The following is a 56,971-nucleotide window of genomic DNA, read 5'->3' as shown; positions in this document are numbered from 1 at the left end:
CGACGGCGAGCAGGAGATCCCGGCCTGGCAACAGGCGATGGCCGAGGTGCTCGATCGGCAGGTGAAGACGGTCTCTATCCCCAAGCGCTTCAGCCTGATTGTGCGCGAGATCTGGGAACTGCAGGCGCGCCTGGAGCGCCATCGGGGCGGCCGCGCGCTGCGCCTGCTGACCCATCCGCGTTTTCGTGCCGGCTACGACTTCCTCTGTCTGCGCGCCCGTGCCGGCGATGCCGACCCCGAGCTGTGCCGCTGGTGGACCGAGATCCAGGAGCAGGACGAGGCCGGCCAGAAGGCCATGGCCGGAGCCCCGAAGGGGCCCAAAGGTGACGGCAAGTCGGGTACCAAGGGCAAGTCGCGCCGCGGTGGCCGCCGTCGGCGCCGGGGTCGCAAGGGGGGTGGCGATAACACTGGACCGGCCCCGAAGCCGGATGCCGGGGGTGGCGAGTGAGCACGGCCGATCACGGCGTGCAGGCCTTCATCGGGATCGGGGCCAACCTGGGCGAGCCCGAGGCACAGGTGCGCGAGGCGTTTGAGCGTCTGGCGCAGGAACTGCCGCAGACGCGCCTGACCGGGCGTTCCCGATTGTTCCGTAACCCGCCGATGGGTCCGCAGGACCAGCCCGACTACGTGAACGCAGTGGCCCGGCTGCACACCCGTCTGGAGCCGCTGGACCTGCTGGCGGGTCTGCAGGCAATCGAGTGCGCCTGCGGCCGCAAGCGCGACGGCAGCCGCTGGGGGCCACGGCTTCTGGATCTGGACCTGTTGCTGTTCGGTGAACAGTCGCTGGATCTGCCGGGCCTGCAGGTGCCGCATGCCGGCATCGCCGAGCGTGATTTCGTGGTCCTGCCGTTGCTGGAGCTGGCGCCTGGTCTGCAGATCCCGGGTGCGGGCCCGCTGGAGGGGCTGGCGCGGCGCTTCGACGGCGCGAGCCTGATTCCGATCGCGGAGCCGGAGGTGAGCATCGCGGCGGCGGAGGGACGCCGATGAGCCTGGGCGATTTCGATTTCATCGCGGTCGAGGGGCCGATCGGGGTTGGCAAGTCCAGCCTGGCGAAACGCCTGGCCGAGCACCTTCAGGCCGAGGGCATCTTCGAGGCGCCGGACGAGAATCCGTTCCTCGACCGCTTCTACCAGGAGCCGGACAAGCACGCCCTGGCGACCCAGCTGCACTTCCTGGTGCAGCGCGTGCGCCAGCTGACGCCAGTGGCGCAGAAGGGGCTGTTCGAGCAGCGGCACGTGTCCGACTATCTGATGGACAAGGACCCGCTGTTCGCCGAGCTGAACCTGCACCCCGATGAGCTGGAGATCTATCGCGAGATGTTCCGGCACCTGCGCGGCGGCCTGCCGCGTCCGGACCTGGTGATCTACCTGCAGGCGCCGGTGGACGTGCTGCAGGAGCGCATCCGCCGCCGGGCACGACCGTACGAACGTCACATCGAGGCCGGTTACCTGGAACGGCTGAACGCCGCCTACGCGGAATTCTTCTATCATTTCGAAGGACCGGCGCTCGTGATTGTGAACGCCACCGAGATCGACTGGGTGAACAACCCGGCCGATTTCGACCAGCTGGTGCAGTTTCTGGAGCCGATCCAGGGCGGGCGGCACTACTTCAACCCGTTGCCCATCTCGCTCTAGAGGGTGGCAAGCCGGACTGCCCGGGAGGCATGAACATGCGGCCGATTACCGTGAACACCCTGGCCCGGCGCAAGCAGGCCGGCGAGCCGATCGCCTGCCTCACTGCCTACGACGCGGCCTTCGCCGGGCTGCTGGACCGCTGCGGGGTCGACGTGATCCTGGTCGGCGATTCGCTCGGCATGGTGGTGCAGGGCCACACGACCACCCTGCCGGTGACGCTGGACGACATGGTCTATCACGTCGCCAACGTCGCGCGCGGCAGCGAGAACGCCCTGATCATGGCGGATATCCCGTTTCTGGGCGATGTCGATGTCGCCACCGCCCTGGCCCAGTCCGGGGCACTGCTGCGGGCCGGGGCGCACATGGTCAAGGTCGAATGCGGGGCGGTGGAGGTACCGATCGTGGAACGCCTGGTGTCCGCCGGCATTCCGGTCTGCGCCCACCTTGGGCTGACGCCGCAGGCCGTTCACCGCTTTGGTGGCCACCGCGTGCAGGGACGCGATCCGAAGGCGGCGGCCGAGATGGAATCCCTGGCCGCGCGCCTGGAGAGTGCGGGGGCGCAGGCCCTGCTGCTGGAGGGCATCCCGCAGAGCCTGGCCGATGCCATCGTGCGCAGCGCCGGGGTGCCGGTGATCGGCATCGGTGCCAGTCCGCGCTGTGACGGCCAGGTGCTGGTGCTGTCCGATGTGCTTGGCCTGACCCCCGAGCCGCCGCGCTTCGCGCGGGATTTCCTCGCCGAGGGGGGCTCCCTGGAAGGCGCGGTACGCGCCTACTGCGACGCCGTGCGGACCCGGACCTTCCCGCAATCCGGCGTCCATACCTTTACCTGACACGGAAGCCCGAGCATGAGAATCCTGCGTGATCGGCCACAGCTGGTGGCCATGCATCGAGAGTGGTCGCGCAAGGGGCGCGGCACCGTGGCGCTGGTGCCCACCATGGGCAACCTGCACGAGGGGCACCTGACCCTGATCCGGCATGCGCGGGCGCGCGCCCAGCGGGTGGTGGTTTCGATCTTCGTGAATCCGTTGCAGTTTGATCGCGCCGAGGACCTGGAGCGTTATCCGCGCACCCTGGAGGAGGACGCCCGTCTGGCGACCGATGCCGGCGTGGATGCGCTGTTCTGCCCCAGCAACGAGGACATGTATCCCGATGACGGCATGCCCCCGGTGCGCGTGGTCGTGCCGGGGCTGTCGGAGATCCTCGAGGGGGACTACCGACCGGGGCACTTCGACGGGGTGGCCACCGTGGTGACCAAGCTGTTCAACCTGGTGCGCCCGGACCTGGCCCTGTTCGGCGAGAAGGACTTCCAGCAGTTCAAGCTGATCGAGCGCATGGTGCAGGGGCTGGACATCCCGACCCGGGTGGAGGCCATCCCCACGGTGCGCGAGGCGGACGGTCTGGCCTTCAGCTCGCGCAACCATCAGCTGTCGGAGGCCGCCCGTGCGGTAGCCCCCGAACTCAAGCGGGTGCTGGACGAGGTCGCGATGGTCTGCCGTACCGCCACTGTGTTCGACGCCGACCGCATCCCCGAGGTCGAGGGACGGGCCTGCGAACGACTGCGCGAGGCCGGTTTCGATCCGGAGTACCTTTCGATCCGCCGCGCCGAGGAGCTGCTGGAGCCGGCCTCGGGCGTACCGCTGGCGGAGCAGGACCTCGTGGTCCTGTCCGCCGCCTGGCTGGACGACGTGCGCCTGATCGACAACGTCCGCACCCGCCCGGCCTGATTCTGTTAACGGATTGACCACGAAGCCCACGAAGGCACGAAGAAGGGCCAGGTCAGGGGCTTTTTACCACGGAGGGCACAGAGTCCACGGAGGAAAGGACCAGGCTTTCGGGGGGTAGGATGTGATGAGCGCCGCGCATCGCATCCCATCGGGTGGTGGCCCGCGGCCCCCCAGTTCCCGGATTGATGCGTTTCGCCGCGGACGCTCTCAACCCCAACAGTAGTTTTCTCTGTGTCCTCCGTGTGCTCTGTGGTAAATCCGCCCTTTGCCCTTCTTCGTGTCTTCGTGGGCTTCGTGGTGAAAAAACATTGACCCGAACGGGCGGGTTTGCCGTGGTCGCCGGGATCGCGGATAATTTTCCGCCCTTCCGAGGTACAAGCCGGGAATTCGCCGTATGGTTGTCACTATGCTGAAAGGCAAGCTGCATCAGGGCCGGGTCACGCATTGCGAGCTGGAGTACGAAGGCTCCTGCGCGATCGATACCCGCCTGCTGGAGGCGGCCGGCATCCTGCCGTTCGAGCAGATCCAGATCTACAACATCGACAATGGCGAGCGCTTCACGACCTACGCGATCGAGGGCGAGGCCGGTTCCGGCATCATCTCGGTCAATGGCGCGGCCGCGCACAAGGCGGCGGTGGGCCATCGCGTGATCATCTGCGCCTATGCTCAGATGGAGGCCGCCGAGGCCCGCGAATTCACCCCCGACCTGGTCTATCTCGACGCCGCCAACCGGATCATTCGCACCGGTCACGGCATCCCGGTCCAGGCCGCCTGATTTCCCTCTCCTCCGCGCACGGCCCGCCCGCAGTTGTCGGGCCGGGGGCGCGCCGCTATCCTCGACGCCCATGAATCTCCACGAATTTCAGGCCAAGGCGCGCTTTCGCGACGCCGGCATCCCCGTTCCCGACGGTCAGGTGATCACCGCGATCGATGCACTACCCGGCGCCTGGCAGGCGCTGGGTACCGAGCGCGTGCTGGTCAAGGCCCAGGTCCACTCCGGCGGTCGTGGCAAGGCCGGCGGCGTGGTGATGGCGGATTCCCTCGATGCGGCGCGCGCGGCGGCGGAGAACCTGCTGGGTTCGCGCCTGGTCACCGGCCAGAGCGGCCCCGAGGGGCTGCCGGTGGACCAGCTGCTGCTGGAGCCGGCGGTGGATATTGCCCGCGAATTCTACTTCGCCATGCTGGTGGACCGCGCGCGCGAGCGCCTGGCGCTGGTGGTCTCCGCCGAGGGCGGCATGGATATCGAGACGCTGGCGGCCGAGCGCCCCGAGGCGGTCGTGACCCTGCCGATCCATCCGGCCACGGGGGTAATGCCGTTTCATGGCCGCCGGGTGGCCTCGACCCTGGGCCTGGCCGGCGCCGCCGCCAAGGCGATGGCGCAGCTGGTGACCAACGCGCATGCCCTGTTCCAGCAGCTCGATGCCCAGTTGCTCGAGATCAACCCGCTGGTGCTGACCGGCGATGACCGGCTGCTGGCGATCGACGCCAAGCTGACCATCGACGACTCCGCAGCCTACCGCCAGAAGGCGCTGTTCGAAGAGCGCGACGCGCGCCAGCGCGACCCGGCCGAGGAACAGGCGCACGAGCACGACCTCAATTACATCCGCCTGGATGGCTCCATCGGCTGCATGGTCAACGGTGCCGGCCTGGCGATGGCGACCATGGACCTGATCCAGCACCACGGCGGCGAACCCGCCAACTTCCTGGATGTCGGTGGCGGCACGACGGTGGAGCGGGTGACCGCGGCCTTCAAGCTGATCCTGTCCGATGCCTCGGTGAAGGCGGTGCTGGTGAATATCTTCGGCGGCATCGTGCGCTGCGACCTGATCGCCGAGGGCATCATCGCCGCGATCCGCGAGGTGCAGGTCCAGGTGCCGGTGGTGGTGCGCCTGGAGGGCACCAACGCCGAGCAGGGCCGCAGTGCGCTGGCGCACTCGGGCCTGGACGTGATCCCGGCCGCTGATCTGGACGCGGCAGCGCGGGCCGTAGTGGAGGCCGTGGCATGAGCATCCTTGTCGACCGCGACACCAAGGTGATCTGTCAGGGCTTCACCGGCAAGCAGGGCAGTTTCCACTCGGAACAGGCCATCGCCTACGGGACCCGCCTGGTCGGGGGCGTAACCCCCGGCAAGGGCGGGCAGACCCATCTGGATCGGCCGGTGTTCGATACCGTGGCCGACGCGGTGGCGACCACCGGCGCGACCGTCAGTATGATCTACGTGCCGGCCCCGTTCGCCGCGGACGCGATCTGCGAGGCGGCGGACGCCGGGATCGAGCTGGCGGTCTGCATCACCGAGGGCATCCCGGTACAGGACATGGTCCGGGTCAAGCAGGTGCTGGCCGGCAGCCCGACGCGCCTTATCGGCCCCAACTGCCCGGGCATCATTACCCCGGATGCCTGCAAGGTCGGGATCATGCCCGGCTACATCCATCGCCGCGGGCGCATCGGCATCATCTCGCGCTCGGGCACCCTGACCTACGAGGCGGTCAAGCAGACCTCCGACCTTGGCCTGGGCCAGAGCACCTGCGTGGGCATCGGCGGCGACCCGATCCAGGGCCTGGACTTCGTCGGCTGCCTGCGCCTGTTCCGCGAGGATTCGGAGACCGACGGCGTGCTGATGGTGGGCGAGATCGGCGGCGACGCCGAGGAGCGCGCCGCGCGCTTCATCGCGGACGAATTCGACAAGCCGGTGGCCGCCTATATTGCCGGCGCCACCGCACCGCCGGGCCGGCGCATGGGCCATGCCGGGGCGATCATCGCCGGTGGTCAGGGCACCGCGGCGCAGAAGATGACCGCCCTGCGCGAGGCCGGTGCGACCGTGGCCGAGAGCCCGGCGGAACTGGGCGCCGCGATGCAGTCCGCACTGGTCTGATCCGCGGATGAGCGCCGATTCGCCCCTGCGTCTGGCCCTGGCCCAGATCAACCCGGTGGTGGGCGGTCTGGAGGACAACCGCCACCGCATCCTCGAGGCGATCGAACAGGCCCGCGCCGGCGGCGCCCGCGCAGTGGTGTTCCCCGAACTGGCGGTCACCGGCTACCCGCCGGAGGACCTGCTGCTGCGTCCGGCGTTTCTGCTGGGCGTGGAGCGCGTGGTGACCGCGATCACCGAGGCGGCGCGGGGTATCGATGTGATCCTGGGCGCCCCGGTGCACGGGGAGGCGGGCCTGATCAACGCGGCGCTCTGGCTGCGCGACGGGGCCTGCATCGCGCGCTATGCCAAGCAGGTCCTGCCCAATTACTCGGTGTTCGACGAAGAGCGCTACTTCGTCGCCGGCACCGAGGCCTGCGTGGTCGAACTGGACGGCTGGCGGGTCGGACTGACGGTCTGCGAGGACATCTGGCAGCCGGGTCCGGCGACCGCGGCGCGGGCCGCCGGGGCCGAGCTCCTGCTGAATCTCAACGCGTCGCCCTACCACCGCGGCAAGGCCGAGGAACGCCTGCGCGTGGTGGGCCAGCGCGTCGCCGAGACCGGTTGCCCGGTCGTCTACGTGAACCAGGTAGGCGGCCAGGACGAGCTGGTCTTCGACGGTCGTTCTTTCGTGCAGGATCCGGTCAACGGCGCGCGGGCCGTGCTGCCGGCCTGGGCGACCGGCCAGGGGCAGGTGGAGGCGCGCCGCGGGGTGCAGGGTCCGATTCTGCACCCCCGCGACGAGCACCTGCACCTGTCCGCCTGCGGCATCCGGCCGACCCTGACCGACCCCGGTCCGGAACCGGACGAGGCCGATGCCCGCGACCTCTACCAGGCGCTGATGATCGGCATCCGCGACTACGTGACCAAGAACGGCTTTCCCGGGGTGCTGCTGGGCCTGTCCGGCGGGATCGACTCCGGGCTGACCGCGGCGCTGGCCACCGACGCCCTGGGCCCGGCGGTGGTCACGGCCGTGATGATGCCCTATCGCTATACCGCCTCGATCAGCATCGAGGACGCCGAGGCACAGGCCCGGCTGCTGGGGCTGGAGTATCACGAGATCGCGATCGAACCGATGGTCGAGAGCTTTATGGCGGGGCTGGGGGATGCCCTGTCCGCGTATCCTGCCGGGGCGGGGGACGTGACCGAGCAGAACCTGCAGGCGCGCGCCCGGGGTGTGCTCCTGATGGCGCTGTCCAACCGCAGCGGCAAGCTGTTGCTGGCCACGGGCAACAAATCCGAGATGGCGGTGGGCTACTCCACGCTGTACGGCGACATGAATGGCGGTTTCGCGCCGCTGAAGGATGTCTCCAAGCAGTGGGTGTATCGCCTGGCGCGCTGGCGCAACACGCGCGGGCCGGCGATCCCGGAACGGGTGATCGAACGTCCGCCCAGCGCGGAGCTGGCGCCGGATCAGCAGGATGCAGACTCGCTGCCGCCGTACGAGGTGCTGGACGCGATCCTCGAGGCCTTTGTCGAACAGGAACGGTCCGTCGCCGAGATCGTCGCGCAGGGTTTTGACCGCCCCACGGTGGAGCGCATCGCCCGCATGGTGTTCATCGCCGAGTACAAGCGCCGCCAGGCCGCGCCCGGAATACGGGTCAGCCCGCGCGCCTTCGGCCGCGACCGGCGCTACCCGATCACCTCCGGCTACCGCCCGGACTGATCCGCTCCGACGCGCGCAGAGTTCACCACGAAGCACACGAAGGCACGAAGAAGGTCAAGGACGGTTCACAGGAAGACAGGAAGTACCGAAGGTTCTGAATGGGGTGTCCCGGGCTGCGGTCTTAGGGCCCCGACAATACTGACTCGGTGCCTCGCTCCGTCCGACGTATCCGAAACGGCGGCATATTGCGGACCGGAAAGGACTTCCCCGATCAACCACAGGCCCTCTTCCAGCCTTCCCGTCTTCCTGTTAAACGCCCTTGACCTGGCCCTTCTTCGTGCCTTCGTGTGCTTCGTGGTGAATCCAGAGCAGCGTCGAACGTCGCGAGCAGGCGAGGACCACAGCGCGGGGCCGGGGGTTTGATACACTTTCAGGGGTGAGACAAGCGCCTGCGCAGCGGGCACAACCAAAGGGATTCGCATGAAGAAGATCGAGGCGATCATCAAGCCGTTCAAGCTGGAAGATGTCCGCGAGGCCCTGACCGAGATGGGTATCGCCGGGATGACCGCGACCGAGGTCCAGGGCTTCGGGCGCCAGAAGGGCCACACCGAGCTCTACCGGGGCGCGGAATACGTGGTCGATTTCCTGCCCAAGGTGAAGCTGGAACTGGTGGTGGACGACGACCGGGTCGACCCCTGCATCGATGCGATCGTGAAGGCCTCGCGCACCGGCAAGATCGGGGACGGCAAGATCTTCGTGTCGGATATGTCGCGCGTGGTCCGCATCCGCACCGGCGAAGAGGGCAGCGAGGCCCTCTGAACGACGGATCCTCCGGCGCTTGATGGATCTACCACGAAGCGCACGAAGGCACGAAGAAGGTCAAGGGCGGGTAACAGGAAGGCTGGAAGAGGGGAAGCGTGATTGGGGTGTGGGGTTGGCTGGTGTCTGTCGCAGCCCCGAACGTACGCAATATCCGTGGCGGCCAAACCCGTTCAACCTTCCAGTCTTCCCACCTTCCTGTAGACGCTTTTCCCTCGGTGCCGTAGCGGACTGAGGTTCAGTTGGTGAGGAAGGGGATGCGGTCCACCACGCGCCACAGGCCGCGGCGTTCCTCGCCTTCCAGTTCCACCGGCTCGCCCGCGCGCACGGCCACGGCCACGTCCGGATAGTTCAGCTCCAGCACGGTCATGGTGTTCTCGGCGTGATCGTCCAGGCCGAGCTCGGTGTAGGCGCGATGCAGCACGGCCAGGGCCTTCGGCATGACCTCGGAGCCGGGGTATACGGCCACCACGTTGCGGGCGCGCTGCGCGGCGGCGACCCAGGCGGTGCGTTCCATGTAGAACTCGGCCACCCGCAGTTCGTAGGCGGCCAGCGCATTGCGGATGTAGATCATGCGCTGGTAGGCGTCCGGGGCGTAGCGGCTGTCGGGAAACTCGCGGATCAGGCGGTCGAAGTCCTGGAAGGCCTGGTCGAAGGGCTCCGGGTCCATCTCGGCGGGGTCGCGCGGGAACAGGTTGGCGAGGAAGCCCTGCTGGCGGTTGAAGTTGATCAGCCCGCGCAGGTAGTACGCATAATCGAGGTTCGGGTGGCGCGGGTTCAGCTGCACGAAGCGGTCCACCGCGGCCAGGGCGGGTTCCGGCTCGCCGGCCTTGTAGTAGGCGTAGGGGATCTCGATCTGCGCCTGCTGGGCATAGCGCCCGAAGGGATAGCGCGCCTCGAGTTTTTCGTAGTATTCGACGGCCTGGTCGTAGTTGCCCTCGTTCAGGGCGTTCTTGGCCTCGCCGTAGAGCTGGCTGGCGGACCAGCCGAGCGTGGGGTCTTCGCGCCCGGCACAGCCGGCGACCACGAGCGCCACAATCAGAACGACGAACAGGCGCGACAGGTGCGGGACAGAAATCACGGCGAGGCCTCACAGATGAACCGAAGTGCAGGGATTCTACAACATCAAGCCCCGGTGGCGACGAGCGGGAGGCCGCGCAATGAGTGAACCGCGGGAGGCCTGTCTGCCGGAAGAAGCGGCGGGACAGCGCCTGGATGCCGCGCTGGCGCGGCTGTTCCCGGAGTACTCGCGCAGCCAGCTGACCCAGTGGCTGAAGGAGGGCGCGCTGCGGGTGGATGGTGGCTCGCCCCGCCCGCGCACGCCGGTGCGCGGGGGCGAGCGGGTCGAGCTGACGGCGCCCGAGGCGCCGGTGCTGGAGGCCCGGCCCGAGGCCATTGCGCTGGACATCGTGTACGAGGACGCCGCGGTGCTGGTGGTCAACAAGCCGGCCGGGCTGGTGGCCCACCCGGCGGCCGGGCATCGCGACGGCACGCTGGTCAATGCCCTGCTGCACCACGCCCCGGAGCTGGCGCAGCTGCCGCGCGCCGGAGTGGTCCACCGCCTGGACAAGGACACCACCGGCCTGATGGTGGTCGCGCGTACGCCCGAGGCCCAGACCGCCCTGGTGCGCCAGTTGCAGGCGCGCAGCGTACACCGCGAGTACCGCGCCCTGGTCCAGGGCCGAGTGATCAGCGGGGCCACCATCGACGAGCCGATCGGGCGTCATCCGGTTGATCGCAAGCGCCAGGCCGTGACCGCGGCCGGCAAGCCCGCGGTCACGCATTACCGAGTGGCCGAGCGCTTTCCCGCGCACACCCTGCTGAACGTACGTCTGGAGACCGGGCGCACGCACCAGATCCGTGTGCATATGGCACATATCCGCCACCCGATCGTGGGGGATCTGACCTACGGCGGTCGTCCGCGCCCGGTGAAGGGCATGGGCGACGCGGCGAAGGCGACGGTCGCGGCCTTCAAGCGCCAGGCCCTGCATGCGGCCCGCCTGGAGTTCGAGCATCCGGAGACGGGCGAGCCCTGCGCCTTCGAGGCCCCGCTGCCGGAGGATTTCGAGGTCCTGCTCGCGGCCCTGCGCGCCGATGCCCGGGAGGATGGGGATGTCTGAGGCCCTGCCGCTGTTGAAACCCGGGCCCGGGGAACTCCCGGCCGGGGTGCACGCGCTGCAGACGACCCGGACGGGTGGCGTCAGTACCGGGCCCTGGGCCGCGCTGAATCTGGCCCTGCATACTGGCGATGCCCCGGATCACGTGGCGGAAAACCGGCGCCGACTGGAACAGTCCCTGGGGTGCGCCGCGCCCATCGCCTGGCCGCGCCAGGTCCATGGGACGACCGTGATCACCGCCGATGCCCTGCAGGCGGCGCTGAAGGCGGGCGATACGCCCGAGGCCGATGCGGTGGTCAGCGACCGGCCGGGGGCGATCTGCGCCGTGCAGACCGCCGATTGTCTGCCCGTGGTGCTGGCGACAGTGGACGGCGCGGCGGTCGGGGTGGCCCACGCCGGCTGGCGTGGGCTGGCCGATGGGGTGCTGGAGGCAACGATCTTGGCGCTGAATGGCCTGCGGCCAGGTGTGCCAATCCAGGCTTGGATGGGGGCTGCCATCGGACCCGTCGCCTTCGAGGTCGGGCCCGAGGTGCGCGAGGCCTTCCGGGCGCAGGATCCGGAGGCCGATGCCGCGTTTCGGCCCGGTGCCGGGGGGCGCCTGCTGGCGGATCTCTACCGGCTGGCGCGCCAGCGGCTGCAGCGGGCCGGTGTGGCGCAGGTCGCCGGCGGGGGCCGCTGCACCTTCACCGAGGCGGAGACCTTCTATTCCTATCGTCGCGACGGAGCGACCGGCCGCATGGGCACGCTCGTGTGGTTCGCCCCCGACCCCGCGCGATAGCCACCTGTCACTGCGAGGCCCTGCCAGGGGCCGTGGCAGTCGCTGGATGCACCCCGACGCTGGTTTCGCGGCGAGCCTCGGCTCTGGCCCCGCGAGCGGTTTCCGCGCGTCTATCCTTGAAGCCGGGGGGATTGTCCCCAACGTTGGTGTCAGTTCAACAAGATTCGACCGAGGGGTTTCCCAATGCGAATGGATCGCCTGACCACCAAATTCCAGTCCGCCATCGCGGACGCACAGTCGCTCGCGGTTGGCCGCGACCATCAGTTCATCGAGCCGTCCCACCTGCTGCTGGCCCTGCTGGACCAGGAGGGGGGCACGATCCGTCACGTGCTCGACCGCGCCGGCGCCAACGTGCGCCAGTTGCGCTCCGCTTTGGGCGAGGCGCTGGATCGCCTGCCGAAGGTGGAAGGCGCCGCGGGCGAGGTGCATGTCTCCAACGACCTGGGGCGCATGCTGAACGTCTGCGACAAGCTCGCCCAAGAGCGCAAGGACCAGTACATCCCCAGCGAGCTGTTCCTGCTCGCGGCGATCGACGAGAAGGCCGGTGTCGGCGAGATGCTGCGCAACGCTGGCGCCAACAAGGACTCCCTGGAGAAGGCCGTGGAGGACATGCGCGGCGGGGCCCAGGTGGACGACCCGAACGCCGAGGAGAACCGCCAGGCCCTGGACAAGTACACCATCGACCTCACCGAGCGCGCCGAGCAGGGCAAGCTGGACCCGGTGATCGGCCGTGACGAGGAGATCCGCCGCTCGGTCCAGGTGCTGCAGCGGCGCACCAAGAACAACCCGGTGCTGATCGGCGAGCCGGGTGTGGGCAAGACCGCGATCGTCGAGGGCCTGGCCCAGCGTATCGTCAACGGCGAGGTGCCGGAGGGGCTCAAGGACAAGCGCGTGCTGGCGCTGGACCTGGGGGCGCTGCTGGCCGGGGCCAAGTACCGCGGCGATTTCGAGGAGCGCCTGAAGTCTGTGCTCAAGGAGCTGTCGCAGGAAGAGGGTCGCGTGATCCTGTTCATCGACGAGATCCACACCCTGGTGGGCGCGGGCAAGGCCGAGGGCGCGATGGACGCCGGCAACATGCTCAAGCCGGCCCTGGCGCGCGGCGAGCTGCACTGCATCGGCGCGACCACGCTGGACGAATACCGCCAGAACATCGAGAAGGACGCCGCGCTGGAGCGCCGCTTCCAGAAGGTGCTGGTGGACGAGCCCACGCAGGAAGACACCATCGCCATCCTGCGCGGGCTGAAGGAGCGCTACGAGGTCCATCACGGGATCGAGATCACCGACCCGGCGATCGTCGCCGCCGCGCAGCTCTCGCAGCGCTACATCACCGACCGGCAGCTGCCGGACAAGGCGATCGACCTGATCGACGAGGCCAGCTCGCGCATTCGCATGGAGATCGACTCCAAGCCCGAGTCCATGGACCGGCTGGAGCGGCGCCTGATCCAGTTGAAGATCGAGCGCGAGGCCCTGAAGAAGGAGTCCGACGACGCCTCGAAGAAGCGCCTGGGCACGCTGGAGGAGGAGATCGAACGCCTGGAGCGCGAGTACTCCGACCTGGAAGAGGTGTGGAAGTCCGAGAAGGCCTCGGTCTCCGGGGCGGCCCAGTTGAAGGAAGAGCTCGAGCGCGCCCGCACCGAGCTGGAGACGGCCCGCCGCGCCGGGGATCTGTCGCGTATGTCCGAACTGCAGTACGGGCGTATCCCGGACCTGGAGAAGTCCCTCGCCATGGCTCACGAGATGGAGAGCCAGGAGACCCAGCTGCTGCGCAACAAGGTCACCGACGAGGAGATCGCCGAGGTCGTCTCGCGCTGGACCGGCATCCCGGTCTCCAAGATGCTGGAGGGCGAGAAGGACAAGCTGCTGCGCATGGAAGAGGCCATTGGTGACCGCGTGGTTGGTCAGTCCGAGGCGGTGCGCGCGGTGGCCAACGCTATCCGCCGCTCGCGGGCGGGCCTGTCCGACCCGAACCGCCCGAACGGCTCGTTCCTGTTCCTTGGCCCGACCGGCGTGGGCAAGACCGAGCTGACCAAGGCGCTGGCCGGGTTCCTGTTCGACACCGAAGAGGCGATGGTGCGCATCGACATGTCCGAGTTCATGGAGAAGCACTCCGTGGCGCGGCTGATCGGGGCGCCCCCGGGCTACGTCGGCTACGAGGAGGGCGGCTACCTGACCGAGGCCGTGCGCCGCAAGCCGTACTCCGTGATCCTGCTCGACGAGGTCGAGAAGGCGCACCCGGATGTGTTCAACGTGCTGCTGCAGGTGCTGGATGACGGCCGCCTGACCGACGGGCATGGCCGCACCGTGGACTTCCGCAACACGGTGATCGTGATGACCTCCAACCTGGGCTCGCAGCAGATCCAGGAGATGGCCGGCGAGGAGAACTACGCGGCGATGAAGGGCGCGGTGATGGAGATCGTCGGGCAGCACTTCCGTCCCGAGTTCATCAACCGTGTGGACGACGTGGTGGTGTTCCATCCGCTGGAGCGCGAACAGATCCGCGCGATCGCCGATATCCAGCTGCAGTACCTGCGCAAGCGGCTGGAAGAGCGCGACCTGGGCCTGACCATCACCGACGCCGCGCTGGATCACCTGGGGGCCGCGGGCTTCGACCCGGTCTACGGGGCGCGCCCGCTCAAGCGGGCGATCCAGACCCAGCTGGAGAACCCGCTGGCGCAGTCGCTGCTGGCCGGCGAGTTCGGCCCCGGCGATACCATCGAGGTGGACATGGCCGGCGAGCAGCTGGCCTTCACCCGGGCGGCGGCCGCGGCCTGATCCGTCCGGTATCCTGCGACATCGACAAGGCCCGCCCGATGCGGGCCTTTTTCATGCCGGGTCCGCGCTGCGACACAATCGCGGGCTTGGCGCAACGGGACGCGCGCCGCGCGCGCCGAGGGGGTGGGCATGCCACATTTGCGGGTCGAATATTCACAGGACCTGGCTTCGGGGCCGGAGTTGGCTGCCTGGCTGGACGCCCTGCACGCGGCGGCCTGCGCTTCGGGGCTGTTCCCGGCGTCGCATATCAAGGTCCGCGCCCACCCGGTGTCGCAGTATCGGGTCGGGGGCGAGGTGCGGCCTTTCGTGCATGTCGAGGTGCGTCTCAAGTCCGGCCGTTCGCTGGCGCAGCGTCAGGCGCTGAGCGAGGCCGTCCTGCGGGCCCTGCAGAACCGGGTCGGGGAGGCGATGATCACCGTCGAGGTGACCGAGATGGAGGTGGCGAGCTACGCGCGGCACGATCCGCGGTCCGGAGACCGGGACCGCCCGGATTGAAATCCGGCGCGCGGGGCGAGTCGCTCGGCGCGGACCGCTACACTCGGGGGCAGGAAGGACGGAACGGGATGTTCGTGATGACGGTGGTACGGTTGGTTGCGGTCCTGGCGCTGGGGTTCGCGCTGGCGGGGTGTTCGCTGCTGGATGCGCGCGAACAGCTCGCGCGCATGGGCGGGGCCTGTGTGATCAGCGGCACGGTGGGGCCGGACGCGACGGCGTCCGAGGCCGGTCGGACGGGGCCCTATGTGGTGGCGGTATTCCGCGAGCCGGTCGCGGGTGCCGGGGTGCCCGAGCCGGTGGATCACGTCGTCAGCGCCCAGGGCGGGAGCTGGTTCTTCGGCCTGGAGCCGGGTCGCTACCGCGTGCTGGCCTTCCGCGACGAAGAGGGTGATCGGGCCCAGCCCGCCGGTGCCTCGGTCCAGTATGTGGCCGGTGGCGAGGCGCTGGACTGTGGCCCCGGCGGGCGGCTGACCGGGATCGAGATCCGCGTGAACGGGGACCATCGCCTGACCCACCCGGTTGCGCTGCCGGCAACGCGCGGCCTGGTGGGTGCCGAGGGCGCCAGCGATCTGCCGCTGAGCCTGGGGCGGGTGACCGCCTTCGGCGCGATTACCCATCTGGATGACCCGCGTTTTGCGTCCGAGGTGGCGCGGGGCAGCCAATGGCGACCCCTGGACTTCGTGATGGACGGTTACGCGGGGGTGTACTTCCTCGAGCCCCATGACCCGACGCGGACGCCGGTGCTGTTCGTGCACGGGATGAACGGCTCGCCGCGGGACTTTGCCGGGCTGCTGGAGGTTCTGGACCGCGAGCGTTATCAGCCGTGGTTCTACTACTACGCCTCCGGGTTGCCACTGCAGTCGGTGGCCGCGCACCTGGCACAGGTGGTGGAGGAGCTGGAAGTGCGTCACGGGGTCGAGTCGCTGCCGGTGGTGGCGCACAGCATGGGCGGGCTGGTGGCGCGGGGGTTCCTGAACGAGCGAGCTCGGCGCGAGGCGGCGGCACCGGTGCCGGTTATGATCACCCTGTCCACGCCCTGGGCCGGGCACGAGCGGGCGCAGCAGGGGGTGGATCGCTCGCCGGTCGTGATCCCGGTCTGGCGCGACATGGCCCCGGGCAGCGACTACCTGGAAGGCTTGTTCCCGCATCCGGGCGCGGGGGCAGGCGAGTTGCATCTGGTGTTCGGCTACCAGCGCGGCGAAGGGGGTGCGCGCGCGACCGCGGACGGGGTGGTCACGCTGGCCAGCATGCTGCACCCGCCGGCCCAGCGCGAGGCGGCCTCGGTCTTCGGCGTGGCGACCACGCATGCCGGCATCCTGTCGCATCCGCTGGCGCTGGAGCGGGTCGAGGAACTCCTGTCCCGGGTGGAGGACCGGTAATGGCTGCGCCGCGGCGGCTTCTGCACCGCGACGGGGCAGCGGGATCGGCGTAGTCTGGGGCCACCCGGCCGCACTTCGAGCGGGCGGCGGTTCAACGGGGAATGCGATGCAGTTGTTCGAGTGCGAGTTCTGTGGGCAGGGGGTGTATTTCGACAACACCTACTGCACACGCTGTGGCCATCGGCTGGGGTTTCTCCCGGATCGTCTGGAGGTGTCTGCCCTGGCGCCGGCCGGAGAGGCCACGGATGCCCGTGGGCGCCCGGTGCCTGGCGGATTGTGGCGGGTGGCGGACGAGCCGGACGGGGCACTGTACCGCCAGTGTCGCCACTATGCGGTGGACGCGGTCTGCAACTGGATGGTGCCGCACGGCGACGCCGACCCGTTCTGCCGGGCCTGCCGCCTGAACCGGACCATCCCCGACCTGAGTGTCCCCGGCAATGCACGTCTGTGGGAGCGCCTGGAGACGGAGAAGCGGCGCCTGGTCTACGGGTTGTTGCGTCTGGGCCTGCCGGTGGTGCCGCGACGTGATGATCCCCAGGGGATCGCATTCGACTTCCTGGCCGATACGGCCCCCGAGTTCCGCGAGGGCGGTGGCGTGGTCACCGGCCATGCGAACGGGCTCATTACCCTGAATATCGCCGAGGCCGACCCGGCGGTCCGCGAGCGCATGCGCGAGGCGATGGCCGAACCCTATCGCACGATCCTCGGCCATTTCCGCCACGAGTCCGCCCACTACTACTGGGACCGCCTGATCCGCGATACCCCCTGGCACGCTGCCTTCCGCGAGCGCTTCGGCGACGAGCGCGCGGACTATGACGAAGCCCTGCGCCGCCATTATGCCGAGGGGCCGCCCGCCGAATGGCAGGCCTCGTTCGTCTCCGCCTACGCCAGTTCGCATCCCTGGGAGGATTGGGCCGAGACCTGGGCCCACTACCTGCACATCGTGGATACCCTGGATACCGCGTCCGCCTACAACATGGATATCGTGCCCGGTGCCGGTCCGTCGGCACGGCTGGGTGCGCAGGGCGATGCACCGGCCTTCGACGCCTATGCCGCGGCCGGTTTCGATGGACTGATGGAACACTGGCTGCCACTGGTCAGCGCCCTCAACAGCCTCAACCGCAGCATGGGGCATCCGCATGTCTATCCCTTCGTGTTGACGGCCACCGCCATCGCCAAGCTGGCGTTCGTGCATCAGGTCATTCAGGATTTCCGCACGGATTGTCGTGCCGCGCTGGCGGGTGCCACCGGTACCTGAGCGCACGCCGGGGGCGCGCGGTCCGGCGCGCCCGCCACTCAAGCGAAAGGACGCCCGATGTACAACGTTGCCACCCGTGGCCCATTCAAGGGGCTGAATCCGCGCGTCGCGCCGCTGGCGCTGATCCTGGTGGTGATCATCGCCCTGCTGGGTGTGTATCGCACCGAACAGCTGGGCGCGGTGGTGGGCGATGCGCGTACCTTCGTGACGCCGCTGCTGGAGTGGTACTACGTGGTCGTCATGGCCTTCTTCCTGGTGATGGTGGTCTGGCTCGGGGTCGGGCGCTACAAGAACGTGCGCCTGGGGCGTGACGACGAGGTTCCCGAGTTCACCACCCTGTCGTGGCTGTCGATGCTGTTCGCCGCGGGCATGGGCGTGGGGCTGTTGTTCTGGGCGGTGGCCGAGCCACTGTCGCACTACGGCGGGAACCCGTTCCTGATCGAGAATGGCGACCGGGCCGCGGCCGCGGACATGTCCATGGTCCTGACCTATTTCCACTGGGGGCTGAATGCCTGGGGCGTGTTCGCCCTGCTGGCCCTGATCCTGGCCTACTTCGGTTTCCGCAAGGGCCAGCCGCTGGCCCTGCGCTCGGCTCTGCACCCGCTGATCGGCAAGTACAGTCACACCTGGCCGGGGGACCTGGTCGACCTGCTGGCGATCATCGCCACCGTCTTCGGGATCGCGACGACGCTGGGCCTGGGGATCCAGCAACTGGAGTCCGGACTCGCGCACACCGTTGGGATCTCCCTGGAGGGGGACCGCGGACTGCTGATGCTGACCGCGCTGCTGACCGTGATTGCGATCATGTCCGTGGTGACCGGGATGCAGGCCGGGGTGCAGCGGGTCAGCCAGGCCAACCTCTGGCTCAGTGTCGCGCTGCTGGGACTGCTGCTGGTGGCAGGACCGACCCAGTACCTGCTGGCCCTGGTCGTGCAGTCCAGCGGCAGCTACCTGCAGAACCTGCTGGGGCTCTCGCTGTACACCCATGCCCACCACATGGACGAGTGGCATGCCGACTGGACGGTCTTCTACTGGGGCTGGTGGCTGGCCTGGGCGCCGTTCGTCGGGCTGTTCATCGCGCGCATCTCGCGCGGCCGCACGCTGCGCGAGTTCGTGATGGGCGTACTGCTGGTGCCGACCCTGATCACCTTCTTCTGGCTCGCGCTGCTGGGCGGCACCGCTCTGCATGCCGAGGTCGAGGGCATCGCCAATATCGCCGAGCGCGTGTCCGAGGACCTGACCATGGCGACCTTCGCCACCATGGAGACCCTGGAGCCCTGGCTGATTGCGAAGACGGGGGCGATTCTGATCACGATCCTTATTGCGACCTACCTGCTGACCTCCGCGAATGCCGGGATCGTGGTCATCAATACCCTGCTGGCCCATGGATCCACCGAGCATCGGGCGATCCACCTGATCCTGTGGGGGGCGATGATCGGGCTGGTGACCGGGGTCCTGCTGCTGGCCGGCGGGCTGGAGGTCCTGCAGAACGCGGTCATCCTGGCGGCGCTGCCGTTCTCGCTGGTGATGCTGATGATGGTGGTCGGGCTGATGCGCGGTCTGGAGGACGAGCGCTACGCGCCGCGTCCGGGCGAGCACACGGTCGCGCCCAGCGAGCCGTGGACCATCCCGCCGGACCGCGTCCACGAGGACTTCGACGTAGACGACGACGCCCCCGAGGCCCGCGACGAGGACGACGTACCCCGGCGCTCCTGACCTGCGCCCCGAGTTTTCAACACGAAGCCCACGAAGGCACGAAGAAGGGCAACTTCAAGAGCGATTTGAACCACAGAGGACACGGAGGACACTGAGAAAATCAGGGTTGGACGAAAGCGGGTGTCGATCGGCCTGCGACGATCCACGTGGTCCCTCGTCATGCGCGGCCCTTGGCTTGTTTTCTCCGTGTCATCCGTGGTGCAACGATTTTGCCCTTCTTCGTGCCTTCGTGCGCTTCGTGGTGAACATAAAAGGCGCGAGCGGAAGGGAAAGGCCCGCGCATCCTGCGCCCACTTTCGGGTGGGCGGGGCTTGCCGTAGCCTGTGCGCCCATCGTCAACCGAACCGCGAGAGAAGCCCCATGAGCGATACCCTGCAGTTGTCCGGCGAGCTGATCCAGAAGGTCCAGGAGGTGCTGACCGAGGTGGATCCGAAGGCGCAACAGCCCATCGTGGCCGTCCAGTACCTGAGCGCCATTACCGGGTTCATGGTCGCGCAGATGCCGGAGTCGGTGAACGAGCGCAAGGAATACCTGAAGCAGCTATCGCAGTTCACCGAGTCGGTGTTCGTGGACGTGGAGAGTCGCAAGCAGGCCGCGCCGCCGCCGCAGGAAGCCAGCGGCGTGTGGCGCCCCGGCGACAACTGATCCGGGCTGGCGGCGCGCCGGCGTCAGCCGTTGTCGCCGCCTTCGCCCCGGTCCTTGCGCATCTGGCGCAGCATGGCTTCCTGCTCGTTGAAGCTGGGCATGCGCCGCTTGCCGCCCACGTCGCGGTCACGGTCGCTGGCGCCGGCCTGGCCGGACTGGCCCGGCTTTTCGGCGTCCTTGATGCGCTGATACTCCTGCAGTTCGCGGCGGGCATCCTCGTCGCTGGTGTAGCGGCCACGGTAGTCCTGCGGCGGCTTGTGTCCCTTGCGCAGGAAGACCTGCTTGCGCAGTTCCTTGTTGTAGTCGGTGACCCGGCGGTCGATCCACCACAGGTCCACCAGCGCCCACAGCACACCGGCGCCCAAGGGTAGCAGCCACCAGAGGGCGGGTACGAAAAAGGCCAGGGCCAGGGTGATCGCGGTGAGCGCCAGGAAGCCGGCGCCGCCCAGCGGTTCGCGCAGGTAGAAGCGGTGCAGGCCCAGCGGGAACAGGACCCACGCGGCGTAGGCCGCGGGCCGGGTGCGCATCTCGCTGGCGAGCTTGGCATTGATGGACTGCAGGCCGCCGCCCTCCAGGTCCAGTTCCTTCCAGGCCTTGCTCATCCCTGCCTCCGTTGCGTTCACGTGTAGCGCCACGGTAGCCGCAACCCGGGGCGCGGGGCGATTGTGCGGGTGCCGCGCGAGGGTTTTACCGGCGCTGCGTCAGCCCTCTTCGCGCGTGGGGTCGCGTTCCAGCAGGCGGCGCACGGTGTCGCGCACCGGGCGGCCCTGGTAGAGCACGGCGTGTACCTCGGCGCAGATCGGCATCTCCACCTCCAGTGCCTCGGCCCGCACCACGGCGACCCGGGCCGTCTCCACGCCCTCCACCGACTGGCCGACCCGTGCGCGGGCGGTCTCGAGGTCCAACCCCTCGCCCAGCATCCGCCCCAGGCGGCGGTTGCGCGACTGGTTGTCGGTGCAGGTGAGGATCATGTCACCCAGCCCGGAGAGGCCGGTAAGGGTGGCAGGGCGGGCGCCCACCGCGGCGCCGAAGCGCTGGATCTCGGCCAGCCCCCGGGTCATCAGGGCGGCGCGGGCATTGGCGCCGAACCCGGCGCCATCGGCGATGCCCGTGGCCACCGCCAGCACGTTCTTCAGGGCCCCGCCGAGCTCCACGCCGATGACGTCGGTGTTGCGGTACAGACGCAGGGAACGCCCGTGCAGCGCCTCCACCAGGCGATCCATATGGCCTTCGTCGGTGGAGGCCACGGACAGCGCGGTCGGTTGCTCCTGCGCGACCTCGGCGGCGAAGGAGGGGCCCGAGATCAGGGCGGGCGGGTGTTCCGGACCCAGTTCCTGCTCGGCGATCTCGTGCAGCCAGGCGCCGGTGGCGGTCTCCAGGCCCTTGGTGGCCCAGGCCACCACCTGTCCGCGCGCCAGCCGCGGGGCCAGCCAGCGCAGGGTCGCGCGGAAGGCGCCGGAGGGGACGGCGATCAGGACCAGATCGCGGCCGTCGACGATCGCGGGGTCGGCGCTGACGCGGAGGTTGTCCGGGAAGCGGTGGCCGGGGAGGTAGCGGGCATTCTCGCGCTCGGCCTGCAGGCGCGCGGCGGTGTCATCGCCGCGTACCCACAGGGCCACGTCGGCATGCAGCCGCGCCGCATGCAGGGCCAGCGCCGTGCCCCAGCAGCCGCCGCCGAGGACCGCGATGCGCATCCTAGGAAACCCCATGCTTCATGTACGCGCTCGCGTCGGTACGCCAGGTCCTTCGGGGGCCTGGCGTCAGGCCTGCTGGCTGGGCGCGGTCTGCTCGCCGCCGGCCTGCTGCTTCTGCTCCTGGAGGTGCTGGGCGTACAGCGACTCGAAATTCACCGGCTGCAGCAGCAGCTGCGGGAAGCCGCCCTTCAGGACCAGGTCGGCGACGGTTTCGCGGGCGAACGGGAACAGCACGTTGGGGCAGTAGGCGCCCAGCAGGTGATTGCGCTGGTCCTCGGGGAAGTTGCGCACGATGAAGACGCCCGCCTGCTTGATCTCCACCAGGTAGGCGGTCTTGCCGTCGGACTCGGTGGTCACGGTCAGGCCCAGTTCCACTTCGAAGGCCCCGGCGGCCTCGTCGATCGGGCGTGCGTTGGTGTTCAGCTGGATGTTGGTCTCGCCCTTCCACTCGCGCATGAACACCTCGGGGGAGTCCGGCGCCTCGAACGAGAGGTCCTTGATGAAGACCTTCTGAATGGAGAAATCGGGACGGTCGTTCTGTTCGCCCTGGGCCGCGCCGTTGCCGCTGTTGGGGGAGTTCTCTTCAGCCATGATGTTCTATCTCGCAGTCGTCTTGAATCGGGGCATTGTAAGGGGATGCGCGCGCCTTGCGGGTGCGGTGGCCGGAAGCGCTGCCCGGTGGTGCGGGCGCTGCCGGTTATCCGGGACTGCCGGCGGCTGTCAGCTCGACCCCTGCCGCGGCGGCCAGGCGCGCCAGTTCGCCACTGCTGTCCATCGCCTGCAGTTCGTCGAAGCCGCCGATGTGGGTCTCGCCGAGGAAGATCTGCGGGACCGAGGTACGGCCGTCGGCGCGTTGCTCCATCTCGGCACGCAGGCCCGGTTCGCGGTCGACGGCGTATTCCGCGAACGGATAGCCACGCTGGTTGAGCAGGCGCCGGGCCAGCAGGCAGAACGGGCAGCGCCCGCTGGAGTAGACCTCGAACTGCATTACTTCTTCTTGATGGGCATGTTGGCCGATTGCCAGGCCTGGATGCCGCCCTGCAGGTTGACCACGTCCTCGAACCCGGCCGCGGTTAGCTGCTGCGCGGCGCTGGCGGAACGGTTGCCGCTGCGGCAGTAGACCACCACGGGCTTGTCCTTGTACTTCTCGATGTCGCCCATGCGCTTTTTCAGGCTGCCCAGCGGGATGTGCTTGGCGCCTCCGATGCGGCCGGCCGCGACCTCGCTGTCCTCGCGTACGTCCAGCACCAGGGCGTCGTCCTGGTTGATCACGCGCACCGCCTCGGCCGGCGACAGGGAGCGGTACTTGCGGTTCAGGCGTCGGAGTTCGACGAACAGGATCATCCCGATCACCGCCAGCAGGGCGCCGGTCAGGATCGGGTGATTGGCGAGAAATTCGGGCAGGCGTTCAAGCATTCGGGAGACCGGATCGGAGGGGTGATTGTCAGGAACTGCAGAAAACGTCCTGCATCATACCGATCAGGCGCAGGGTCCGGGAGTCCCCCACGCGGTAGTAGACCCGGTTGGCATCCTTGCGCGTGGCGAGGATGCCCTTGTCGCGCAGGATGCCCAGGTGCTGCGAGATGTTGCTCTGCGAGGTCCCGACCTGGTCGACGATTTCCTGTACGCTGATTTCGCGATCGCCGAGAATGCAGAGGATCTTCAGGCGCAGCGGGTGGGACATGGCCTTGAGCGAGCGCGAGGCCCGTTCGATATCCTCGTCCTGGGACATCAGGCCGTCTTCGACGGACAGATCGTCTTCAACCGTTTCGTGGCTCACGGCATACCTCTCTTGCGAGCGAGGGAAATCCTCGCAACCGGGTCAGAATATAAGAACCTAAACGTACCCCGATATGCGAATCTGCGCAATCCTGAGTCATCCATATGGCCTCCGTGCCCCGTTCTGGTGCGCGGTACTGGCCGGTCTGCTGCTGGCCCCGGGGGCCCTGGCGCTGGAACCCGAGGCCGAACTGCGCGAGACCCGCGAGGCGATCCAGGACCTGGAACGCACCCAGGAGGAGCGCTACGCGGCCTTGCAGGAACTGGAGGCCCTGCTGGCGGATGCCGCGCGCGGGACCGAGGACTCGCGCCGCGAGTTGCGCGAGCTGGCGCAGGCGCGTTCGCGCCAGGAGGCGGTCGTCGCCGACCAGGAGGCGCGGGTGGAAGAGGCCCGGGAGCACCTGGAGACGGAACGCCGCGCGGCGGCCCGGCTGGTGCGCGACCAGTGGCAGCGCGAACGCCACGTCGGGCGCCTGAACGGTCAGGGCGGGGACGATCGCCATCAGGTGGCGTTCGCCGTGCGTATCCGCGAGGCCCGGGAGCAGGCGCTGGAGTCGTTGCGCGACCGGATCGAGGGGCTGGAGGCGGAGCGCGAGGCCCTGGCGCGGGAACGCGCGGTCCTGGCGGAACAGGAGGAACAGGCGCGCGCCGCGGTCGCGGACCTGGAACGCGAAGAGGCGCGCCAGCGCCAGGCCATGGCGGAACTGGAGGCGGCCATCGAGGACGAGGCGCTGGAGCTGGAACGCCTGCAGCGCAACGCGGAGACGCTGGAGGCAGTGATCGAGGAGGTCGAGGCGCGCAGCGCAGCGCGCGCCGAGGCCCCCGGGGACTCCGCCCCCGCGCAACTCGACGTGGCCTTCGCCGAGCTGCAGGGCGAACTCCCGCGGCCGGCCGACGGCCGGGTGATCCGCAGCTTCAATGATTCCCGTGGCAGCCGCCTGCGCTCGCGCTGGCGCGGCACGGTGCTGGAGGTCGAGAACGGCGCGGCGGTGCGTGCGGTGCACTACGGGCAGGTGGTCTACGCCGACTGGATGCAGGGCTACGGGTTCCTGGTGATCGTGGATCACGGCGAGCGCTACCTGACGCTGTACTCCAATGTGGAGGAGATCCTGGTGGCAGAAGGCGCAACGGTGGGCGCCGGCGAGCAGCTGGCCGTGGCCGGCGCGGGCAGCGAGGCGATCGCGCCCGGACTCTACTTCGAGATCCGGCATAACGGCGGACCATTGAACCCCGAGGGCTGGTGGCCCTCTCAGTAGACAGAGAGAAGTGAGACCGGGGTCCGGCAAAAGGCGGATGGAGCGCCTGCATTCAGGCGCCCATCACATTGCCGGTGCTACCATCCTCACACTGATCACCTCACGTAACGAGGAAAGGTAATGAGCAAGTCTTGTCGCACCGGATACGCCCTGATCGTCGGACTGGTCGTCGGGGTCATGCTGAGTGTCTCGGTGGCCGTCTACGCCGACCGCGACAATGGCGCGCAATCCGCCCTGCCGGTGGAGGATCTGCAGCGCTTCACCGACGTGTATATGCGCATCAAGCGCAATTACGTCACCGAGGTCGACGACAAGGACCTGCTGGACAACGCGATCCAGGGGATGCTGTCCGGTCTGGACCAGCACTCGGCCTACCTGGACGAACAGGACTTCGAGGACATGCAGGTCGGCACCTCCGGCGAGTTCGGTGGCCTGGGGATCGAGGTGGGCATGGAAGACGGGTTCGTCAAGGTCATCGCGCCGATCGACGACACCCCCGCCAGCCGTGCCGGGATCGAGGCCGGTGATCTGATTATCCGCCTGGACGGCGAGTCGGTGAAGGGCATGTCGCTGTCCGACGCGGTCGCCAAGATGCGCGGCGAGAAAGGGTCGGACATCACCCTGACCGTGCTGCGCGATGGTGAGGACCGGCCGATGGAGATCACCATCACCCGGGATGTGATCCAGGTGCAGAGCGTGCGCTCCGAGATCCTGGAGGACGGATTTGGCTATGTGCGCATCAGCAACTTCCAGCAGCGCACCGCGCGCGATCTCGTGCGGGCGGTCGAGGACCTGCAGGAGCAGGGCGAGCTGAAGGGTCTGGTGCTGGACCTGCGCAACAACCCGGGCGGCATCCTGAACGGGGCCGTGGGAGTCTCGGACGCGTTCCTCGAGGACGGCCTCATCGTCTACACCGAGGGCCGTCTGGAGGACTCGCAGTTCCGTTACCAGGCCTCGCCGGGCGACGTGCTCAAGGGCGCGCCGATGGTGGTGCTGGTCAATCGCGGTTCGGCCTCGGCTTCGGAGATCGTGGCGGGCGCGCTTCAGGACCACAAGCGGGCCGTCGTCATGGGCCAGAACACCTTCGGCAAGGGCTCGGTACAGACCATCCTGCCGCTGACCCAGAACACCGGGATCAAGCTGACCACCGCGCGCTACTTCACGCCCGAGGGTCGCGCGATCAACGAGGACGGGATCGAGCCGGACATCCGCCTGCAGCAACTGGTGGTGCAGCGCAGTGACAGCGAGAACGGCGGCGCCCGCATGGGCCGGGACGGTCTGCCGGAGTCGGTGGACGCGGATGACGAGGACAATGGCGAGGCCCTGGCCGAGCGCGACTACGGCCTGAGCGAGGCGCTGAACCTGCTGAAGGGCCTGAACTTCTACAACCGCCGCTGAGCGCGGCGGGGTCGCGATCGACGGAGAACCGATGCCGAACGTACTGGTGCCCCTGGCTGCCGGGGCCGAGGAACTGGAGGCAGTCACCATCATCGACCTGCTGCGCCGCGCGCAATTCGAGGTCACCGTGGCCGGGCTGGAGCCCGGGCCGGTGACCTGCTCGCGGGGGACGGTCATCCAGCCGGATACCACCCTGGACCAGGTGCTGGATGCGGCCTTTGACCTGATCGTCCTGCCGGGTGGCCTGCCGGGGGCCAATCACCTTCGCGACGATGCCCGGGTGCAGGGGCTCCTGCGGGCGCAGGCCGAGCGCGACGGCTACCTGGCGGCGGTTTGCGCCGGACCCAAGGCGCTGGCCGAGGCCGGCCTGCTGGAAGGCCGGCGCGTGACGGCCTTCACCGGCGCGCTGGATGACGCCGGGATCCCGTCCACCGGCGCCCCGGTGGAGGTGGACGGCCGCCTGATCACGGGCCGCGGCCCGGGCGCCGCGATGGACTTCGCCCTGACCCTGATCGAACAGCTCGCCGGCCGCGATGCCCGCAACGCCGTCGAGGGCCCGCTCCTGAGGCCCTGAGGGATGTTTCGACCACGAAGCGCACGAAGGCACGAAGAAGGTCAAGGGCATTTCACCACAGAGGGCACGGAGGACACGGAGAAAAGAAGATCATTCAAGGATGCCGGGATCTGCATCCCAGTCGATGCACCGATCATTGACGGTGCTCCGCAATCCTGATGTTTCTCTGTGTCCTCCGTGCCCTCCGTGGTTCAAACCGCTCTTGAAGTTGGCCTCCTTCGTGCCTTCGTGCGCTTCGTGGTGAATTCCTACCCCACGGTGGCGTAGCGGGTGGCGCTGCCCAGCCAGCGTTCGATCAGGGCGCCGGCGCGGGCTGGGTCGTTCTCGATTCGTGCGGCCAGTGTGGTGGCCTCGTCCAGCAGGTCCTGGTCGCGGGTCCAGTCGGCGACGCGGAAGCTGCGATCGCCGGTCTGGCGCGTGCCCAGCAGTTCTCCCGGCCCCCGCAGTTTCAGGTCCACCTCGGCGATCTCGAAGCCGTCGTCGGTGCGGCGCATCGCCTCCAGGCGCTCGCGCGCGGTCTCGCCCAGTGGCGGGCGGTAGAGCAGTACGCAGGCGGAGGCGGTATTGCCGCGCCCGACCCGGCCGCGCAGCTGGTGCAGCTGCGAGAGCCCCATGCGCTCGGCGTTCTCGATAATCATCAGGCTCGCGTTGGGTACGTCCACGCCGACCTCGATGACCGTGGTGGCGACCAGCAGGTCGATCGCCCCCGCGCGAAAGCGCTCCATCACCGCGTCGCGCTCGGGGCCCTTCATGCGTCCGTGGGCCAGGCCGATGGTCAGTTCCGGCAGCGCCTCGCGCAGGCGTTCGGCGGTGGCCTCCGCGGATTCCGCCTCCAGTTGTTCCGACTCCTCCACCAGCGGGCAGACCCAGTAGGCCTGGGTGCCGGAGCCGCAGGCGGCGCGGATGCGCTCGATGACCTCGTCGCGGCGCTCGTGGCTGATCAGCGCGGTGCGTACCGGCGTGCGCCCGGGCGGGCGCTCGTCGATCACCGAGCTGGCGAGTTCCGCATACAGGGCCATGGCCAGGGTGCGCGGGATGGGCGTGGCGGTCATGATCAGCTGGTGCGGCATGTACCCGTTGCCCTTGTCGCGCAGGGCCATGCGCTGGTGCACGCCGAAGCGGTGCTGCTCGTCGATGATCGCAAGCCCCAGGTGGTGAAAGCGGACCTCCTCCTGGAACAGGGCGTGGGTCCCGATGGCGACCTGCCGCTGGCCCGCGGCCAGTTCGGCGAGCAGCTGGCCGCGTTCGCTCGCGGTCTGGCGTCCGCCCAGCCAGGCGATCGCGATCCCCAGCGGTTCCAGCCACTGGGCGAGGTTGCGCCCGTGCTGGCGCGCCAGCAGCTCCGTGGGGGCCATGAAGGCGACCTGGAAGCCGGCCTCCACCGCGGCCAGTGCGGCCGCGACTGCCACCAGGGTCTTGCCCGAGCCCACATCCCCCTGCACCAGCCGGTTCATCGGTTGCGGTCGCGCCAGGTCGGCGAAGATCTCGGCGGTCACGCGTTCCTGCGCGCCGGTCGGCGCGAACGGAAGCTGTTCGCGAAGTTGCTGCCACAGCGCCCCGGGCGGCTGGATGACCGGGGCGCCGCGCGCGTCCTGTGGGGTCCGGCTTTGCTGCATGCGTGCGAGCTGGTGGGCGCACAGCTCCTCCAGCGCCAGGCGGGTGCGCGCCGGGCTGCGGTTCTCCGCGGTATCCAGTTCGCCCAGGGCATCGGCCCGCGCCGGGGGATGGTGCAGCTGTTCCAGTGCGGCGTGCAGCCCGGGCAGGCCCTGGCGGGACAGCTCCGGCAGCAGATCGGGCAGGGCCTGCATGCCCGGCAGGGCGTGTGCGACCAGCTGGCGGAGCAGCTTCTGCGAGATGCCCTCGGTGGTCGGGTAGATCGGGGTCAGGTGCGATTCCAGCGCGGGCGGGGTACCCCCCACGGTCTGGAGCTCCGGGTGCACGCATTCCAGCGCCCCGGGCAGGCCGCGCGGCTCGCCGAAGGCGCGGATGCGCGTGCCGGGTCCCAGGCGCCGTTGCTGGTTGGCGCCGAAGTGGAAGAAGCGCAGCAGGATCTGTGCCTGGTCGTCGGCCAGGGTGACCACCAGCATGCGCCGGCGGCGGTGCACCACCTCGGCATGGGTGACGCGGCCCTCGAACAGCGCGGCCAGGCCCGGGCGCAGCGCGGCGATCGGGGTCAGCCGGGTGCGGTCCTCGAAGCGCAGGGGCAGGTGGAACAGCAGGTCCCCGGCCTGTACCAGGCCCAGGCGTTCCAGGCGCTCGGCCACCGCCGGGCCGACGCCCTTCAGGGTGGTCAGCGGGGCCTGCAGGTCCACCGACGGGGCTCGCGTCGGCTGCTCAGCCGCGCGGGCACCAGGCGATGGCATCCATCTCCACCTGGGCGCCCTTGGGCAGGGCGGCCACGCCGATCGCGGCGCGTGCCGGGTAGGGCTCGCCGAAGACCTCGCCCATGATTTCGTTGACTAGCGGGAAGTGGGTCAGGTCGGTCAGGAAGATGTTCAGCTTGGCGATGTCCGCGGTGCTCGCGCCCGCGGCCTCCAGGACGGCCTGGAGATTGGCGAATACCTGGCGGATCTGGTCCTCGATGCCGCCGCCCACCAGTTCCATGGTGGCCGGATCCAGCGGGATCTGGCCCGACAGGTACAGGGTGTCGCCGGCGCGCACGGCCTGGGAATAGGGGCCAATGGCGGCCGGGGCGTTATCGGTCTGGATGATCTCGCGGGACATGCGGGCTCCTTGTTCGGCCGGATAGATTGTCGCGGATGGCGCCATTCTACTGATCCGGACGCTCGTGTGGGGTGTCCGCGGACTCGGCAGACCGGGGCGCGGACGGATACACTGCGCGGCACACGGACAACGACACAGAGGAAGCAGGCAATGACGGGATACGCACTGGCGAATGTGCTGCATGTACTGGCGGTGGTGATCTGGGTGGGCGGCATGTTCTTCGCCTACATGTTCCTGCGCCCGGTGGCGGGGCAGCAGCTCGAGGGCATGCCCCGGCTGAAGCTCTGGGAGGGCGTGTTCGCCCGTTTCTTCCCGTGGGTCTGGGCCTCGGTGCTGGTGATCCTGGCGACCGGCTTCTACATGATCTTCGGCGTGTTCGGCGGCATGGGCGACGTCCACCCCAGCGTGCATACCATGCTGCTGCTGGGTCTGATCATGATGGCGATCTTCGCCCATGTGTTCTTCGCGCCGTTTCGCCGCATGCGCCAGGCCATTGCCGCGGATGACGCCCAGGAAGGCCTGCGCCGCCTGGGGCAGATCCGCATCCTGGTCGGGATCAATACCCTGATCGGCCTGGCGACGATCGTGGTCGCCTCGGGCGGGCGCCTGCCGCTCTAATCTGCATCCCCTGGCGGGGGCACAGGACGCCCGGTCCGTCCGGCCCTCCAGACCAGTCGTGGCGGTGCGGGCGGCTCCAGCAGCACGGCGGCGTTCTGGCCGAATGTCTCCAGCCAGCGCGCGAGCAGGTGTTCGGGCAGGTCCGCGATCGCCAGGCCCGGCTCGTCCGGCCAGTGGCCCAGGGGATCGCGGTTGCAGGCCGGCCAGGCGCGCAGGCCCTGTTCCGTCACGGCTCGCTCCAACCGCTGCTGGCGTTGCTGGTTTTCTTCCTCGGTGAGCGGCTGGCTGCCCGGGTTGCAGGCGGTCAGCACGACGAGGCGGTGGGTGCCATGCCCCGCCATCCAGGCCGCCACCTCATCGGCCGCTCGGTCGATGCGCAGCACCCATGAACCGTCCGCGGTCTCCACGCAGTACCGCGCCTTGCGGTAGGCCTGTTCCAGTTCAGCCCGTCGCGATCTGGTTGGGGCGCATTCCGCGCGCCCCGGGGCGGGGTCGGCAGCGTCAGCGCTTGTATTGGTGGACATCTCGCGGCACCCTCGCGGCTGGATCGTGCAGATGCGATCGATCAAACAGGGGGAACGGGATGCGCGTCAAGGATGCGACAGCGGTTTGCGGGGTTTCGCCGGCAACCGGCCTGCGTGCGTATGGGGCGTGGCCCGTATCCTTGGTGGCTTGAGCAGCCATGCCCTCGCGTCCTGTCGTCCCCGGTCTGACCAGTGCCTTTGTCGTGGTGCTGTTGCTGGTCGCGGTAGTCGCCATGGCCAGCTGGCTGCGCGTGCAGCAACTGCAGTACGACGTCCAGGCCCTGACCGAGGAATACGTGCAGAAGGTGGATCGCGTGCACCGCATGCGCAGTCTGGTACGCGAGCGCATGCTGCGCGCCTCGCTGGTCATCAGCGCCGAGGATCCGGCCCTGCAGGACCGCTACCAGCGGGAGTTTCGCGAACTGGCCGAACGTTTTCTGGAGGCCCGCGCGGGCGCCGAGCTGCTGGCCCGGACCCCGCGCGATGCCGCGTTGCTGGCGGAGCTGCGCGAGCTGACCGCGACCGGGGCTCCGATCCTGTCCGAACTCGTGGACATCGCCCTCGCCGGTGGGCGCAACGAGGCGCTGGCCATCCTCTACGCGGATGCGATGCCGGTGCAGGAGGAAGTCCTGGAGCAGATGGAAGCCATCCTGCAGGCCTTCGAGCATGACAACGAGGAGGCGGTGGCCGCCATGGCCCGGCGTCACGAGCAGGCGCAGCAGATCACGCTGATCGCCACCGGCATCACGGTCCTGATCATGCTGCTGATGTGGGTGCGCGTGCGCCGGCGGATCTGGCGCGATCATGCCGCGTTGCGCCAGGAGCTGGAGAGCCGCCAGCAGGTCGAGGCTCGTCTGCGCGAGACGCAGGCCGGGCTGGAGGCCGCCGTGGCCCGGCGCACCGCGGCGTTGCAGGAGACCACCGAGCGCCTGGAAGAGGCGCAGCGGATCGCCGGGGCGGGCTACTGGGACTGGGATATCCGGGGTCAGCGCATGAACTGGTCGTCGCATGTCTTCGAACTGTTCGGTCTCGATCCGCGCACCGAGAGTGCGGGTTTCGAGGCGTACATGCGCGCCATCCACCCGGATGATCGCACCCGCGTGCGGCGCGCGACCAACGAGGCCCTGGACCGCGAGAATTTCTACCGGGTGGATCACCGGGTCGTGCGCCGGGACGGCGGGGTCCGCCATGTCCGGGTGGAGGGCGAGATCGACCGTGATGCCGAGGGGCGGGCCGTGCAGGTGCTGGGCATGGTGCGCGACATCACCCGCGACAAGGCCTCGGAGGAGCGCCTGTGGCATCAGGCCCACCACGACTCCCTGACCGGCCTGCCCAACCGCAGCCTGTTGCAGGAGCATCTGCAGCAGGCCCTGCGCCGGGCCCAGCGGACGGGCACCGGGCTGGCCCTGGTGGTCTGCGATCTCGACGGCTTCAAGCCGATCAATGACCGCCTGGGGCATGATGCCGGGGACGTGATGCTGGTGACCGTGGCGCGGCGCCTGCGCGAGGGGGTGCGGGAGAGCGATGTGGTCGCCCGCGTGGGTGGCGACGAGTTCGTGCTGCTGCTGGAGAATGTCCGTGATCCCGATGCCGTCACCGGTGTCGGCCTCAAGCTGATCGAGCGCTTCGAGGAACCGGTGGAGGTGAACCGCGAAGCGGTGTACGTGGGCCTCAGCATGGGGGCGGCGCTCTATCCCGGGGACGGCGACGACGCGGAGACCCTGCTGCAGCGTGCCGACCGCGCCATGTATCTGGCCAAGGAAGAGGGTGGCAGCCGTATCGTGCTGTACCACGAGTGTCCCGAGGCGGCGGTGCGCGCAACCGATCTGGCGCTGCGCCGGCGGGGCGCCCTGGGGTGCGGGCTGGAGGACCCGTCCGCGCGCGACTGAACCGGTGCTATTGCCGCAGCCGGGCGGTGAAGGCCTCCTCGGCGAGGGGCTCGCTGAACAGGAACCCCTGAAAGCGCGTGCAGCCCAGCGCCAGTAGCTGGTCCCGCTGCTCGGCGTGTTCCACGCCCTCGGCGATCACGTCCAGCTCCATGTTGCGGGCGATGTCCACGATGTTCTCGATCAGGGTCCGGTCGCCACCGGCCAGCAGCCCCTGCACGAAGGACTTGTCGATCTTCAGTTCGTCCACCGGCAGGTCGCGCAGATAGGCCAGCGACGAGTACCCGGTGCCGAAGTCATCCAGCGCGATGCGCACGCCGAGGGTCTGCAGCGCGCCCAGCTTGGCGATCGCATCCGGCAGGTCGCGCAGCAGTCCGGATTCCGTGACCTCCAGGGTCACGGTGCGGGCGTCAACCCCGTGGTGGCGCAGGCGGGCCTGGAACTGGTCGACGAAATCGGGGCGCGAGAGTTGCCACGGTGACAGGTTCAGGGCCAGGCGCGGCGGGCGCAGCCCCGCCTGCTGCCACTGCGACAGGCGTTCCAGGGCATGGTCCAGGACCCAGTTGCCGATGCCATGGATCAGGCCGGTCTCCTCCGCGACCGGGATGAACAGGTCCGGCGCAACCGCACCCAGCTCCGGATGCCGCCAGCGCAGCAGGGCCTCGGCGCCGATCAGGCGTTCGGCGGCATCGAGCTGGGGCTGGTAGTGCAGGTCCAGCTGGCCGCGCTCCACCGCCTGGCGCAGACCGTCCTCGATCTGCAGGCGGGCATGGGCCTCGTCCTGCAGCGCATGGCGGTAGAACTGCACGCCGCCGCGCCCGGCTCGCTTGGCCTGGTACAGGGCGATATCGGCGTGGCGCAGGGCATCGGCCGAGCTCTCGCCGGCATCCGGATAGCATACGCAGCCCAGGCTGGCCCCGACCCCGAAGGTGCGCTCGCCGATCACGATGGGTCGCTGCAGGGCCTCGAGGATGCGCTCGGCGATGGCGTGCAGGTCGGACTCGAGTGCCTCGCGGGCCCCGTCGCGGGGCGGCAGCACCACGGCGAACTCGTCGCCCCCCAGGCGGACGATCAGCGCGCTCTCCGGGGCATGGGCCCGCAGGCGTTCGGCGACCGCGCCCAGCACGGTGTCGCCCACTGCGTGGCCGAGGGCATCGTTGATGGTCTTGAAGTGATCCAGGTCGATCAGGATCAGGCCACCGTGCAGGTCCCCCACGACGGCCTTCTCGATATGCCGGGTCAGGTCGTCGTGCAGGCGGGTGCGGTTGGCCAGCCCGGTCAGGGCGTCGTGGTAGGCCAGCGCGTGGATGTGCTCCTCGGTATGCAGCCGCTCCAGTTCCGCGCCCGCACGGTCGGCCATGATCCCGAGGATCTCCATCGCCTTGTCGACATCCTCGACCGGATGGCGGTTGACCATCGCGATATGCCCGAGCAGCGTCCCCTGGCTGTCCAGCAACGGGGCGCCGAGGTAGCTCTCGGCATCCATCTCCACCAGCATTGCATCCTCCGGGAAACGCTGCTGCACGTCGCAGGGATAGATACAGGTGCCGATCTCCAGCACGCGTTCGCAGGGTGTCTCGGCGAGGTCGTAGCGCAGGTTGTCGACGATCCGGCCTCGGGCGCACAGGGCGACGGTCTCGACGACGCCGGGGTGCTCCGGGTCTTCCATGCCGATCAGGGCATAGTCGGCATCGAACAGGTTGCTCAGCTTGAGCACCAGCTGCTGGAAGAACTCCTCGCGCGAGCGTGCCTGCAGGCCCTCGGCGATCAGGCGCAGGGCATCCTCGCTGCGGTGCGCGGCGGTCACATCCTCCTGCATCACGATGACGTCCTGCACCTCGCCCTGCGTATCCTGCAACGGGTAGATACAGCCCCGTAGCCAGCGCTCCCCGGGCGGGCCGGCGGGGCCTTCCCCGGTCCCGGTGTCGGCAGGCGCCGGCGGGGTGTAGGCCAGCGGGCCGATCTCGCGGTAGTGCCCGCGCACGGCATCCGCGAGCGGTTCCAGGAGCTTCTGGTCGATCGGATCCGGGCGCTCGAGGACGTTCCCGCCCGGGCGGGAGGCGTCGCTGCCATGCATGCGTTCCCAGGCGGCATTGGTCTGGCGGATCTCGCCTTCCGGCGTGAGCACCTGGATGCCGATGGGGGACTGCTCGACCAGCGCGCGGAAGCGACTCTCGGAGTCGCGCAGGCGTTCGCCAGTCTCGCGGTTCAGCACCAGGCTCATCATCACCACCATCACCACGTAGCCGAACGGTGCGAGCTGCGGCATCTCCAGCACGCCGGCACGGGCGAGCACGCCCTGAGTGGTGAACAGTACGAAGACCCCGATCCCGCCCAGCAGGAGCAGGGTGGTGGCCTGGCGGTGGCGGCGGTAATGCCGGATCAACGTGACCAGCGCGAAGCCGAACACCAGAAAGACCGCGAGGACGCCGAAGCCGAACCAGGGACTGATCGTGCCCACGGCCAGGGCCACGTTCTCGCCCCAGGGCAGCTCGAGGATGCGCAACTCCTCGATGTGGCGGTACTGCATGCTGTAGGGCTGCAGGGTGTTGACCACCCACGTGATGCCCAGCAGTACCAGCAGTCCGGTCATCAGGCCGCGTGCGGGCGTCCGCGTATGGGCCGCGACGAAGGCGGCGAACAGGACGTAGAACGGGGCCAGCAGGTAGATGTTGAGGGTAAGGGCGCGGGTGTAGGCCGCGACGCTGTCGGCCTGGTAGGTCTGGGCCGATCCGATGGCGACCACCACCATCAGGGCGCACATCGTGGCGAACAGGCGGTGCTCGGTGCGCCGCGCGCTCTGGCGGCTGTGCAGCAGGTGGCTCAGACTGGCGTAGGCGGCCAGGCCGGCGGCCAGATAGAGCGACGGCACCAGGACCCCGTTCATCGATGTCCCTTTGCGGTTTCCGCGCGTCGTAACATCCCTTTACTCCCCTGCGGCGAAGCGAATCGGGCCCCGTCGGGTATTCGCGTGACATCGCCTACAGTACAAAAGACCGCAGGCCGCCGCCCCGGTTCGGGGGGGCGGCGCATGGGGGCCGGCTAACGCTGTCTGCACGCCGGCCGGGGAGTGTCGCCCCGCGTTACAGGTAGGGAGTGAGGAGGCGGGCGGCCCCGTCGCGTAGCTGCGCGGGGAGCGGACGGGCGCGGACCTCGTCGAGGGTCAGGGGGTGCGACTGCGCGCGCAGGGCGTCGGCCCAGGTGGCCAGTTCGCCGCCCAGGCCGGCATCCAGGCATTCCAGATTGAACTCGAAATTCAGGCGCAGGCTGCGCGGATCCCAGTTGGCGGAGCCGACCAGGGCCCACTCGCGATCCACCAGCATCAGCTTGGCGTGGTTGAAGGGCGGCGGGGTGAGCCACAGGCGGCAGCCGCGCTCCAGCAGCTCGCCCTGTTGCGGGCGGCTGGCCCATTCCACCAGCCGCAGGTTGCTCCGGGCCGGGATCAGGATGTCGACCCGGACGCCCCGCAGGGCGGCGGCCTTGAGCGCGCCGGTCAGCGCCACGTCCGGCAGGAAATACGGGGTGATGATGGTGACCTGCTCGCGGGCCTCGGCCAGGGCCGATTGCAGCGTGAAGTTCAGGACCTCGAAGTCCTCGTCCGGGCCGTCCGGCAGGCCGCGACAGGCACGGGCCCCGGCCGGGGCAACGGTATCCGGGAACCAGCGCGGGCCGTCCAGACGTTCCCCGGTGGCGAATTGCCAGTCCTCCGTGAACACCCGCTGTAGTTGCGTGCAGGCGGGGCCGCGCAGCTCGAAGTGGAGGTCGTGTATCGGGTGGGGGCCCGGATCGGCGTGGCTGTGGCCGCGGCGGATGTTCATGCCCCCGGTGAAGGCCTGGCGGCCGTCGACCACCAGCATTTTGCGGTGGTTACGCAGATTGAAGGCGGCCAGACTGCGTGGCAGGTGCACCGGCATGAAGGTGGTGGCCGGGATCCCCGCTCGGCGCAGCCGGCGCAGGGTGTTGCGGCGGCTGTAGCGGGCGCCGATGGCGTCGATCAGCACGCGCACCTGCACGCCACGGTCCTGGGCCTGCTGCAGGCGGTCCACGAAGCGTTCCCCGACCCGGTCGTAGTCGAAGATATAGGTGGCCAGGGTGATGCTGTGACGGGCGCTGTCGATGGCGTCCAGCATGCGGGCATAGGTGCGGTCGCCGTCGAACAGCGGTTCGATCGCGTTGCCGCCGACCAGGCGGAAAGGGCTCAGTCGGTCGCCGGAGTGCAGCAGGCGTTGCCAGCGTTCCGGCGGCTCGCTCAGGGTGGCGCCCCCGGCGCTGGGGTCGGCGATCAGATAGCCCTCGCGCAGGGCGTGGGCGCGCCGGCGGATGCGGTTGACCCCGAACAGCCAGTACAGGACCGAGCCGCCCAGCGGCAGCAGCACGATCAACCCGACCCAGGCGATGATGGTTCCGGTGTCGCGGCGCTGCAGCAGGGCGTGCACCACGCTGATCGCCGCGAGGGCAAACACGGCGACGGCAGCGATACTGGCGATCCAGCCTGTATCCAGCACGAATGGACTCCTCCGGGGCTTCTCCGCTCCCCGGTTCGGCGGTTTTCCCGTGACCCCGTGGAATGGCGGGCGCGTGCCCGCTACAGTACGCGGGCCCGGTCCGGGGTAAAAGCCCGCGCCACCCATCATTCGCGAGAGCGCCGATGAGCGATATCGAGACCCCCAGCCTGTTCGCCAACAGCGGCGAGCAGCTGCCGCTGAAGGACTTCACCGAGAAGGCGTACCTGGACTACTCCATGTACGTGATCCTGGACCGTGCGCTGCCGCACATCGGCGACGGGCTCAAGCCCGTGCAGCGCCGCATCATCTACGCCATGAGCGAGCTGGGGCTCTCGGCCACCGCCAAGTACAAGAAGTCCGCGCGCACGGTCGGCGACGTCCTCGGCAAGTTCCATCCGCATGGCGACTCGGCGTGCTACGAGGCGATGGTGCTGATGGCGCAGCCGTTCTCCTACCGCTATCCGTTCGTGGACGGGCAGGGCAACTGGGGCTCGCCGGACGATCCCAAGTCCTTCGCCGCGATGCGCTATACCGAGTCGCGCCTCTCGCGCTATGCGCAGCTGCTGCTCTCGGAGCTGGGGCAGGGCACGGTGGACTGGGTGCCGAACTTCGACGGCGCGCTGGACGAGCCGAAGGTGCTGCCGGCCCGGCTTCCGAACGTGCTGCTGAACGGCGGTTCCGGGATCGCCGTGGGCATGGCCACCGATATCCCGCCGCACAACCTGCGCGAGGTGGCTGCGGCCTGCGTGCACCTGCTGGAGCACCCGAAGGCGACCGTCGCCGAGCTGTGCGAGCACCTGCCGGCGCCGGACTTTCCCACCGAGGCGGAGATCATTTCCCCGCCTGCGGAGCTGCGAAAGGTCTACGAGACCGGGCAGGGTTCGATCCGCGCGCGGGCGCGCTATGAACGCGAAGGTGACGACATCGTGGTCACCGCGCTGCCGCACCAGGTCTCCGGGGCCAAGCTGCTGGAACAGATCGCCAGCCAGATCCGCGCGAAGAAGCTGCCGATGGTCGAGGACCTGCGCGACGAGTCCGACCACGAGCACCCGACCCGTCTGGTGATCACCCCGCGCTCGAACCGCGTGGATGTCGAGGCGCTGATGGCCCACCTGTTCGCGACCACGGACCTGGAAAAGACCTACCGCGTGAACATGAACGTGATCGGCCTGGACGGCCGACCGCAGGTACGCGACCTGGCCGGGCTGCTGAGTGAATGGCTGAGCTTCCGCATCGAGACCGTGCGCCGGCGTCTGCAGTGGCGCCTGGAGAAGGTGCAGGCGCGGCTGCATGTGCTGGAAGGCCTGCTGATCGCCTATCTCAATATCGACGAGGTGATCGCGATCATCCGCGAGTACGACCAGCCCAAGCCGGAACTGATGAGCCGCTTTGGCCTGTCCGATATCCAGGCCGAGGCGATCCTGGAGCTGAAGCTGCGCCACTTGGCCAAGCTCGAGGAGATGAAAATCCGCGGTGAGCAGGACGAACTGGCCAAGGAGCGCGATCAGCTGGAGAAGACCCTGGGGTCCGAGCGCCGCCTGCGCACCCAGGTCCGCCGCGAAATCGAGAAGGACGCCGCGGACTACGGTGACGAGCGCCGCTCGCCGCTGGTCCAGCGCGCCGCCGCGCAGGCACTGGACGAGTCCGCGCTGGTGCCCACCGAGCCGCTGACCATTGTGCTGTCGGAAAAGGGCTGGGCACGTGCGGCCAAGGGCCACGACGTGGATGCCCAGGGGCTCAGCTACAAGGCCGGGGATGCCTTCCAGGCCGCGGTCACCGGGCGCAGCAACCAGCCGGTCGCGTTCATCGACTCCACCGGCCGCACCTATACCATCCCCGCGCACACCCTGCCGTCCGCGCGCGGGCAGGGCGAGCCGCTGTCCGGCCGCGTGAACCCGCCGGAGGGCGCGCGCTTTGTCGGCATGGCCACTGGTGCGGAGGAAGACCGCTGGCTGCTGGGCTCGGATCACGGCTACGGCTTCGTCGCCAAACTGGGCGATTTGCTGGGCCGGCAGAAGGCGGGCAAGAATGTGCTCACCGTGCCCGCTGGGGCGGCTGTGCTGCAGCCGGCCCCGGTGCGCAACCCGCACGAGGACCACATCGCGGTCGTCACCACCCGCGGCTACCTGCTGCTGTTCCCGGCCACCGAGCTGCCGGAGCTGGCGCGTGGCAAGGGCAACAAGCTGATCGGTATCCCGTCCGCGGCCCTCAAGGACGGCTCCGAGCGGGTGCTCGACGTGGCCGTGCTGGGGCCGCAGGACACCCTGGTCGTGCACGCCGGCAAGCGCTTCAAGGCGCTGGCCCCGGCCGAGTGGGCGGAGTACGTGGGCGAGCGCGCCCGGCGCGGGCGCCAGCTGCCACGCGGCTACCAGAACGCGGACCGCCTGGAAGTGCGCCCGGCCTGAACCCCGGCGCGCTCCGGTGGTCATTGATCGGGGTGCGCTTGAATTCGCGCGGCGCGCCCCGATGATTGCGACATCCCCGTAAATGGATTGATGGAGTACAGGAAAACTTCATGAAACGTGTTCTGCTGTTTCTGGCGACCAACTTCGCCATCCTGATCGTGCTCAGCATCACCCTGCGTATCCTGGGTGTGGAGAGCATCCTCGATGAACAGGGGGTCGATCTCGACCTGACCGCTTTGCTGATCTTCGCCGCCGTGTTCGGGTTCGGCGGGTCCTTCATCTCGCTGGCCATCTCCAAGTGGATGGCGAAGAAGACGATGAAGGTCCACGTGATCGACAAGCCGCGCAACGCCACCGAGCAGTGGTTGCTGGAGACGGTGCAGCGCCAGGCCAAGCAGGCCGGTATCGGCATGCCCGAGGTGGGAATCTACGATTCGCCCGACCCGAACGCCTTTGCCACCGGGATGAGCAAGAACAACGCCCTGGTGGCCGTAAGCACCGGACTGATGCAGAACATGGGGCAGGGCGAGGTCGAGGCCGTGCTGGGGCACGAGGTCGGTCACGTCGCCAACGGCGACATGGTGACGCTGGCCCTGATCCAGGGCGTGGTGAACACCTTCGTGATCTTCCTGTCGCGCGTGATCGGCCACTTCGTCGATCGGGTGATCTTCAAGAACGAGTCGGGTCACGGACCGGCCTTCTGGATTACCGCCATCGTGACCGAGATCATCCTCGCGATCCTGGCCTCCATCATCGTGTTCTGGTTCTCGCGTCAGCGCGAGTTCCGCGCCGACGAGGCGGGGGCCCGCTTTGCCGGGCGCGAGAAGATGATCGGCGCGCTGGAGTCGCTGGCCCGGGCCTCCGGGCGGCCGGTGGACATGCCGGACCAGATGGCGGCCTTCGGGATCCGTGGCGGCATGGCCCAGGGCCTGAAGAAGCTGTTCATGAGCCACCCGCCGATCGAACAGCGCATCGCCGCGCTGCGCGCCAACGGCTGAGAAGACGCCTGGCGCCGTGCGTACACGGGCCGCCCCTCGGGGCGGCCCGTTTCATTTGAGAGATGCTGCTCCGCAGGGCTCAGTAGTAGCGGCCGCGGCCGGGCTGTCCGCCGGCGGCAAGGGCCGCGTCGCCGACGAAGGGGTTGCTGCGGCGTTCCTCACCAAAGGTGGACTCGGGGCCGTGGCCGGGCACGAACCGGGTCTCGTCGCCCAGCGGCCAGAGCTTGTCGGTGATCGAGGCGATCAGCTCGCGCCCGTTGCCGCGCGGGAAGTCGCTGCGGCCGATTGCCCCGTGGAACAGCACGTCGCCGACCAGGGCCAGGCCGCTCTCGGAGTCGTGGAAGACCACGTGCCCCGGGGTATGGCCGGGGCAGTGGAGCACCCGGAGTGTGGTCTGGCCCAGCGCGATGGTGTCGCCATCCTCCAGCCACTGGTCGGGCACCAGGGGCGCGGTCTCGGGGAAGCCGAAGATCTGTGCCTGCGCCGGGAGCTGGTCCAGCCAGAAGGCGTCGTCGCGATGCGGCCCGATCACCGGCACATTGGCACGGGCGGCCAGTTCGGCGGTGGCCCCGACATGGTCCAGGTGGCCGTGGGTCAGGAGGATCTTCTCCAGGTGCACGCCGTGCTCGCGGGCGATCTGTTCGAGGGTCGCGGCATCCGCGCCGGGGTCGACCCAGGCCGCGGCCCCGGTGGCATCGCACCAGATCAGCGTGGCGTTCTGGGCAAGCGAGGTGACGGGGTGGCTCAGGTGACGAAGCATGATGCGGGATCCGTGAACGAAGTCGATTTTTGGTGCATTCCCGGCGGGTGGCTTTCATGCCCGGGAATAGATCGGGCGGACCTGCGTCTTACGGGGTATGCAGGTCTTCAAGGGTACGTGATATGACGAAACGGTGAAGGACGACCCCCTGCGTATTTCACCGGTTGACAAGAACATCGCCATATTAGAAGATTTGCATACGCTAATCGCTGTCCCCCCTGTCAGTGGTTAGTGGACTCCTCCATCCTCCTTTGGTGGTTTTCTTGGCGCGGGCTTCGACCCGCGCTTTTTTTTGCCTGTGATTCGCCTCCTGTTGCCGGGCGTGTCTACCATTGAGTCCGGCCCGTGCCGCGGATGGCCCGTCGATGATGACCCAACGCCCATGATCCGAAGCCTGAACAGCCTGCGCACCGCGGTGTTGTCCTTCGTGCTGCTGCCGCTGCTGCTGATGATGGCCGCGGTGGTGGCGCTCGGCCTGCGCGAATTCCAGGTCCAGATGGAAAACCGCATGCAGGAGGATATCGAACTGGTGGCGCGTTCGATCCGCCTCCCGGTGTCGAGCGCCATGCTGCAGGACGACGTGTCCGGGGTGCAGCAATCGCTGGATTCGCTGTTCCAGATCGAGGAGGTGTTCGGGGTCTACGTCTACGACGCCGAGGGCCGCATGGTCGCGGCCAGTGGGCCGCCCAGCCCGACCCTGCAACGCCGCGGCGAGGCCCGGGTCATCAGCGAGACCGGCAGTCTCGGGGCCTTCGGCGAGCACCAGGGGCGCGAGACCTTCTCCTTCTTCCTGCCGTTGTCCGATCCGGCCGGGCGGATCGTGGGCCTGCTGCAGGTGACCCGCGATGTGACCCCGTTCCGGGCCTTCGTCACGCAGCTGCAGTGGCAGGGCGGGTTGCTGATGCTGGCGGTCAGTGCGCTGTTCCTGCTGGTCGTACTGTTCGGCTACCACCGCGCCGTCGGCCGGCATGTGTCGCGCCTGATGGCCGCGATGCGCGCGATCGGCGATGGCCAGCGCGGCCTGCGGGCGCCGGAGGACGGGCCGGCCGAACTGCGCGGGCTGGCGGTCTCGATGAACCGCATGATGGAGCGCCGCGAGGCCTCGGAGGCGGAACTGGAGGCGCAGCGCCACGAGCAGGTGCGGCTCGAGGAAAAGCTGCGGCACTCGGAGAAGCTGGCGGCGATCGGCCAGCTCGCGGCCGGTGTGGCGCATGAGCTGGGGACACCGCTCGGGATTATTGCCGGGCGGGTGCAGCGGGCCATTCGCCGCCTGCCGGAGCCGGATCCTGCGCGCAAGGAGATGGAGGCGTTGCAGGCCGAACTCGAGCGGGTGGAGACCATCGTGCGGCAGTTGCTGGACTTTGCCCGTCGCAATCCCCTGCAGGAACGCCCCCTGGACCTCGCGCAACTGGTCGGCGACCTGGTCGAGCGGGTGCGCGCGCGGCACGCGCCCGACGCGATCCGGTTCCAGGTGGACGGGGAGGCGCTGGTCGTCGCGGCCGATCGTCTGCGCCTCGGACAGGCGCTGGAGAACCTGCTGGAGAACGCGGCCCAGGCGGCCGCCGGTGAGGTGCGGGTCCACTGGCGGGCGGAGGCCGACCGGGTAACCCTGGTGGTGGCCGATGACGGTCCGACCGCCGGGCGCGGGATCGACGACGAACAGGCGGCGCGCCTGTTCGAGCCCTTCTTCACCACCAAACCCACGGGCGAGGGAACCGGACTGGGGCTGGCTGTTGTCCAGGTGGCACTGGAAGATCATCGCGGCACGGTCGCGCTGGATCGCAGCGTGCCCGGGGAGACCCGCTTTGTCGTGCATCTGCCGCTGGCCACTGACGAACCGCAGGAGACGCGCCTATGAGCGCCGCGCCACAAACACCCGCCGCGCCCCCGGAATCGGTCCTTGTCGTCGAAGACGACCGCGGACATCGCGAATTGCTGCACGAGGAGCTGGCCGAGGCCGGCTACGCGGTCACCGCGGTAGGCAGCGCCGAGGACGCCGCGCGGGCACTGGCACAGCAGGCCTTCAGTCTGGTGGTCAGTGACCTGCGTCTGCCGGGCGCCGACGGGTTTCAGGTGCTCGAGGACGCGCGCGCCCGGGTGCCGGCGCCGGGCTTCATCATGCTGACGGGCTTCGGGACCATCGACCAGGCCGTGGCCGCGCTGAAGGCGGGGGCGGACGACTTTCTGACCAAGCCGGTGGACCTCGATCATCTGCGCCTGGCTGCGGACCGGGTAACCGAGGCGCGTCGCCTGAAGGACGAGGTGCGGCGCTATCGCGAGGTGCTCGCCCGGGCCGACGGGTTTCATGGCATGCAGGGACACAGTCCGGCCATGCTGCAGATGTTCGACCTGATCCGGCGGATCGCGGCCGCCGACGGCAGCGTCCTGATTACCGGCGAGTCCGGGACCGGCAAGGAACTCGTGGCGCGGGCGCTGCACGCGGAAAGTGACCGGGCGCACGGGCCGTTCGTCGCGCTCAACTGCGCCGGCATCCCCGAGGCCCTGCTGGAGTCGGAGCTGCTGGGGCATGTTGCGGGTGCCTTCAGTGGGGCCAAGGGTGCCCGTCGAGGATTGTTCACCGAGGCACATGGGGGAACCCTGTTCCTGGACGAGATCGCCGAGATGCCGGTGGCGATGCAAAGCAAGCTGCTGCGCCTGCTGCAGGACGGACGGGTGCGCCCGGTGGGCGCCAACGAGGAGATCGAGACGGATGTGCGTATCGTCGCGGCCACCCACCAGGACCTGCAGGCGCACATGGCCGACGGCCGTTTCCGCGAGGATCTCTACTATCGCCTGGAGACCTTCCGCATCGAGATCCCGCCGCTGCGAGAACGCGGTGACGATGTCGAGTACCTGGCCCTGCAGTTCCTGCGCCAGCAAGCCCTGGCCCGAGGCCTGCCCGAGCGGCGTCTGAGCCCGGAGGCCCTGCGCGCGCTGGTGCGCTACCCCTTCCCCGGGAACGTACGCGAACTGGCCAGCCTCATCGAGCGCGCCGCCACCCTGGCCACGGGCGAGGTGATCGAGACCCGGGACCTGCCGGAACGCGTGTTCGCGATCGGCGGCGAAGATGCGGGTGTGGCCGCCGGTGGTGCCGGCGCAGAGGTGTTACCCGTAGCGGGAGTCGGCGACGACACCCAATGGCCGACGCTGGAAGAGCGCGAGCGCGACTACATTCAGCGGGTCCTGGAGCACGTGGACGGCAACAAGCAGCGGGCCGCGCGTATCCTCGGCATCGGACGCAAGACGCTCTACCGCAAGCTCGGTGAATCCGACCCGTCGTGACATCCTGACCCGGGTCGAGCTGACCCATGTGTCATTATGACCCATTCACAATTCCGCCGTCGGCGGACGCCCTGTCAGCTGATTCAGTCCTAACCATCTGATTCCTATAGAATGTCTCCCCGGTTGCCATTGTTGGCACGATGCCTGCTCCTCCTCAGTCAGCAATCGGAGAAGCGCAGCCCGCACGGGCTCATTCCTCCTCACACGGTTGCGGCGCGGCTGGACCGGGGGCGCCTCGAGCGGGTCCCGGTCGGCCGCGAGATCCGATCGAACCAAAGGAAAAGGAGCAACATGATGAATATGCGCAAGACGATCCTCGCGATGGCCCTGACTTCCCTGTTTGCCGTCGGTGGCGCGGCCTCCGCGCAGTATGGTGGTGCCGAAGGCGGCGCCGGCGGTGGCGACATGGGCGGCGCCCAGGGTGGCCAGCCCCCGGCCCAGGAAGGCGGTGCCGGCGCCGGCGGCGGTGCCCAGGGCGGCCAGCCGCCGCAGGGTGGCGCCCAGGGTGGCGCGGCCCAGGGCGGAGCCCCGATGCAGGAAGCCCCCGAGGTGGACCTGAGCGAAGAGGACATTGACACCTTCGTGACCGCCTTCGTCGCGGTGCAGGAAGTGCGCGAGGACTTCGCTGACCGCCTGCAGAACGCCGAGGACGAGACCGAGGCGCAGTCCATGCAGCAGGAAGCTCAGGACGAAATGGTCAGCGCCGTGGAAGATGCGGGCATGAGCGTCGAGGAATACAACGAAGTCGCCATGGCCCTGCAGAACGACCCCGAGCTGATGCAGGAAGTGCAGGAGCGCGCCGAAGCCCAGCTGTAAACGGGTTGTGTGCCGCCCCGGGCCTTGCGCCCGGGGCCTGCAAGGGGGGCCGCCCTTCGGGGCGGCCCCTTTATTATGTGCGGAGGGCGCTCGCGCAGGCCCCGGCCCGCCACGTCGCCTCCGGTGGACGTCGAGCGCGGCCCGTCTCGCGAATTGTCCCTTTTGCTTGAATCGGGTGAAGGGAAGCGTTATTCTTGCGCGCTTTCTGAATCGCCCCGACCTCGGAGCATCGAACATCATGAGTACCATCAGCGCCAAGCCGGCCGAAGTCGAACGCGACTGGTTTCTCGTCGACGCCGACGGCAAGACCCTCGGCCGACTCGCCACGGAGATCGCACGCCGTCTGCGCGGGAAGCACAAGCCCGTGTACACGCCGCATGTCGATACCGGCGACTACATCGTCGTGATCAACGCGGAGAAGATTCGCGTCTCCGGCAACAAGGCCATGGACAAGAAGTACTTCCACCACACCGGTTATCCGGGTGGCATCAAGGAAGCCAACTTCACCCAGATGATCGAGCGTCATCCGGAGAAGGTGCTGGAGCTTGCCGTGAAGGGCATGCTGCCGCGCAACCCGCTTGGCCGGGCCATGTTCAAGAAGCTCAAGGTCTACGCCGGCACCGAACACCGGCATACGGCCCAGCAGCCGCAGCCGCTCGAAGTCTGAGCCGCCAGAATCAGCAAGGGAATCGATCCGAATGGCTACCAATCAGTATTACGGCACCGGCCGCCGCAAGACCGCCGCTGCGCGCGTCTTCCTGCGCCCGGGTACGGGCAACATCACGGTTAACCAGAAGCCGCTGGACGAGTTCTTCGGCCGCCAGACCTCGCGCATGGTCGTGCGCCAGCCGCTGGAGGCGACCGAGTCCACCGAAAACTTCGACGTGATCGCAACCGTCGAGGGCGGTGGTGGTAACGGCCAGGCCGGTGCGATCCGCCTGGGCATTGCCCGCGCCCTGGTGCAGTACAACGAAGAGCTGCGCTCGCCGCTGCGTCGTGGTGGTCATCTGACCCGCGATGCCCGCGAGGTGGAGCGGAAGAAGATCGGCCTGCGCAAGGCCCGTCGTGCAACCCAGTACTCGAAGCGTTAAAATTCGCCTCGAGTTTCTGCGGGACGCACGCGATCCGGTTTACTGGGGGATCGTCTAGCGGTAGGACTACGGACTCTGACTCCGTCAACCCAGGTTCGAATCCTGGTCCCCCAGCCATCCATAGAAAAGGGCCCCCTCGTGGGGCCCTTTTCTATGGATATATGAGCGAGCCCAGGGTTCGAACCTGGAAGGTTCGGCGAAGCGCAGCGGAGCACTGCACGCGCGCCGCGCGTGCAGCCCCGAAGGGGTGAGGCGGCGTAGCCGCCGAATCATCCTGGTCCCCCAGCCATGGCGGTGTGCCCCTCGATGGGGCTCACCGTCATTTGCTTCAGAATGGTCACTCCTTCAGGTGAAGCCCCTTCGCGGGGCCCTTTTCTATGGATATTTGAGCGAGTCCAGGGTTCGAACCTGGAAGGTTCGGCGAAGCGTAGCGAAGCACTGCGCGCGCGCCGCGCGTGCAGCCCCGAAGGGGTGAGGCGGCGCAGCCGCCGAATCATCCTGGTCCCCCAGCCATGGCGGTGTGCCCCTCGATGGGGCTCACCGTCATTTGCCTCAAACTGGTCGCTACCTTCGGAGAAGGGCCCCCTCGTGGGGCCCTTTTCTATGGATATATGAGCGAGTCCAGGGTTCGAACCTGGAAGGTTCGGCGAAGCGCAGCGGAGCACTGCCCGCGCGCCGCGCGTGCAGCCCCGAAGGGGTGAGGCGGGGCAGCCGCCGAATCATCCTGGTCCCCCGCCATAGCGGTGTGCCCCTCGGTTTGGCATGTCCGCATTTCAGCATTGACGGGCAACCAACCATGCGGTGCTTCTGGCACGGGTCAGGCACGATCGCGCCCGTGAGTGGCAATCATTCCCTCAGGCCCTGCGGCGTCAATCTGCGTCCTGCCGAAGGTGGAGGGCTGTTGGCCCGGCCTCTTCTGGGTTGTGCTCCTCGGGTGGCTTCTCATCGTTGTTCCCGGCTCCGCTACAATCCCCGGGCGGGGATCGGGAATTGCAGGGAATTCTCCGGTCTTTTCTCCGTCCAATAACCCAGAGCCCGTCCACGGGCCGAATGGATACGCATCAAGAAGAGGAGTGGAGCAAAGATGTCGGTACCCGATAACCCCTACGAGCCCGTGACCGTCGATACCACCGCCCACGAAGTGGAGGGCGCGGACACCTGGTACATGATCGGGATCTCCGGCATCCCGGACCCCGACAACCAGGGGCACACATCGAACGCCGGATTCGTTGTGACCGACGAAGGGGTGGTGGTCTACGACGCCCTGGGGACCCCGCCGCTGGGCTTCGAGATGATCCGCCGGATCCGTGAGGTGACCGACCAGCCGATCAAGTACGTGATCGCCGGGCATTACCATGCGGACCACATCTACGGCCTGCAGGCGTTCGCCGACCATACCGACGCGAAGATCATCGGTCAGGCACGGGCACGCGACTACCTCGGCGGGCCAGGCGCGGTGGCGCGACTGGAACAGCGTCGCGGGGTGCTGACGCCATGGGTGGACGAGGACACGCAGATCATCCCGCCGGACGAGTTCTTCGATGACGAGTACACCATCCGTCTGGGCGGCAAGACCTTTCGCTGCGTGCACGCCGGCCCGGCCCATTCACCCGACGACATCATCATGGTGGTGGAGGAGACGGGCGTGGTGTTTGCCGGTGACATCGTCTTTGACGGCCGTATCCCGTTTCTGGGGGACGACGCGCTGGATTCGGAGAACTGGGTCAATCGTCTGGAAGAACTGATGGAGATGGACCTGAAATTCCTGGTCCCGGGGCATGGCGAGGCCACCGATCAGGCAAGCCGAGCGGTGAAGTTTACGCGTGACTACCTGGTGAAGCTGCGCGAGCACATGGGCGCGGCCGTGGAGAACATGGAGACCTTCGACGAGGCCTACGCGGCCATGGACTGGAGCGACTACGAGGATCTCCCGGCCTTCGAGCAGACCAACCGCAGCAATGCCAACGCGGTCTATCTCGAGATGGAAGAAAAACTGTTCTGAACGCGCCGGCGTTCGGCAAGGGAGTCGCTGCATGACGCTGCATATTGACCCGAGCCTGCTGATGGCCATCCTGTCGCTGGTGGCGGGGATTCTGATCCTGATCCGTCCCCGGCTCCTCAATTACATCGTCGCGATCTACCTGATCGTGATCGGGGTGCTGGGGCTCCTGGCCCACTGGTAGGGCACACTGCGGGACCGCCCGGGCCGCGAGCCCGGGTGGTTCCCGGGGGATAGTTTGGTGCCCAAAAGCATGGACCAACAGTGCGACTTCATGCGCAGGGCGCGCGGACCCGTTACTCTTTGGCCTCACTTTGATCGGGGGGCCACGCCTCAATGACCGCCGAACGCGTTCGAGAAATACCCTATAACTACACCTCCTTCTCCGACCGCGAAATCGTCATCCGTTTCCTGGGATCCGATACCTGGGACCTCCTCAACGAGCTGCGTGGGGAGCGTCGGACGGGCGTGTCCGCGCGCATGCTGTTCGAGGTCCTGGGGGACATGTGGGTGGTCACCCGCAACCCGTATATCCAGGACGACCTGCTGGAGGACAAGAAGCGCCGCAAGGCGCTGATCGACGCCATGCAGCATCGCCTGGACCAGATCACGGCCCGGGCCGATGGCAACGAAAAGGCATTGAAGCTGGCCCAGCGTGCACAGGCGGCGGTATCCGCCTTTGCCAAGGAATTCACCGACACCGCGGCGCTGCGCGACCAGGTGCGCAAGCGCATGAAGGGCCTCACGCACAAGGACAATATCCAGTTCGGCGGGCTGGCGCGGGTGTCCCACGTGACCGACGCGACCGACTGGCGCGTGGAACTGCCGTTCGTGGTGCTGACCCCCGATTCCGAGGAAGAGATGGGGCCGCTGGTCGCGGCCTGCATCGAGCTGGGCCTGACGGTGATCCCGCGCGGTGGCGGCACTGGCTACACCGGCAGCGCGGTCCCGCTGTCCAAGCGTTCCGCGGTAATCAACACGGAGAAGCTGGAGGGCCTCGGCAAGGTCAAGCGGCGACCGTTGCCGGGCGTGGAGCACGACGTGCCGGTGGTGCGCGTGGAGGCCGGCGTGGTCACCAAGCGCGTCTCCGAACTGGCCGATCGCAATGGCCTGGTGTTCGCGGTCGATCCGACCTCGCAGGATGCCTCGACCATCGGCGGCAACGTGGCGATGAACGCCGGTGGCAAGAAGGCCGTGCTGTGGGGTACCGCGCTGGACAACCTGGCGGCCTGGACGATGGTCACGCCCGAGGCGGAGTGGATGTACATCGAGCGCCTCGATCACAACCTGGGCAAGATCCACGACGCCGAGACGGTGCGCTTCCGCGTGACGCGCTATCAGCCGGATGGCAAGACCCCGAAGGGAGAGCCCGAGATCCTCGAGATGCCGGGGCAGCGCTTCCGCAAGCTGGGCCTGGGCAAGGACGTGACCGACAAGGCCCTGATGGGCGTGCCGGGCATCCAGAAGGAAGGCTGTGACGGCCTGATCACCTCGGCCGAGTTCATCCTGCACCGCATGCCCGACAACATCCGCACCGTGTGTCTCGAGTTCTACGGGACCGACCTGCACCAGGCCGTCCCGGCGATTGTCGAGATCAAGGACGCGGTGGATGCCGAGGACGACGTCCTGCTGGCCGGCCTCGAGCACCTGGACGAGCGCTATGTACGCGCGGTCAAGTACACGCCGAAAGGCGCGCGCGGCGACCTGCCGAAGATGGTGCTGGTCGCCGATATCGTCTCCGACAACGAAGACGCTCTGGGCGCGTTGGCGGCCAAGATGGTGCGCGCGGCCAATGCCCGAAACGGCGAGGGCTTCATTGCGGTCAGCCCCGAGGCGCGCAAGCGCTTCTGGGCGGATCGCGCCCGCACCGCGGCGATTGCCCACCACACCAACGCCTTCAAGATCAACGAGGACGTGGTGATCCCGCTGGAACGCCTGGCGGAGTACACCGAGGGGATCGAATCCCTGAACGTGCGCGAGTCGCTGAAGAACAAGCTGACCATGGTCGACGAGGTGCTGGAGTGCATGCGCGGCGACCATCCCGAGCTGCGCGAGCTGCTGGAGGACACCGGCGGCGAGGGTCAGCAGTGGTTCGAGTCCAAGCGCGAGCGCGCGGTGGAGGTCCTGCAGGAGGTGAAGAAGCGCTGGGAGGCGATCTCGGAGAACTTCTTCACGCTCGCGTCGGAGTGCGACGAGCTGCTCGACGAGTCGGCCCGCGCTGACCGTCGCGACCACGACAAGCTGATGAACCTGCTGCTGCGGCGCAGCCTGCGGATCTCCTACCGGGCCGAGGTCGAGCGCCCGCTGTTCGAGATCTTCGGTGGCCACCAGCTGGAGCCGGTGCGCAAGCGCCTGGCGGCGATCCATGACCGCGTGCTGACCAGCCGGCTGTTCATCGCCCTGCACATGCATGCGGGCGACGGCAACGTGCACACCAACATCCCGGTCAACTCCAACGACTACCAGATGATGCACCAGGCCGAGCGTCTGGTGGACGACGTGATGCGCCTGGCGCGCGAGCTGAACGGGGTGATCTCCGGCGAGCACGGGATCGGCCTGACCAAGATGCAGTACCTGGAACCCGAGCGCATCGAGTCGTTCGCGAAGTACAAGAAGCAGGTCGACCCGAACGGCGTGTTCAACGCCGGCAAGCTGCTCGAGGGCTCCGGGCTGTCCAATGCCTACACCCCTTCGCTGCGTCTGGTGAAGCAGGAGGCGCTGATCCTGGAGCAGAGTGAACTGGGCGATCTCAACGACGAGATCAAGGACTGCCTGCGTTGCGGCAAGTGCAAGCCGGAGTGCAATACGCATGTCCCGCGCGCCAATCTGCTCTACTCGCCGCGGAACAAGATCCTGGCCACCGGACTGATCGTCGAGGCCTTCCTCTACGAGGAGCAGACCCGCCGCGGGCTGTCGCTCAATCACTTCGAGGAGATGAACGACGTCGCGGATCACTGCACGATCTGCCACAAGTGCCTGAATCCGTGCCCGGTCGACATCGACTTTGGCGACGTGACCATGCACATGCGTTCGATCCTCAACAAGAAGGGCAAGCGCAAGGCGACGCCGGCCACGATGATGTCCATGGCCTTCCTCAACGCGAAGGATCCGGCCACCATCAAGGGCATCCGCAAGGGCGCGATCCAGATGGGCTATGCCGCCCAGCGTCTGGGGCACTTCGCGTTCAAGAAGCTGAACCTGACCGGCGAGGGCAAGACCCCGCGCTCGACCACCGGCAAGGCGCCGGTGCACGAGCAGGTGGTGCACTTCGTGAAGAAGCCGATGCCCGCCGGCCTGCCGAGCCAGACCACGCGGCAGATGCTGGGGCTGGAGGATTCGCGCTACGTGCCGATCCTGCGCGACCCGGTGAAGACCGATCTGGATTCGGATGCGGTGTTCTACTTCCCCGGCTGCGGCTCCGAGCGTCTGTTCAGCCAGGTGGGGCTGGCGACGCTGGCCATGCTCTACGACGTCGGCGCGCAGACCGTGCTGCCCCCGGGCTACCTGTGCTGCGGGTATCCGCAGAACGCCGGCGGCGACTTCGAGAAGGGCCAGCAGATCAGTACCGAGAATCGCGTGCTGTTCCACCGGCTGGCGACCACGCTCAACTACCTCGACATCAAGACCGTCGTGGTGTCCTGCGGGACCTGCATGGATCAGCTGCTGAAGTACGAGTTCGAGCGGATCTTCCCGGGCTGCCGCCTGCTCGACATCCACGAATACCTGATGGAGAAGGGCGTGAAGCTCGAGGGGCTCAAGGGCGTGCAGTACATGTACCACGACCCCTGCCACTCGCCGATGAAGTCGCACAAGCCGACCGACGTCGCCTCCAAGCTGATGGGGCAGGACGTCCTGCAGTCCAACCGCTGCTGTGGCGAGGCCGGCACGTTCGCGATCAGTCGCCCGGATATCGCCACTCAGGTGCGCTTCCGCAAGCAGGAAGAACTGCACAAGGGCATCAAGGAGCTGACCGGCGAGGAGAAGGCAGAGAACGGCAACGTGAAGATGCTGACCTCCTGCCCGGCCTGCCAGCAGGGGCTTTCGCGCTATCGCGAGGACACCGGGCTGGATACCGACTACATCGTGGTCGAGATGGCCAACCGCCTGATGGGCGATGGCTGGCAGAAGAACTTCATCGAGCGGGCCCGCGAGGGCGGGATCGAGAAGGTCCTGCTGTAGTTCCCGTTGCACACAAAGGGTGCGGGTTGGCTACAATCGGGCGAGGCGAGCGGCCGGGCCGGGGAATAAAGCCCCGTCTCGCCGCGTCGCCCAACGGGCGTCGAATACGCCCCAACAGGGCCGCGGCAGTGCGTGCGGCATGTTCACCCGTCCATGCAAGGGAGTTCGCATGACCTTTCGCTCTTTGAGTCCCCGCCTTGCCGTCATGGCCCTCTGTGTCGGGCTGGCTGGTGCCCCTGTCGTGGCCAGTGCCCAGGCCTTTGTCGAGTTCCCCGGACGCAGCCTGTACGAGCGCTTTGGTGTGGATGCCGTGGACCTGTTCGATCTGCGCGGTCAGCTGTCGCGTTCCACGGTGATCGACGTCCGCCCGCGCCTGGAATACGACATCCTGCACATCGAGGGGGCGCATCACGTCCCGCTCGGGGCCCCGGATTTCGAGGACCAGGTCCGCGCACTGGAGGAGCAGCACGGTGGCCCGCTGGTGTTCTACTGCAACGGTCGCGAGAGCTATCTGTCGTATCGCGCCGCGGCGCGTGCCAACTCCGCGGGGCTGGGCCCGACCCAGGCGTATGACGCCGGCGTCAAGGACTGGGCGGAACGCTATCCCGGACTGGCACTCCTGCGCGGTGAGCCCATCGAGGACCCCGAGACGCAGTTGATTGCCGACGACGCCTTCGAGGCGCGTCTGCTGGAGGCCGACACCTTTGCCCGTCGCGTCCGCGAGAACGACGATGCCGTGGTGGTGGATGTGCGTGGCAACGAGGAACGCGACGAGATTTCGCTGTTCGCCGGGCGCGAGATCTCCGCGCCGCTGGAGAATATCGACACGCTCAATCGGATCGTCGACCAGGCCCGCCGGGACGGTGCCCCGCTGCTGATCTTCGACCAGAACGGGCAGCAGGTGCGCTGGCTGCAGTATCACCTGGAGGAGCGGGGGGTCGAGGACTACCGCTTCCTCGAGGGCGGCCTGCAGCGCTTCTACGACGAGGTGATGGCGCGCTAGGCGCGGCCCGGAGCGTTTCCTGCATCCGCGTTTTTCGCACGAAAAAAGGCCGGGATCATGCGATCCCGGCCCTTTTGTTTGACAGCGCGTGCGCTGGCGGCGGGTCAGCGCCGGAAAAGCGCCAGCAGGATCGAGATCACCACGCTGACGATGATCATGGTGGTGATCGGGAAATAAAACCGGCTGTTTTCCCCCTCGATCACGATATCCCCGGGCAAGCGGCCCCAGGGGATTTTGCCCAGCCAGGGCCAGAGCAGGCCGATCACCACGATCAGCCCGCCGATGACGATCAGCCACTTGCCCGTGTCGGTCATGGCGATCGCCCCGACCGATTACGTTGCGGTCATCTCCTCGACGCCCGTGGACGAACCCACCAGCATCACGTCCGCCGGCCGCCGAGCGAACAGGCCGTTGGTCACGACACCGGCGATGTGGTCCAGCTCGGACTCCAGCTCCACCGGGTTCATGATGCGCAGGTTGTGCACGTCGAGGATCACGTTGCCGTTGTCGGTCTTGAAGCCCTCGCGCAGCTCCGGGTTGCCGCCCAGCTTCGACAGGGCGCGGGCGACATGACTGCGGGCCATCGGGATCACCTCGACCGGCAGCGGGTAGGCGCCCAGGTAGTCCACGACCTTGGTCTCGTCGACCACGCAGACGAAGGTCTTCGATGCGGCCGCGACGATCTTCTCGCGGGTCAGGGCCCCGCCCCCGCCCTTGGTCAGGTGCAGGTGCCGGGTGGCCTCGTCGGCGCCGTCCACGTAGATCGGCAGCGGGCCGGCGGAGTTCAGGTCCAGCACCTCGATGCCATGTCCGCGCAGGCGCTCGGCGCTGGCCTCGCTGGAGGCGACGGCCCCGTCGATCTTGCCCTTGATGCCCGCCAGGGCGTCGATGAAGTAGTTCGCGGTAGACCCGGTACCCACACCCACGATCCAGCCGCTCTCGATCCGTTCCAGCGCCGCCTCGGCCACGGCCTTCTTCATTTCGTCCTGATTCATCAACATCTCTCGCATGTACGATCCATAACCCATTGAGGATACCGACTGCTCCGGCCCCGGGACAAGCGGAACCGTGAACCGCTCGCATGCTATGGTTTCGCCATGCAAATCCCCTATCTCGAGAAGATCCTGACGGCGCGCGTCTACGACGTGGCCCGAGAGACACCCCTGGACTCGATGCCGACCCTGTCGCAGCGCCTGGGCTCGACGCTCTGGCTCAAGCGCGAGGACCTGCAGCCGGTGTTCTCGTTCAAGCTGCGCGGCGCCTACAACAAGATCGCCCAGTTGACCCCGGAACAGCGCGCCAAGGGCGTGGTGGCGGCCTCCGCGGGCAATCATGCCCAGGGGGTCGCGCTGGGGGCGAACCACCTCGGCATCAAGGCCGTGATCGTGATGCCGGTGACCACGCCCTCGATCAAGATCGCCGCGGTGCGTCGTTTCGGCGGCAAGGCCGTACTCCACGGGGATTCCTTCGACGAGGCCGCCGCCCACGCCCGCGAGCTGGAAGCCAAGCACGGCTACACGTTCATCCATCCGTTCGACGACCCCGACGTGATTGCCGGGCAGGGCACGGTGGCCATGGAGCTGCTGCGTCAGCATCCGGGCGAACTCGATGCTGTGTTCGTCTGTATCGGAGGCGGTGGGCTCGCCGCTGGCATGGCGGCCTATATCAAGCGCCTGCGCCCGGAGATCAAGGTCATTGGCGTGGAGCCGGACGACGCGCCCTCGATGTACAAGGCGCTGCAGCAGAACCGCCGGGTCAACCTCAAGCAGGTCGGTATCTTTGCCGACGGCGCGGCGGTGCGCCAGGTCGGCAAGGAGACCTTCCGCCTGTGCCGCGATCTGGTCGACGAGGTCCTGCTGGTGGATACCGACTCCATCTGTGCGGCCATCAAGGATGTCTTCGACGATACCCGCGTGGTCGCCGAGCCGGCCGGTGCCCTGGCGGTGGCCGGTATGAAACAGTACCTCCAGCGCGAGGGCGTGCAGGGCGGAAACTTCGCCGCGGTCTTAAGCGGCGCCAACATCAATTTCGACCGGCTGCGCCATGTGGCCGAACGCGCCGAGATCGGCGAGCATCGCGAGGCCCTGTTCGCGGTCACCATCCCGGAGCGCCCGGGGAGTTTCCGCCAGTTTTGCCAGGCTATCGGCAAGCGCGGGATCACCGAGTTCAACTACCGCTATGCTGACGACGAGCACGCGCAGGTGTTCGCCGGGATCAAGCTGGAGGGCGGTGATCGCGAGCGCCGGGAGATCCTGGAGGCCCTGGAGGGGGCGGGGTACGAGGTGCTCGATATGACCGAGAACGAGGTCGCCAAGCTGCACCTGCGGCATATGGTCGGCGGCCATGGGGGCGAGGTCCGCAACGAGCGGATCTATCGCTTCGAGTTTCCGGAGCGACCCGGGGCGCTGCTGAATTTCCTGACCCATATGGGGCAGACCTGGAATATCAGTCTGTTCCATTACCGCAATCATGGGGCGGCCTACGGGCGTGTGCTGGTCGGTATGCAGATCCCGTCCGAGGATCGGGCCCGGTTCCGCGAGTTCCTGAAGGAGGTCGGGTATCCGTGGCACGAGGAGACCAGCAACCCGGCCTACTCCCTCTTCCTCCGCTGACCGCATCTCATCAGGCGCTTGTTCGTCAGCGCAGGCAGCTTCGTCGTCTGGCCGCCTGCCTTGCTGTGGCTGGTCCTGGTTCGTCCTCCGGTGTTTACGGTGCCGTCGGTCCGCAACCTGCCGATTTTTGGCTAGGCCTGGTTCAGCATCCGGTGTTTACGCGCCTTCGGTCCACGTACTGCCGTGCGCTGACTCGCCAGCGCGCCGCGAGGTCCTTTCTTGCTTGCCCAAGAAAGGACCCAAAGAAGGGCACCCGGATTTCGCCCGGGAACCTCGCTCCGGACGTGCTGGGCCGGCGGCGCTGAACTCGCTGCGCTGCGCTCCGCTCAGACATCCAGCGCCTTCTTCCGGCCCATCACGCCCTCCGCGAGGGGCTCCATACGGGAGGCGAAGGTCAAAACCGAACGCATCACCATGTTTGCGCCTAACCATAGGCAATGCCGCTCGAAAGCCCCTGGCGCCCGCTGCGCGGGCGCGGCACGCAACGGCCGCAGGCCGAGCGTGCCCGAGATGTGCGAAGACCCAGCCTTCATCCATTAGCAATCTCGTCGGAACCGCCGTTGTCTTGACCTTGACCCCCCGTTGTCGTCGCGCCGAGTGGAGAGGGTTTTCGCGGGATCAGAGGCGCTGGATGTCTGAGCGAAGCCGCAGGCGCAGCGAGTTCAGCGCCGCCCGCGAAAAGCCTCGGAGCGAGGGAAGCCCCGGCCCGCACAGCGGGCCGGGGTCGCGGCAGTCGGGGTTGTGTGCGTCAAGTTGTGCAGAAATGAGTCGGCCATGTTCGGTTGGTCCGTATGGCTCAGGCGGCCTCGGCCTGCCGGAGCAAGATCTTCTTGTGCTCTTTGAGCAGATCCATGTTCAGGTAGCGGTTGTCCTCCAGCCAGCCTTCGTGGATTTCGACGGCCAGGGCCCGCACCAGACGTAGACAGCTGTGGGTGTTGGGGAAGATCCGGACCACCCGGGTCCGGCGCCGGATCTCCTCGTTCAGCCGCTCGAGCATGTTGGTGCTCTTCATGTGCT

General features: G+C 68.1%; 52 protein-coding genes and 1 tRNA gene (1 of these 53 cut by a window edge). 36 read left to right on the top strand and 17 right to left on the bottom strand.

Features of this window, described 5'->3' with window-relative positions; all coding sequences use genetic code 11:
- The 10 genes from pcnB to D103_RS0103655 all read left to right on the top strand — a co-directional run.
- Window positions 1–448: the final stretch of a polynucleotide adenylyltransferase PcnB gene (gene pcnB / locus D103_RS0103700; RefSeq protein WP_018875869.1), read on the top strand. 980 nt of this gene lie to the left of the window's left edge; the window shows 448 of its 1,428 coding nt (coding positions 981–1,428); its start codon lies off the left edge, out of view; the stop codon is at window positions 446–448.
- Window positions 445–987 carry a 2-amino-4-hydroxy-6-hydroxymethyldihydropteridine diphosphokinase gene (folK, locus tag D103_RS0103695; protein WP_018875868.1) on the top strand — a complete coding sequence of 181 codons (543 nt, stop codon included), beginning with the start codon at window positions 445–447 and terminating at the stop codon, window positions 985–987. The genes pcnB and folK overlap by 4 nt, the downstream gene beginning before the upstream one ends.
- On the top strand, window positions 984–1,634 hold the full coding sequence (locus D103_RS0103690) for a deoxynucleoside kinase (RefSeq protein ID WP_018867136.1): 651 nt from the start codon (window positions 984–986) through the stop codon (window positions 1,632–1,634). The genes folK and D103_RS0103690 overlap by 4 nt, the downstream gene beginning before the upstream one ends.
- Window positions 1,635–1,669: 35 nt before the next feature.
- Entirely contained in the window at window positions 1,670–2,464 is a 795-nt protein-coding gene (gene panB, locus D103_RS0103685) for a 3-methyl-2-oxobutanoate hydroxymethyltransferase (protein WP_026280258.1), read from the top strand.
- A 15-nt stretch (window positions 2,465–2,479) separates the two neighbouring features.
- Window positions 2,480–3,358, top strand: coding sequence for a pantoate--beta-alanine ligase (gene panC, locus D103_RS0103680; protein ID WP_018875866.1), 879 nt, complete (start codon window positions 2,480–2,482; stop codon window positions 3,356–3,358).
- A gap of 394 nt (window positions 3,359–3,752) precedes the next feature.
- A complete protein-coding gene (gene panD, locus D103_RS0103675; RefSeq protein WP_026280257.1) occupies window positions 3,753–4,133 on the top strand; it encodes an aspartate 1-decarboxylase in 381 nt (126 codons plus the stop codon).
- 70 nt (window positions 4,134–4,203) lie between these two features.
- Window positions 4,204–5,364 carry an ADP-forming succinate--CoA ligase subunit beta gene (gene sucC, locus D103_RS0103670; protein WP_018875864.1) on the top strand — a complete coding sequence of 387 codons (1,161 nt, stop codon included), beginning with the start codon at window positions 4,204–4,206 and terminating at the stop codon, window positions 5,362–5,364.
- A complete protein-coding gene (sucD, locus tag D103_RS0103665; protein ID WP_018875863.1) occupies window positions 5,361–6,230 on the top strand; it encodes a succinate--CoA ligase subunit alpha in 870 nt (289 codons plus the stop codon). The genes sucC and sucD overlap by 4 nt, the downstream gene beginning before the upstream one ends.
- A 7-nt stretch (window positions 6,231–6,237) precedes the next feature.
- Window positions 6,238–7,932: an NAD+ synthase gene (locus D103_RS0103660; protein WP_018875862.1), complete on the top strand. Its 1,695-nt coding sequence runs from the start codon at window positions 6,238–6,240 to the stop codon at window positions 7,930–7,932.
- A gap of 420 nt (window positions 7,933–8,352) precedes the next feature.
- The gene (locus D103_RS0103655) at window positions 8,353–8,691 is read left to right on the top strand and encodes a P-II family nitrogen regulator (RefSeq protein WP_017940393.1); all 339 of its coding nucleotides are present in this window, start codon (window positions 8,353–8,355) and stop codon (window positions 8,689–8,691) included.
- Between the two features lie 238 nt (window positions 8,692–8,929).
- Here D103_RS0103655 and D103_RS0103650 read toward each other — a convergent pair whose 3' ends face one another.
- Complete coding sequence (locus tag D103_RS0103650) at window positions 8,930–9,772, bottom strand: outer membrane protein assembly factor BamD (protein WP_018875861.1); 843 nt, start codon at window positions 9,770–9,772, stop codon at window positions 8,930–8,932.
- Between the two features lie 79 nt (window positions 9,773–9,851).
- On the opposite strand from D103_RS0103650, the gene rluD reads away from it, so the two are divergent.
- From rluD to D103_RS0103610, 8 genes are all read left to right on the top strand, one after another.
- A complete protein-coding gene (gene rluD / locus D103_RS0103645) occupies window positions 9,852–10,811 on the top strand; it encodes a 23S rRNA pseudouridine(1911/1915/1917) synthase RluD (RefSeq protein WP_017940395.1) in 960 nt (319 codons plus the stop codon).
- The gene (pgeF, locus tag D103_RS0103640) at window positions 10,804–11,586 is read left to right on the top strand and encodes a peptidoglycan editing factor PgeF (protein WP_018875860.1); all 783 of its coding nucleotides are present in this window, start codon (window positions 10,804–10,806) and stop codon (window positions 11,584–11,586) included. The genes rluD and pgeF overlap by 8 nt, the downstream gene beginning before the upstream one ends.
- Window positions 11,587–11,775: 189 nt before the next feature.
- Window positions 11,776–14,358: an ATP-dependent chaperone ClpB gene (gene clpB, locus D103_RS0103635; protein ID WP_018875859.1), complete on the top strand. Its 2,583-nt coding sequence runs from the start codon at window positions 11,776–11,778 to the stop codon at window positions 14,356–14,358.
- 129 nt (window positions 14,359–14,487) lie between these two features.
- On the top strand, window positions 14,488–14,853 hold the full coding sequence (locus tag D103_RS0103630; RefSeq protein ID WP_026280256.1) for a 5-carboxymethyl-2-hydroxymuconate Delta-isomerase: 366 nt from the start codon (window positions 14,488–14,490) through the stop codon (window positions 14,851–14,853).
- Window positions 14,854–14,921: 68 nt separating this feature from the next.
- A complete protein-coding gene (locus D103_RS0103625; protein ID WP_018875857.1) occupies window positions 14,922–16,232 on the top strand; it encodes a hypothetical protein in 1,311 nt (436 codons plus the stop codon).
- 106 nt (window positions 16,233–16,338) lie between these two features.
- Entirely contained in the window at window positions 16,339–17,490 is a 1,152-nt protein-coding gene (locus D103_RS0103620; protein WP_018875856.1) for a putative zinc-binding metallopeptidase, read from the top strand.
- A 57-nt stretch (window positions 17,491–17,547) separates the two neighbouring features.
- Complete coding sequence (locus D103_RS0103615; RefSeq protein WP_018875855.1) at window positions 17,548–19,206, top strand: BCCT family transporter; 1,659 nt, start codon at window positions 17,548–17,550, stop codon at window positions 19,204–19,206.
- Window positions 19,207–19,566: 360 nt separating this feature from the next.
- A complete protein-coding gene (locus tag D103_RS0103610; protein WP_018867151.1) occupies window positions 19,567–19,851 on the top strand; it encodes a hypothetical protein in 285 nt (94 codons plus the stop codon).
- A 23-nt stretch (window positions 19,852–19,874) separates the two neighbouring features.
- Here the strand turns inward: D103_RS0103610 and D103_RS0103605 are convergent, their stop codons facing one another.
- The 6 genes from D103_RS0103605 to D103_RS0103580 all read right to left on the bottom strand — a co-directional run bounded on the left by D103_RS0103605 (window position 19,875) and on the right by D103_RS0103580 (window position 23,325).
- Entirely contained in the window at window positions 19,875–20,453 is a 579-nt protein-coding gene (locus D103_RS0103605; protein ID WP_018867152.1) for a hypothetical protein, read from the bottom strand.
- 99 nt (window positions 20,454–20,552) lie between these two features.
- Complete coding sequence (locus tag D103_RS0103600) at window positions 20,553–21,545, bottom strand: NAD(P)H-dependent glycerol-3-phosphate dehydrogenase (RefSeq protein ID WP_018875854.1); 993 nt, start codon at window positions 21,543–21,545, stop codon at window positions 20,553–20,555.
- 66 nt (window positions 21,546–21,611) lie between these two features.
- The gene (gene secB, locus D103_RS0103595) at window positions 21,612–22,136 is read right to left on the bottom strand and encodes a protein-export chaperone SecB (RefSeq protein ID WP_018867154.1); all 525 of its coding nucleotides are present in this window, start codon (window positions 22,134–22,136) and stop codon (window positions 21,612–21,614) included.
- Window positions 22,137–22,242: 106 nt separating this feature from the next.
- Window positions 22,243–22,533: a glutaredoxin 3 gene (gene grxC / locus D103_RS0103590; RefSeq protein ID WP_018875853.1), complete on the bottom strand. Its 291-nt coding sequence runs from the start codon at window positions 22,531–22,533 to the stop codon at window positions 22,243–22,245.
- Window positions 22,533–22,961, bottom strand: coding sequence for a rhodanese-like domain-containing protein (locus D103_RS0103585; RefSeq protein ID WP_018867156.1), 429 nt, complete (start codon window positions 22,959–22,961; stop codon window positions 22,533–22,535). Before D103_RS0103585 ends, grxC begins: the two co-directional genes overlap by 1 nt.
- 28 nt (window positions 22,962–22,989) lie before the next feature.
- Window positions 22,990–23,325, bottom strand: coding sequence for a helix-turn-helix transcriptional regulator (locus D103_RS0103580; RefSeq protein WP_018867157.1), 336 nt, complete (start codon window positions 23,323–23,325; stop codon window positions 22,990–22,992).
- Window positions 23,326–23,398: 73 nt separating this feature from the next.
- Here D103_RS0103580 and D103_RS0103575 point away from each other — a divergent pair, with 73 nt between their 5' ends.
- The 3 genes from D103_RS0103575 (at window position 23,399) to D103_RS0103565 (ending at window position 26,552) form a co-directional block, all read left to right on the top strand.
- Window positions 23,399–24,580, top strand: coding sequence for a murein hydrolase activator EnvC (locus tag D103_RS0103575; RefSeq protein WP_018875852.1), 1,182 nt, complete (start codon window positions 23,399–23,401; stop codon window positions 24,578–24,580).
- 120 nt (window positions 24,581–24,700) lie between these two features.
- Window positions 24,701–25,978, top strand: a complete 1,278-nt coding sequence (locus D103_RS0103570; protein WP_018867159.1) for a S41 family peptidase — start codon at window positions 24,701–24,703, stop codon at window positions 25,976–25,978.
- Between the two features lie 31 nt (window positions 25,979–26,009).
- A complete protein-coding gene (locus D103_RS0103565; protein WP_018875851.1) occupies window positions 26,010–26,552 on the top strand; it encodes a DJ-1 family glyoxalase III in 543 nt (180 codons plus the stop codon).
- Between the two features lie 248 nt (window positions 26,553–26,800).
- Here D103_RS0103565 and recG read toward each other — a convergent pair whose 3' ends face one another.
- Both recG and D103_RS0103555 read right to left on the bottom strand, forming a co-directional pair.
- Window positions 26,801–28,915: an ATP-dependent DNA helicase RecG gene (gene recG, locus D103_RS0103560; RefSeq protein ID WP_081618358.1), complete on the bottom strand. Its 2,115-nt coding sequence runs from the start codon at window positions 28,913–28,915 to the stop codon at window positions 26,801–26,803.
- Window positions 28,887–29,276, bottom strand: a complete 390-nt coding sequence (locus tag D103_RS0103555; protein WP_018867162.1) for a RidA family protein — start codon at window positions 29,274–29,276, stop codon at window positions 28,887–28,889. Before D103_RS0103555 ends, recG begins: the two co-directional genes overlap by 29 nt.
- A 150-nt stretch (window positions 29,277–29,426) precedes the next feature.
- Here D103_RS0103555 and D103_RS0103550 point away from each other — a divergent pair, with 150 nt between their 5' ends.
- On the top strand, window positions 29,427–29,894 hold the full coding sequence (locus tag D103_RS0103550) for a CopD family protein (RefSeq protein WP_018875849.1): 468 nt from the start codon (window positions 29,427–29,429) through the stop codon (window positions 29,892–29,894).
- Here D103_RS0103550 and D103_RS13370 read toward each other — a convergent pair.
- Window positions 29,891–30,418, bottom strand: coding sequence for a DUF3293 domain-containing protein (locus tag D103_RS13370; RefSeq protein ID WP_038028240.1), 528 nt, complete (start codon window positions 30,416–30,418; stop codon window positions 29,891–29,893). The genes D103_RS0103550 and D103_RS13370 overlap by 4 nt on opposite strands.
- Window positions 30,419–30,576: 158 nt before the next feature.
- Between D103_RS13370 and D103_RS0103540 the strand changes: the two genes are divergently transcribed.
- Complete coding sequence (locus D103_RS0103540) at window positions 30,577–32,307, top strand: diguanylate cyclase domain-containing protein (protein ID WP_018867165.1); 1,731 nt, start codon at window positions 30,577–30,579, stop codon at window positions 32,305–32,307.
- Between the two features lie 7 nt (window positions 32,308–32,314).
- Here the strand turns inward: D103_RS0103540 and D103_RS0103535 are convergent, their stop codons facing one another.
- The gene (locus D103_RS0103535; RefSeq protein ID WP_018875847.1) at window positions 32,315–35,191 is read right to left on the bottom strand and encodes an EAL domain-containing protein; all 2,877 of its coding nucleotides are present in this window, start codon (window positions 35,189–35,191) and stop codon (window positions 32,315–32,317) included.
- 196 nt (window positions 35,192–35,387) lie between these two features.
- Entirely contained in the window at window positions 35,388–36,809 is a 1,422-nt protein-coding gene (locus tag D103_RS0103530) for a phospholipase D-like domain-containing protein (RefSeq protein ID WP_018875846.1), read from the bottom strand.
- A gap of 143 nt (window positions 36,810–36,952) precedes the next feature.
- On the opposite strand from D103_RS0103530, the gene parC reads away from it, so the two are divergent.
- Both parC and htpX read left to right on the top strand, forming a co-directional pair.
- Entirely contained in the window at window positions 36,953–39,214 is a 2,262-nt protein-coding gene (gene parC / locus D103_RS0103525; protein ID WP_018875845.1) for a DNA topoisomerase IV subunit A, read from the top strand.
- 110 nt (window positions 39,215–39,324) lie between these two features.
- Window positions 39,325–40,212: a protease HtpX gene (gene htpX, locus D103_RS0103520; RefSeq protein WP_018867169.1), complete on the top strand. Its 888-nt coding sequence runs from the start codon at window positions 39,325–39,327 to the stop codon at window positions 40,210–40,212.
- A gap of 79 nt (window positions 40,213–40,291) precedes the next feature.
- Here the strand turns inward: htpX and D103_RS0103515 are convergent, their stop codons facing one another.
- The gene (locus tag D103_RS0103515; RefSeq protein WP_018875844.1) at window positions 40,292–40,972 is read right to left on the bottom strand and encodes an MBL fold metallo-hydrolase; all 681 of its coding nucleotides are present in this window, start codon (window positions 40,970–40,972) and stop codon (window positions 40,292–40,294) included.
- Window positions 40,973–41,354: 382 nt separating this feature from the next.
- Between D103_RS0103515 and D103_RS0103510 the strand changes: the two genes are divergently transcribed.
- The 10 genes from D103_RS0103510 to D103_RS0103465 all read left to right on the top strand — a co-directional run bounded on the left by D103_RS0103510 (window position 41,355) and on the right by D103_RS0103465 (window position 53,342).
- Window positions 41,355–42,830, top strand: a complete 1,476-nt coding sequence (locus tag D103_RS0103510; RefSeq protein ID WP_018875843.1) for an ATP-binding protein — start codon at window positions 41,355–41,357, stop codon at window positions 42,828–42,830.
- Complete coding sequence (locus tag D103_RS0103505; RefSeq protein WP_018875842.1) at window positions 42,827–44,254, top strand: sigma-54 dependent transcriptional regulator; 1,428 nt, start codon at window positions 42,827–42,829, stop codon at window positions 44,252–44,254. Before D103_RS0103510 ends, D103_RS0103505 begins: the two co-directional genes overlap by 4 nt.
- A gap of 294 nt (window positions 44,255–44,548) precedes the next feature.
- Window positions 44,549–45,070, top strand: coding sequence for a DUF4168 domain-containing protein (locus D103_RS0103500; protein ID WP_026280254.1), 522 nt, complete (start codon window positions 44,549–44,551; stop codon window positions 45,068–45,070).
- Between the two features lie 238 nt (window positions 45,071–45,308).
- The gene (gene rplM, locus D103_RS0103495) at window positions 45,309–45,737 is read left to right on the top strand and encodes a 50S ribosomal protein L13 (protein ID WP_017940583.1); all 429 of its coding nucleotides are present in this window, start codon (window positions 45,309–45,311) and stop codon (window positions 45,735–45,737) included.
- 31 nt (window positions 45,738–45,768) lie between these two features.
- Window positions 45,769–46,161, top strand: a complete 393-nt coding sequence (rpsI, locus tag D103_RS0103490; RefSeq protein ID WP_018867174.1) for a 30S ribosomal protein S9 — start codon at window positions 45,769–45,771, stop codon at window positions 46,159–46,161.
- Window positions 46,162–46,204: 43 nt separating this feature from the next.
- A tRNA-Gln gene (locus D103_RS0103485) sits at window positions 46,205–46,278 on the top strand.
- 967 nt (window positions 46,279–47,245) lie between these two features.
- Window positions 47,246–48,163: an MBL fold metallo-hydrolase gene (locus D103_RS0103480; RefSeq protein WP_018875840.1), complete on the top strand. Its 918-nt coding sequence runs from the start codon at window positions 47,246–47,248 to the stop codon at window positions 48,161–48,163.
- A gap of 31 nt (window positions 48,164–48,194) precedes the next feature.
- Entirely contained in the window at window positions 48,195–48,344 is a 150-nt protein-coding gene (locus tag D103_RS13730; RefSeq protein ID WP_018867185.1) for a DUF3096 domain-containing protein, read from the top strand.
- 152 nt (window positions 48,345–48,496) lie between these two features.
- Window positions 48,497–52,339: a DUF3683 domain-containing protein gene (locus D103_RS0103470; protein ID WP_018875839.1), complete on the top strand. Its 3,843-nt coding sequence runs from the start codon at window positions 48,497–48,499 to the stop codon at window positions 52,337–52,339.
- Window positions 52,340–52,508: 169 nt separating this feature from the next.
- Entirely contained in the window at window positions 52,509–53,342 is an 834-nt protein-coding gene (locus tag D103_RS0103465) for a rhodanese-like domain-containing protein (RefSeq protein WP_026279275.1), read from the top strand.
- Window positions 53,343–53,446: 104 nt separating this feature from the next.
- Here the strand turns inward: D103_RS0103465 and D103_RS0103460 are convergent, their stop codons facing one another.
- Together D103_RS0103460 and rpiA are read right to left on the bottom strand one after the other, a co-directional pair.
- Window positions 53,447–53,656, bottom strand: a complete 210-nt coding sequence (locus D103_RS0103460) for a DUF2905 domain-containing protein (protein WP_018867188.1) — start codon at window positions 53,654–53,656, stop codon at window positions 53,447–53,449.
- A gap of 18 nt (window positions 53,657–53,674) precedes the next feature.
- On the bottom strand, window positions 53,675–54,337 hold the full coding sequence (gene rpiA / locus D103_RS0103455; protein WP_026280253.1) for a ribose-5-phosphate isomerase RpiA: 663 nt from the start codon (window positions 54,335–54,337) through the stop codon (window positions 53,675–53,677).
- Window positions 54,338–54,439: 102 nt separating this feature from the next.
- Between rpiA and ilvA the strand changes: the two genes are divergently transcribed.
- Complete coding sequence (gene ilvA, locus D103_RS0103450) at window positions 54,440–55,954, top strand: threonine ammonia-lyase, biosynthetic (protein WP_018875837.1); 1,515 nt, start codon at window positions 54,440–54,442, stop codon at window positions 55,952–55,954.
- 326 nt (window positions 55,955–56,280) lie between these two features.
- On the opposite strand, the gene D103_RS14270 is transcribed toward ilvA, so the two are convergent.
- Both D103_RS14270 and D103_RS13365 read right to left on the bottom strand, forming a co-directional pair.
- Window positions 56,281–56,487, bottom strand: coding sequence for a hypothetical protein (locus tag D103_RS14270; RefSeq protein WP_018875836.1), 207 nt, complete (start codon window positions 56,485–56,487; stop codon window positions 56,281–56,283).
- A gap of 263 nt (window positions 56,488–56,750) precedes the next feature.
- The coding region (locus tag D103_RS13365; RefSeq protein ID WP_038028236.1) for a transposase at window positions 56,751–56,971 on the bottom strand (221 nt) is incomplete at its 5' end.

This window comes from Thioalkalivibrio sp. ALE31 (genome assembly GCF_000377405.1).
Lineage (GTDB): Bacteria > Pseudomonadota > Gammaproteobacteria > Ectothiorhodospirales > Ectothiorhodospiraceae > Thioalkalivibrio.
This window is presented reverse-complemented; position numbering and strand designations above follow the sequence as displayed.

Coding starts and splice junctions, on each gene's coding strand:
- D103_RS0103690 (WP_018867136.1), top strand. CDS start 984: ATGAGCCTGGGCGATTTCGATTTCATCGCGGTCGAGGGGCCGATCGGG.
- panB (WP_026280258.1), top strand. CDS start 1,670: ATGCGGCCGATTACCGTGAACACCCTGGCCCGGCGCAAGCAGGCCGGC.
- panC (WP_018875866.1), top strand. CDS start 2,480: ATGAGAATCCTGCGTGATCGGCCACAGCTGGTGGCCATGCATCGAGAG.
- panD (WP_026280257.1), top strand. CDS start 3,753: ATGGTTGTCACTATGCTGAAAGGCAAGCTGCATCAGGGCCGGGTCACG.
- sucC (WP_018875864.1), top strand. CDS start 4,204: ATGAATCTCCACGAATTTCAGGCCAAGGCGCGCTTTCGCGACGCCGGC.
- sucD (WP_018875863.1), top strand. CDS start 5,361: ATGAGCATCCTTGTCGACCGCGACACCAAGGTGATCTGTCAGGGCTTC.
- D103_RS0103660 (WP_018875862.1), top strand. CDS start 6,238: ATGAGCGCCGATTCGCCCCTGCGTCTGGCCCTGGCCCAGATCAACCCG.
- D103_RS0103655 (WP_017940393.1), top strand. CDS start 8,353: ATGAAGAAGATCGAGGCGATCATCAAGCCGTTCAAGCTGGAAGATGTC.
- rluD (WP_017940395.1), top strand. CDS start 9,852: ATGAGTGAACCGCGGGAGGCCTGTCTGCCGGAAGAAGCGGCGGGACAG.
- pgeF (WP_018875860.1), top strand. CDS start 10,804: ATGTCTGAGGCCCTGCCGCTGTTGAAACCCGGGCCCGGGGAACTCCCG.
- clpB (WP_018875859.1), top strand. CDS start 11,776: ATGGATCGCCTGACCACCAAATTCCAGTCCGCCATCGCGGACGCACAG.
- D103_RS0103630 (WP_026280256.1), top strand. CDS start 14,488: ATGCCACATTTGCGGGTCGAATATTCACAGGACCTGGCTTCGGGGCCG.
- D103_RS0103625 (WP_018875857.1), top strand. CDS start 14,922: ATGTTCGTGATGACGGTGGTACGGTTGGTTGCGGTCCTGGCGCTGGGG.
- D103_RS0103620 (WP_018875856.1), top strand. CDS start 16,339: ATGCAGTTGTTCGAGTGCGAGTTCTGTGGGCAGGGGGTGTATTTCGAC.
- D103_RS0103615 (WP_018875855.1), top strand. CDS start 17,548: ATGTACAACGTTGCCACCCGTGGCCCATTCAAGGGGCTGAATCCGCGC.
- D103_RS0103610 (WP_018867151.1), top strand. CDS start 19,567: ATGAGCGATACCCTGCAGTTGTCCGGCGAGCTGATCCAGAAGGTCCAG.
- D103_RS0103605 (WP_018867152.1), bottom strand. CDS start 20,453: ATGAGCAAGGCCTGGAAGGAACTGGACCTGGAGGGCGGCGGCCTGCAG.
- D103_RS0103600 (WP_018875854.1), bottom strand. CDS start 21,545: ATGCGCATCGCGGTCCTCGGCGGCGGCTGCTGGGGCACGGCGCTGGCC.
- secB (WP_018867154.1), bottom strand. CDS start 22,136: ATGGCTGAAGAGAACTCCCCCAACAGCGGCAACGGCGCGGCCCAGGGC.
- grxC (WP_018875853.1), bottom strand. CDS start 22,533: ATGCAGTTCGAGGTCTACTCCAGCGGGCGCTGCCCGTTCTGCCTGCTG.
- D103_RS0103585 (WP_018867156.1), bottom strand. CDS start 22,961: ATGCTTGAACGCCTGCCCGAATTTCTCGCCAATCACCCGATCCTGACC.
- D103_RS0103575 (WP_018875852.1), top strand. CDS start 23,399: ATGCGAATCTGCGCAATCCTGAGTCATCCATATGGCCTCCGTGCCCCG.
- D103_RS0103570 (WP_018867159.1), top strand. CDS start 24,701: ATGAGCAAGTCTTGTCGCACCGGATACGCCCTGATCGTCGGACTGGTC.
- D103_RS0103565 (WP_018875851.1), top strand. CDS start 26,010: ATGCCGAACGTACTGGTGCCCCTGGCTGCCGGGGCCGAGGAACTGGAG.
- recG (WP_081618358.1), bottom strand. CDS start 28,915: ATGCCATCGCCTGGTGCCCGCGCGGCTGAGCAGCCGACGCGAGCCCCG.
- D103_RS0103555 (WP_018867162.1), bottom strand. CDS start 29,276: ATGTCCCGCGAGATCATCCAGACCGATAACGCCCCGGCCGCCATTGGC.
- D103_RS0103550 (WP_018875849.1), top strand. CDS start 29,427: ATGACGGGATACGCACTGGCGAATGTGCTGCATGTACTGGCGGTGGTG.
- D103_RS13370 (WP_038028240.1), bottom strand. CDS start 30,418: ATGTCCACCAATACAAGCGCTGACGCTGCCGACCCCGCCCCGGGGCGC.
- D103_RS0103540 (WP_018867165.1), top strand. CDS start 30,577: ATGCCCTCGCGTCCTGTCGTCCCCGGTCTGACCAGTGCCTTTGTCGTG.
- D103_RS0103535 (WP_018875847.1), bottom strand. CDS start 35,191: ATGAACGGGGTCCTGGTGCCGTCGCTCTATCTGGCCGCCGGCCTGGCC.
- parC (WP_018875845.1), top strand. CDS start 36,953: ATGAGCGATATCGAGACCCCCAGCCTGTTCGCCAACAGCGGCGAGCAG.
- htpX (WP_018867169.1), top strand. CDS start 39,325: ATGAAACGTGTTCTGCTGTTTCTGGCGACCAACTTCGCCATCCTGATC.
- D103_RS0103515 (WP_018875844.1), bottom strand. CDS start 40,972: ATGCTTCGTCACCTGAGCCACCCCGTCACCTCGCTTGCCCAGAACGCC.
- D103_RS0103510 (WP_018875843.1), top strand. CDS start 41,355: ATGATCCGAAGCCTGAACAGCCTGCGCACCGCGGTGTTGTCCTTCGTG.
- D103_RS0103505 (WP_018875842.1), top strand. CDS start 42,827: ATGAGCGCCGCGCCACAAACACCCGCCGCGCCCCCGGAATCGGTCCTT.
- D103_RS0103500 (WP_026280254.1), top strand. CDS start 44,549: ATGAATATGCGCAAGACGATCCTCGCGATGGCCCTGACTTCCCTGTTT.
- rplM (WP_017940583.1), top strand. CDS start 45,309: ATGAGTACCATCAGCGCCAAGCCGGCCGAAGTCGAACGCGACTGGTTT.
- rpsI (WP_018867174.1), top strand. CDS start 45,769: ATGGCTACCAATCAGTATTACGGCACCGGCCGCCGCAAGACCGCCGCT.
- D103_RS0103480 (WP_018875840.1), top strand. CDS start 47,246: ATGTCGGTACCCGATAACCCCTACGAGCCCGTGACCGTCGATACCACC.
- D103_RS13730 (WP_018867185.1), top strand. CDS start 48,195: ATGACGCTGCATATTGACCCGAGCCTGCTGATGGCCATCCTGTCGCTG.
- D103_RS0103470 (WP_018875839.1), top strand. CDS start 48,497: ATGACCGCCGAACGCGTTCGAGAAATACCCTATAACTACACCTCCTTC.
- D103_RS0103465 (WP_026279275.1), top strand. CDS start 52,509: ATGACCTTTCGCTCTTTGAGTCCCCGCCTTGCCGTCATGGCCCTCTGT.
- D103_RS0103460 (WP_018867188.1), bottom strand. CDS start 53,656: ATGACCGACACGGGCAAGTGGCTGATCGTCATCGGCGGGCTGATCGTG.
- rpiA (WP_026280253.1), bottom strand. CDS start 54,337: ATGAATCAGGACGAAATGAAGAAGGCCGTGGCCGAGGCGGCGCTGGAA.
- ilvA (WP_018875837.1), top strand. CDS start 54,440: ATGCAAATCCCCTATCTCGAGAAGATCCTGACGGCGCGCGTCTACGAC.
- D103_RS14270 (WP_018875836.1), bottom strand. CDS start 56,487: ATGAAGGCTGGGTCTTCGCACATCTCGGGCACGCTCGGCCTGCGGCCG.